This window comes from Vannielia sp. ABF1_015, from assembly GCF_056160745.1.
Genome location: NZ_JBSWXT010000001.1, coordinates 1,745,210 through 1,799,385 on the forward strand (window position 1 = coordinate 1,745,210; position 54,176 = coordinate 1,799,385).

A 54,176-nucleotide genomic window follows, 5' to 3' on the forward strand; every position below is an offset into this window, starting at 1 on the left:
TCCATTGCCGTGCCGGTGAGGTGGAAGAGCGCGATGACCTTGGCTTCCTCCCATGTTTCCAGCCGCGCCCAGAGGAAAAGCACCTGCGTGGCGAGCGCAAAGACCACGAGAAAATCATAGCGCGCCACCGGCCAGCCCGGCTGCCAGATGGCCTTTGTGGCAAGTATTGCCACCAGCAGCAGCCCGCCGAAGAGCGCGGCCCAGCCCTGTTTGAGGGTGAACATGACCAGTTCGGCCAGCCAGCCCGGCAGGCGGCGGCGGGCCCAATCGCCCAAGCCGCGCTCAAGCCGGCGCGTGCCTCCGTCTATGTGGATGCGCGGGTCCATCAGAAGGTGGATTTGAGCCCGAAGGTGATGCCGAAGGTTTCGGTGGCGTAAAGGTCGACGGTGCTGTCGTTCTTCTCCCAGCTCACGCCAACCTCGGGGGCAAAGCCGTAGTAGTCGGCCTCTGCGAAGAAGAAATTCACCTTGAGTTTAAGCCGGTCATCCTCGCGTTCGGAGCCGAAAAGCGCGCCCTCATAGTCCCGGTGTTCGAAGGCGGCAGACAGGGTGGTTTCGGCGGTGAAGACCGGCTCTGCCAGTTGGAATGCGGCAGAGATCTTGCGGGCGGAATGGGCGACGAGGGCGCTGTCGGAGTTCACCTCCTTGGTGGAGGCGATAACGGTAAAGCGGCCCGCGTCAAACCGATGCGACACGCCAAGCTGGAGCTCGCTGGAAGAGAGCGAGCGGGCGGGGTTGTCGATCCGGTCCTGCCACTCGCCGAGGGCAGCCGCCCAGCCCGAGGTTTTGGGCGCAAGCCGGAAGGTTTGGCCAAGGCGGGCACGGGTGTAGGTGAGCAGCTCTTCGCCGCCATACCAGCTTTTGCCGATGGCAAGCTCGGCGTCGAAGAGGCCAAAGCCGGGGCCCTTCGCGTCGCGCGGGCGGGGTTTGGGCGCGCGGGTGATGCCAAAGGACAGCTCGGCGGAGGTATAGGCATAATTGCTCGCGTCGGCCTGCGGTGCCTGATCTTGTGCCTCGCCAGACAGCCAGTAGCGCTTGGCCTCCACGCTGCCGCCAAAGCGCAGGATGGTGCGGCGGCCTGAGCGGATGCGGTATTCGGTGGAAAGCCCGAGGGCCAGCTCGGTGCCCGAGAGCGCCTGCGCATCGCCGGAGAGGGCAAAGCTGAGGCCGTCAATCTCGATCCGGTCGGAGGCTGCGCCATTGTTGATGTTGGAGGAAGGGGTCAGCGAGAGGGTTACGGAGCTGCGCCAAGGGTTGCGGCCGCGCACATAGGCAAAGTCGCGCTCCGCGCCGGTGCGGGCGGCATCGGTGGGGGCATATTCGGCTGCGCGGCGCAGCCAGAACTGGGCACGGGTGCGCTTTTCATCCGAGGCAAGGGCCTGCGCCATGGCGATGGAGGCGTGGTAGCGCTCCTTGTCACCCGAGGCGGATTTCCAGGCCTGGCGGGCATAGGTTTGCGCCTCATCGTAACGCCCCAGCGCACGTGCGGCCCGGCTGGCGGTGGTGGCGGCAGCCACATCGCCGGGGTCGAGCGCAAGGAGCGCGCGGGCGAGATCGAGCCCGTAGGCCGGTTGCCCCGAAAGCACCGCCTGGGCGGCGATTTTGCGGGTTTCTTCCGGGGTTACGGTGCGCGATTGCGCGAGGGCAGGGGCCGTCAGCAGCAGGAGCGCAAGCAAGCTGCGCCCCAGCAAAAGCCCGAAGCCACGGGCCGGGCGCATGGCTTACGGATCCGTTGCGATGAAGACGCCGGTTTCCTGCGCGTCGAAGGTATCGACCACGTCCGGGTCCGGGGCGCCGCTCGCATCGACGCCCGTTTCAGAGGCCGGTCCGGTGATGACAATCAGGCCAACGATCTCTTCGGAGTTGGGGCCGGCGAAGGCGCCCTCCCACGAACCGGTTTCAAACGTGTCGCCGGCGTTGGTGCCGGTCCGGTCGAGTGATGTTGCAGACCCGTCGAAGATGAAGCCCTGATCATCGGCAGAGGCGGTGGCCAGCGCGATGGAGGGCAGCGTGCCAAGGAAGTTTCCGGCAGTGTCGTAAACGTTGCGTACGCCGATGGTGCCTTCGATCGCGCCGGTGGTTTCGAAGTCCAGGAAGTCGACCTCGATTGTGGCGGTGGCGGTGGTGAAGGTTACATCGCCGGAGCCAGTGCCGTAGGTGGAGACCCGGACGCCTGCATAGTTGCCCTCGTAGACAGCTTCGCCATCTCGTGCGATGTCGGGGGCCGACACGCCGGTGCGGGTATACTGCGCACCGCCCCAGCCGAAGCGGTTGTAATCGCCGGTGGCGACAGCAGAGGCTGTGGTGTAGGTGCCAGCGCCGTAAACTGCAAAGTACTTGCGCCTGTTGGTCTCAGCCGTCGCGTCGCCGCTTTCATATTGCTGGAAGGGGTTGCCAGTGGCTTCCACAGCAGCGAGGCCCATGTAGGTGTAGCGCTCGTCAACAGTGCCTTCCGGGCCGTCGAAAGGCAGGTTGTCGATGGTGAGCGTATTGTCAGCGTTTAGCGTGATGCCGGTGACATCGCCCTGAAGGCGGCGGGTGGTGGTGCCGGTGGTGACCGCGCTGTCATCGGCCGGGCTGCCGCTGTCGGTTCCGGTCTCTTCGCCTGCGGCAGGCCCGCTGGTCACCGGGTTGAGGTCGCCCCCCGAGCAGGCCGCAAGGGAGGTGAGGAGTGTGATCGCGGTAATGCTGGAGCGCATGGTGGACTCGTCCGTTTTTTGTATCTGCTCTTATTTGGCGGCTAGGTTTCCTGCGCTGGGCCAAGAAGTCAACGATTTGTGAGGTCACCTGCCCGCGAAAGGCGCAACCGTTGCCGAACTATCGCCCTTAAAGCGCTTTTACCACATCCGGGGGGCGCTTTTCGCCGGGTCGCGAGATGTGGTAGAGCAGGGGCGCAGCAAACTGGGGGAATCGGTGAAGCAGTATCTTGATGCCTTGAGGGAGGTGCTGGAGCGCGGCGAGCAATCGAGCGACCGCACCGGCACGGGCACCGTCAGCGCCTTTGGCTTGCAGGCGCGCTATGATTTGAGCCGCTCGTTTCCGCTGGTGACGACGAAGAAGCTGCATCTGAAGTCGATCATCCATGAGCTTCTGTGGTTTCTCTCCGGCGATACCAACATTCGGTATCTGAAAGAGAACGGGGTGCGCATCTGGGACGAGTGGGCCGATGAAAACGGCGATCTCGGCCCGGTTTATGGCCGCCAGTGGCGCGATTTCCCGCAGCTTGTGCCGACCGATGCGGTGGCGAACGGGCAGCGGCTTTACGAACGGCGCTCGGTCGATCAGATTGCAACGCTGGTGGAGCGGATCAAGGCCACGCCGGACTCGCGTCGCCTGATCGTCAGCGCATGGAACCCTGGCGAGGTGGACGAGATGGCGCTGCCGCCCTGCCACACTCTCTGGCAGGTGCGGGTGCTGGGCGGAAAGCTGCATTTGCAGCTCTACCAGCGCTCGGCGGACATGTTCCTTGGCGTGCCGTTCAACATTGCCAGCTACAGCCTGCTGGCGGTGATGCTGGCGCATGTGACGGGGTATGAGCCGGGGGAGTTCGTGCATTCGATTGGCGATGCGCATATTTACTCCAACCATATGGATCAGGTGCGCGAGCAGCTTTCACGCGAGCCGCGCGAAGCGCCGACGCTGCGGTTGGCGCGGGACGTGGAGAGCCTGTTTGACTTCCGGTTCGAGGATTTCGTGATCGAGGGCTATGATCCTGCGCCCGCGATCAAGGCGCCGGTGGCGGTTTAATGCGTTTCCTGATTCACATGGATCGCGTGGCCGGGGACAGGGCCGAGGAAGCGATTGCACGGCAATTGCGTTCGGCCCTGTCCCCGGGCGCAATAGAGCAGGAAACGCTCCGATGTTGAGCCTGATCGTTGCACGCGACCGAAGCGGGGCAATCGGCAAGGATGGCGACATCCCGTGGCGGGCGCCCGAAGACCTGCGATTTTTCAAGCGTGAAACACTGGGCGGCGCGGTGATCATGGGCCGCAAGACATGGGAGAGCCTGCCGAAGCGGCCCTTGCCGGACAGGCTGAACCTTGTGGTCTCGTCGCGCACCGACCTAGGCGTCGACACGTTTCACCGCCCTGATGTAGCCGTGAATTACGCACAGGAGCTAGGCTATCGGCGGGTTTATGGCATTGGCGGTGAAGGGGTTTTCAAGGCCTTCATGGCAGATGCCGACCGGCTGCTGATCACCGAGGTCGATCTGGAGGTGGAGGGGGCGGATGCCTTCATGCCGGCCTTCGACGAGGCCGAATGGCGGCTAGCGGGCGAAACCGTGCTGCGCGAGGAAGGTCCGCGTTGCGTGCTGCGCGAGTGGCTGCGGCGATAGCACCTTGGTGGGGTGGTGGGCAGATTGCCCACCCTAGGGCAGGGCGCTAGGGTTTGCGCCATGAAATGGATTTTCCTTTCAGCTCTGGTTGCCTTGGCCTGCCTGCCGCTGCGGGCCGAGCCTGTGACGGTGTTTGCCGCCGCCTCGCTGAAGGGCGCGATGGACGAGGTGGTGGCCGCCTGGGGCGGGGAAGCGCGGGTCTCTTACGCGGGCTCCTCGGCGCTGGCTCGGCAGATTGAGGCGGGGGCGCCTGCGGATGTGTTCATTTCGGCCAACCCGGACTGGGTGGACTGGCTGGAGGCGCAGGGCGTGGCGTTGGAGCGGGCTGATTTGCTGAGCAATTCCATGGTGTTGGTGTCGCGGGCGGATGATCCGCGCGTCGGGCTCGACCAGCTCAAGGGCGATGACCGGGTGGCCATGGCACTGGTGGAGGCCGTGCCCGCAGGGATCTACGGCAAGGCGGCGCTGGAGAGCTTGGCGCTTTGGGAGAGCGTGGGGCCGCGCGTGGTGCAGGCCGACAACGTGCGCGCGGCGCTGGCGCTGGTGGCGCTGGGAGAGGCGCCGCTGGGCCTTGTTTATGCAACAGATGCGCAGGCGGAGCCGGGGGTGGCGGTGGTGGCCAGGTTTCCGGAGGGCAGCCACCCGCCGATCCTCTACCCGGTGGCGGCGCTGACAGGGGCGGGTGCGCCGGTGAAGGAATTCTTGCAAGGCGATGAAGCCGCAGAGATTTTTGCCCGCCACGGCTTTGGGCTGGTGGCAGAGTGAGCTGGCTTGACCCGCAGGAGTGGGCGGCGGTTGCGCTTTCGCTCAAGGTGGCCTTCTGGGCGACGCTCTTTGCGCTTCCGCCGGGGATTTTCGTGGCTGTCGCACTGGCCCGCTGGAGCTTTCCGGGGCGCGAGATCGTCAACGGGCTGGTGCATTTACCGCTGGTGCTGCCGCCGGTCGTCACCGGCTACCTGTTGCTGCTGACCTTCGGCACAAAGGGTTGGCTGGGCGGGGCGCTGGCCGAGGTTGGCGTGGTCTTCGCCTTCCGCTGGACAGGCGCGGCGCTGGCGGCGGGGATCATGGGGTTTCCTCTGCTTGTCAGGGCGATACGACTCTCGGTCGAGGCGGTGGACCCGAAGCTGGAGCAGGCGGCGGCAACGCTGGGGGCCTCGCGGTTTTGGGTGTTTGTCACCGTGACATTGCCGCTGATCCTGCCGGGCGTGATCGCGGGCGGCGTGCTGGCCTTTGCCAAGGCGATGGGCGAATTCGGCGCGACGATCACCTTTGTTTCCAACATCCCCGGCGAAACCCAGACCCTGCCGCTGGCGGTGCATAACTTCATGCAGGTGCCGGGCGCAGAGGCCTCGGCCTGGCGGCTGGTGGTGGTGTCGCTGGTGGTGGCGATGGGGGCCTTGCTGCTGAGCGAATGGCTCTCGCGCCGGGTGGCCGCACGGGTGGCGGGCCAATGACGCTGGATGTGGCGATCAAGGTGGAGCAGGGAGGCTTCACGCTGGATGTGGCGTTTGCCGCGCCGCCGGGGATCACCGTGCTTTATGGCCGCTCGGGGGCCGGGAAGACGAGCATTATCAACGCGGTGGCCGGGCTGGCACGGCCTGCGGCGGGGCGGATTGCGGTGGATGGCGAGGTGCTGTTTGACCGCGCCCTTGGCGTGAACCTGCCCGCGCACAAGCGCCGGATGGGCTGCATCTTTCAGGATGCGCGGCTGTTTCCGCATCTCACCGTGGCGCAGAACCTGCGCTATGGGCGGTGGTTTTCCAAGGCCGGGCCTCAGGAGACGCGGGTGGTGGAGATGCTGGGGATCGGGCCGCTGTTGGGGCGTCGGCCCGGTGCGCTTTCGGGCGGCGAGCGGCAGCGGGTGGCGATTGGGCGGGCGCTGATGGCAGGGCCACGGATGCTACTGGCCGATGAGCCGCTGGCGGCGCTGGACGAGGCCCGGAAGGCGGAGATTTTGCCCTATTTCGAGCGGCTGCGCGACGAGATGGGCGTTCCGGTGCTGTATGTTTCTCACGCGCCCGCCGAGGTGGCGCGGCTGGCGACCACGGTGGTGGCGCTCGATGGCGGGAAGGTGCTTCGGCAAGGGCCCGCGGCAGAGGTGCTGGGAGACCCGCGGGTGACGCCGCTTGGCCCGCGGGCCGCGGGCTCGGTGGTCGAGGCGCGGGTGATCCGGCACCACGATGACGGGCTTTCAGAGCTGGAAGCAGGTGGGCTTAAGCTCCACCTTCCGGCGGTAAACCACTCGGAAGGCTCGGTTTTGCGGGTTCATATCGCGGCGGGGGACGTGATGCTGGCGACCGAAAGGCCGCAGGGCATATCGGCGCTGAACGTTTGGCCCGCGACAGTGAGTGACGTTCGGCTTGGCGAGGGGCCGGGCGCGATTGCGCGGCTGGATGCGGGCGGGCAGGTGGTGCTGGCGCGAATTACCCGCCGCTCGGTCGAGGCATTGAAGCTGGCACCGGGGCGCGAGGTGTTTGCCGTGCTCAAGGCGGTTTCGGTCGCGCCGGAGAGCGTGGCTTAACGATTTATCAACACACCGTTTCCATTCTGGAAATTGAAATGTGACAGAAACGCGGTCAAACTGTGGCAGATCGGCGGTTCTGGCCCCCATCTGAGATGGGCGAAGGAGATATGATGTTTGGACGTGTTTCGCTGGCTTTCGCCGGTTTGATCCTTGGGGCGGGTGCTGTGATGGCGCAGGGCAAGCCTGATGCGCCCCGTATTTATGCCTACCCGGGTGAGAACTTTTGCCCGACCGGGCTACAGCCCGTTACCATCGGCGGCGTGATCTCCTGTGGCACGCCGAACCAGAAAGTGAGCTACGCTTCAATGAAGGCCACGCCTGCCCCGGTGCGGCGCCAGAAGGTTGTGCGCCGCAAAGCGTCGACGGGCTATCTCTGGCATGGCGGCAAGGGCGTTGAGCCCGACGAATAGGGCCAGCCAACCAAGTGTAAGGAGAGGGGCCGGCGGAGTGATCCGACGGCCTTTTTTCACTGGGTGTCAGGTGCTTGGCCTGATCTGCCGCTTAGAGCAGCTTGAGGTCGCCCGCGCTTTCGCGGCCATCCCGACCGGGGATCATATCGTAGCTGATCTTCTGATTGTCGGCCAAGCCAGTCAGGCCTGCGCGCTCTACGGCCGAGATGTGAACGAACACATCCTTGCCGCCATCATCGGGCGCAATAAACCCATAACCCTTAGTCGTATTGAACCATTTCACGGTGCCGGTGGGCATTCCGTATCTCCCTCTTATAGTCCGGCCCTTAACCTGAGGGCCGTATGCAGTCCGGTCTTCAGTCTTCCGGTCCGCTTTAGAGGCAGTATCGGTCGTGAAGTCTCCGTAGGTCAGAGGATTGTGGCGTGATGTAAAAAACGCAAGACAAAGCGGGTAAATTGCGGGGATTCTCGCAAGTACTGGCGAAAAAAGGGGCGAATGCGATGAAAATTTATGGGTTAAAAACCTGCGATACTTGCCGAAAGGCTGTGAAAACGAGTGGCGGGGTGCTGCAGGATGTGCGCGAAAACCCGCTTACGCCTGAGGAGCTGGGCCGGTTTTGGGCGGTCTTCGGGGACGCTTTGGTGAACCGGAAATCGACCACGTGGCGGCAGCTGAGCGAGGCTGAACGGGCGGAGGAGCCGCTGGCCCTGCTGGCCGCGCACCCGACGTTGATGAAGCGGCCCGTGGTGGAAAAGCACGGGCAGCTTTGGCTCGGTTGGGGGCCGGATGTGCAGGCGGCCGTTCTGGCGTGATGGGTGGTGGGCAGATTGCCCACCCTACGCGGGCGCGGCGGCGGGGCGGAAGGCGGTGAGCGCGCGGTCCACCGAGATCGGCCCCGCGCCGCGCAGCACGAGGATGGCCAGGGCGAAGATCCAGAAGGCGCGCTGATCGAGCAGCAAGGCCCCCGATGGGGCATCGAACCATGCGCCGATATCACCGCCGCTCACGCCGTGGCCGTAAACATCAACCACGCTCTGGACGAAGACGAAGCCGATCATCGCGAGTGATGCGAGGCGGGTGAAGAGCCCGATGACGATGAGCACCGGCAGGATCACCTCGGCCCATGTGCCGGCAAGGGTGACGGCCCAGTGGAAGACGTTGAGCTGGCTCACGTCGTAATTTGCGGCCTCCATCGCCTTTGGGAAGATGGTGACATAGGCCCCCGCGTCGGGGCGGAAGAGGCCGAGCACCCCTTCGCCGAACTTCGAGAGGCCGGAGTTGAGGTAATAGACCAGCAGCACCCCGGCGAAGACGAGGCGGGCGAGGCTGGGGATAAGCCAAGGCGCGGCCCCTTCAAGGCGGAGGGCGGCGGCATCGTAGAGGCTGAGAAGGCGGGTCATGGCTGAACCTCCGTGATTGCGCCGCCAGAGATCAGGGCGGCGAGGGTGCTGGTGATGTCGAGGCCATCGGGCGTGGCCTCTTCGAGGGTATCACCGCGGGCCAGCGCGGCGAGAAAAGCGCCCGCGGCAGGGGGCAGCGGGGTGAGCTGCGGGTCAAACCCCGGGCGGGTGACGAGAACGGTTTGGGCCTGCGCCTCGGGCTTGGGGCCTTCGCCACGGGTATAGAGCCAGATGGCGTGAATGGGGTAGGGCGAGGCGACGGAGCGCAGGGAGGGTGCCAGCACGAGGCGGCTCTGCGGCGTGATCTGCGCCGGGTCGGCCGGGGTGCTGTCGGCTGCGTGGTAGCTTTCGCGCAGGGCCTGCTCCAGCCGGGCGACATCGGCGAGGTAGGCGATATGGGCGACGGGCGGGAAGGCCTTGAGGAAGGCCGGGAAGCTGGCGCCCCACGTGGCGATGCGCGGATCGCGGGGTGGCTCGGCGCGCACGTAGTGGCCGGCCATTGCACTGAAAAACTCGTCACCAACGATCTTGAGCAGGACGGGGAAGGCCTCTGCCAGCGCCTCGCTGAGGGAAACGACAACGTTGTTGCGATAGACATCGAAGCGCTTGCCAGCAGGGCGGCCCTTTGGGTCCACCAAGCCATCGGGCACGGGGGCATCCGGCGCGAGGAGGGCGCTATGGAAGGCGGATTGGCTCATGCGGCCACCGGTTGGAGAATGTCGGCGGCGCGGGCGGCCTCGGCTTCGAGCGTGGGATAGTCGGGGATGTCGGCATCCCATTCGATCAGCGTCGGGCGGGGGCCAGCGCGGCGGATGGTTTCTCGGTAGAGCTGCCAGACCGGATCGACCACCTCGGCATCGTGGCTGTCGATCAGCAGGCGGTCGCCGTGCTCATCGGCTTGTTCGTCGTGTCCGCCGAGGTGGATCTCGTGGACGGCGGACAGCGGGAAATGTTCGATATAGTCAAGCGGGTCGCGCTGCTGGTTGGTGCAGGCGACGTATACGTTGTTGACATCCAACAGTAATCCGCAGCCGGTGCGGCGGGCGATCTCTGCCAGAAAGTCGGTTTCTTCCATCTCGCTTTCGGTGAAGGCGAGGTAGGTGGAGGGGTTTTCGAGCATCATCGCGCGGCCAATCGTGGCCTGAAGCTGGTCGATGTGGTCGCAGACGCGGGTGAGCGTGGCCTTGGTGTAGGGCAGCGGCAGCAGGTCGTTCAGGAAGGCGCCCTCGTGGGTGGACCATGCGAGGTGTTCGGAGAAGCTGGCGGGCTGGAGCCAGTCGCAAAGGTGCTTGAGGCGGGCGAGGTGGTCGGCGTCCAGCGGGGCTTCCCCGCCAATGGAGAGGCCAACGCCGTGGACGGAGATGGGGAAGCGCTCGGCAAGGTGGCGGAGCTGGGCCAGCGGGCGGCCACCATCGCCCATGTAGTTCTCGGCGTGGATTTCGAGCCAGCTCACGCGGCCCGGGTCATTCACCAAGTCATTGAAATGCTGGGACTTGTAGCCAACGCCAACCCCGGCGGGCAGGCGGAAATCTGGTGAGGACATGGGGCACCTCTGGCAAGGACGAGGGGTGCGCCCGGCCCCGTGGAGCCGGGCGCGAAGGCTTTAGGACTTGGGCAGGTCGCGCTCAAGCGGCTCAAGCGAGCCCATGCGAGCGGTGTCACCCATGGCGGGCAGCTCGATGTCGGCGCAGGTGCCGGCGGGAACGAGGGTCCAGGCGTTGCCCTGGTAATCCACGGTCGAGGTGCCCTTGCAGGTGGTGCCAGGGCCGGCGGCGCAGTCGTTTTCGCCAGCCATGGAAACGCCGTAGCACTTTTCCTGCTCTTGCGCGGAGGCGGTGTGAGCGGCGGTCATGGCAGCGGCGACCGAAGCGGCAACGGCGAGGGTTTTGACGGTTTTGGACATGGGTATCCCCTTGGGTTGGTTTGGTTTTTCACGGTGTATCGTGGCCCCGGGTCATCCATCCGGGGATGTCAAAAAGCTAGTCGCTGCGGGTGATCACGCGCCATTGACAGGCCTGTGAACACACGGGGCCGTTATGTGGGGCATGGGCTTTTGCGGTGCAGAAAAACTGGCTCAAACGGCTAAGGTGTTGAAAATTCGAAGTTTCGATCGTGAGGTGCTTGCGGTGTTCTGTAACATTCGTCCCCACAAAGCCGTGAGGGGCCGACATATGGTTACAAAATGAAAGCGCCGCCCAGCGGGGTGCGGCGCGGCGCTCACGTGGCTGTCAGGGATGTTACGCCAGATCGGGGGGCGTGGCCTCGGCGGCGAGGCTTGCGATGATATCCGCAAGGCTTTGAACCGAGGTCTGTTTTTCGCCAAGGCGGCGGACGGAAACGGTGCGCTCTTCCACCTCGCGGCCCCCGCAGGCGAGGATGACGGGCACCTTGCCGACCGAGTGTTCGCGGACCTTGTAGTTGATCTTTTCGTTGCGAATGTCGGCCTCGGCGCGGATGCCCTTGGCTTGCAGCTCGGCAACGACCTCGTTGACGTAATCATCGGCCTCCGAAGTGATGGAAGCGACAACAACCTGCCGGGGGGCGAGCCAGAAGGGCAGCTTGCCTTCCCAGTTTTCGATCAGGATGCCGATGAACCGCTCGAAGCTGCCAAGGCAGGCGCGGTGCAGCATGAAGGGGCGGTGCTTGTCGCCGTCTTGCCCGATGTAGCCCGCGCCGAGGCGTTCGGGCAGGTTCGGGTCCACCTGGAAGGTGCCGCATTGCCAAACCCGGCCGATGGCGTCGGTCAGGTAGAAGTCGAGCTTGGGGCCGTAGAAGGCGCCGTCGCCCGGCTCAAGCGTGTAGTCGCGGCCCACGGCCTTGATGGCGGATTCCAGCGCGTTCTCGACATAATCCCAGCTCTCTTCGGAGCCGACGCGCTTTTCAGGCCGGGTGGCGAACTTGATTTCGAAGTTGTCGAAGCCAAGCTCGCGGTAGATGTCGGCGGTGAAGTCGATGAAGCGGGCGCATTCTTCCTGAATTTGCTCCTCGGTGCAGAAGATGTGGGCGTCATCCTGCGTGAAGCCGCGCACGCGCATGATGCCATGGAGCGCGCCGGAGGGCTCGAAGCGGGCGCAGGAGCCAAACTCGGCCAGCCGCAGGGGCAGGTCGCGGTAGCTCTTGAGGCCTTGGTTGAAGACCTGCACGTGGCAGGGGCAGTTCATCGGCTTGAGCGCGTTGATGCGGGTTTGGCTGTGGTCCTTGGCCTTGGTGGCGTCGTCATTCTCGCCATCGCGGCTTTCGTCGACTTCGACGAGAAACATGTGGTGCTGGTACTTTTCCCAGTGGCCGGAGGCCTCCCAGAGCTTGCGGTCGACCACTTGGGGCGTGTTGATCTCGCGGTAGCCACCGGCGCGCTGCTTGCGGCGCATGTAGTCTTGCAGGGCGGTGTAGATCGTCCAGCCGTTGGGGTGCCAGAAGACCTGCCCGGGGGCCTCTTCCTGCATGTGGAAGAGGTCCATCTCGCGGCCCAGGCGGCGGTGATCGCGCCGCTCGGCCTCTTCGAGGAAGGTGAGGTGGGCCTTCAGGTCTTCGCGGTTCTTGAAGGCGACGCCGTAGATGCGCTGGAGCATCGGGCGGGAGCTGTCACCGCGCCAATAGGCCCCGGCGACGCTCATCAGCTTGAAGGCATCGGCCGGAAGCTGGCCGGTGTGCTGGAGGTGGGGGCCGCGGCAGAGATCCTGCCAGTCGCCGTGCCAATACATCCGCAGCGGCTCGTCGCCCGGGATCGCCTCGATCAGCTCAACCTTGTAGGGCTCGTTGTTGGCTTCGTAATGCGCCACGGCCTTGTCGCGCGGCCAGACCTCGGTGCGGACCGGATCGCGCTTGTTGATGATTTCCTTCATCTTCTTTTCGATCTGGCCGAGATCTTCGGGGGTGAAGGGCTCGGCGCGGTCGAAGTCGTAATACCAGCCGTTCTCGATCACCGGGCCGATGGTGACCTTCACATCGGGCCAGAGCGCCTGCACGGCGCGGGCCATGACGTGGGCGAAGTCGTGGCGGATGAGCTCCAGCGCGGGGGCGTCATCCTTCATGGTGTTGATGGCGATCTGCGCATCGGCCTCGATCGGCCATGCGAGATCGTGGTGCTTGCCGTCGACCATGGCGGAGATGGCGGATTTGGCGAGGGATTTGGAGATGGAGGCGGCAACTTCGGCAGGGGTGATCCCGGCCTCGTAGTCGCGTGCATTGCCATCGGGGAAGGTGAGAGAGATTTGGGCCATATCGGCTCTCCTCGTCGGTTTGGCGCCCACGGAACGCCCGGTTGCGGGTTATGTCGTAGGCGCACCAATGCACCCGCCAGCGGCAGGTGTCAACGCGTGTGGCGTGAAGCGGCGGGGGACGGTCAGCCGTCGAGGCAGGCGGCGAGGGCGTTGCTGGCCTTAGTGGAGCCCGAAAGGCTGAAACTCTCCTCGATGAGGGTGGCCGCCTCGCCAGACTCCGGGGTGGAGACTAGCTTGAGCCTGAGCGCATTGCCACGGCGCAGTGCGGTGTCGATGGTGGTGTAATCCTTGTCGTTCAGCACGATGACGGGGATCAGCCCCATCGGATCGCCCATGCCGAAGAGCACAGCCTTGACCGGCGCCTCCACCGTGCCGCTGCTGTCGATGGAAAAGAACATGGCGACGGTGTTTTCGATCAGGTTTTCGGCATCGTTCGTGGCGGGGTCGCCCATGGCCCCGATGATGCCGCCGTCCCGGGTGCGCATCCTGCCGAAGATCGGGCGGGGCCAGGCCCGTCCGGCCTCGGGCGGCGAGCCGACGGCGAGGCAGAAGCCCTCGGTCCGGAAGATCGACCACCCATCGGGGCCGTCCAGCGCTTCACCCGGGCCGAGGGTGAGGACGGACATGCGCTGGGCCGAGGCCGCAGCGGGCGCGACGGCGGCAAGGAGGGCGAGGGCGGCGAGGAGGTTGCGGCAACATGGCATGACGAATCCTTCTGACGTGACGGGAGAGCGCAGCGGTTGCGCGCTCGGGCAGCGTAGGGCCGAGCCTAACAGATCAGGCGCATTTTTTCATCTGCGACCGAAAACGGGCGATGAATGAACCGATCGACGGTAGAGGCGTATATACAGCATGACATTCACGGATCGGGCGTTTGAGACGCTGACAGAGGATGGCCCGGAGCGGGCCGAGGATATCACGCAGGAAGCGCGGGAGGCGGAGGCGGGGAACTTCTTTCGCCACGCGGCGTCTCTGTCGCTCTCGAAGCTGGCAGATGGATTGATTGACCCGAAACTGGTGCTGAGCTGGCTGATGGGCGCGCTCGGTGCACCGGCGGCGTTGACGGGCCTGTTGGTGCCGGTGCGCGAGGCCGGGGCGCTGGTGCCGCAGCTCTTCACCGCGGCGCGGATCCGGGCGATGGGGCGGCGCAAGTGGGCTTGGGCCGGCGGCGCGGCGGGGCAGGGCGTGGCGGCGCTGGTGATTTTGGCGGCGGCGCTTTTGCTGGAAGGCTGGGCGGCGGGCGTGGTGATTGTGGCTGCGCTGTCGGTTTTGGCGGTGGCGCGCAGCGTCTGCTCGGTGAGCTACAAGGACGTGCTGGGCAAGACGGTGGACAAGCCGCGCCGGGGCACGGTGACGGGCTTTGCGGCCTCTCTGGCCTCGGCGGGGGTGCTGCTGTTTGCGGGCCTGCTGATGCTGGGGCTGCTTGAAAGATTTCAACTTGTGGCCGGTGCGATTGCGCTGGCAGGGGCGGCCTGGCTGGGGGCGGCTTGCATTTTTGCGACAATTCGCGAGGAGGACCGGCCCGGCGATGCCGAAGGCGAGGCGACTGGTTTGGGGCAGTTGGTGCTGCTGCGGGAGGATGCCGACCTGCGCCGCTTCGTGCTGGCCCGGGTGCTGCTTTTGCCCACCGCGCTGGCGCCGCCCTACCTGGTGATGCTGGCCGGGCAGGCGGGGGATGACCGCTGGGGCGCCTTGGGCGCGATGCTGGCGGCTTCGGCGCTGGCTGGGCTGATCTCGGGCTGGATCTGGGGGCGGTTGGCGGACCGGTCGAGCCGGCTGGTGCTGGCGATTTCGGGCGCGGTGGCGGCGGGCTTTCTGGCGGCGGCGGTGCTGCTTGCGGGCGCGATGGGCACGGCCTGGGCAGCGCCACTGGTGCTGTTTGGCCTTATGGTGAGCTATCGCGGCGTCCGCGTGGGGCGCTCGACCTACCTTGTGAACCTTGCACCTGAGGCGCAGCGGGCGAGCTACACGGCGGTGGCCAACACCACCGTGGGCATAGCGCTGCTCGGGGGCGGCGCCTTCGGCGTGCTGGCCTCGGTGACGGGGCCGGGGGTGGTGCTGGCGGTGTTTGCCGTGATCGCCGCCGGGGGGGCGGCGCTGGCCTTTGCGATGAAGGAGGTGTGAGGAAAGGTGGGCAGATTGCCCACCCTACATCATCCGATCTCTGCGAGGCGAGCGAGGGCCTCTTTGAGTTTCGCCTCTTCTTCCTGCCGCTCGGCGAGGTTGGCCTGCGCCTCCTCGACCACCTCGGGCGGAGCGTTTTCGGCGAACTTGGGGTTTTTCAACCGCCCGTTCAGCCCACCGATTTCCTTGGCGAGTTTGCCGAGGGTCTTTTCAAGCCGGGCCTTCTCTTCATCAATGTCGATAAGGTCGGCGACGGGGAGGCCGAAGGTGCCGCCGGAAACGGCGATGGTGATGGCGCCTTTGGGCATCTCGTCGGCCTTTGTGAGCGACCCGACGCGGGCGAGGCGCTTGATGAGGGCCTCGTTGTTGGCATAGGCCGTTTCGCCCTCGGGGGTGAGGGACACTTGAATGAGCGGCACATGCAGGCCGGCGGGCACGTGCATTTGGGCGCGTGCCGAGCGGATGGCCTCGATGAGGGAGATGACCCAGTTGACCTCGGTATCGGCCTGCGCGTCGATCAGTTCGGGGCCGTATTCTGGCCATTCGGCGTGCATCACGAAGCCTTCGTGGCCTTTTTCGGCCCAGAGTTCCTCGGTGATGAAGGGCATGATCGGGTGCAGCAGGATGAGCACCTGATCGAGCGCCCAGGACATGGTTTCGCGTGTTTCCTGCGCTGCATCCGTGTCGAACAGCGGCTTGGAGAACTCGATGTACCAGTCGCAGAAGGTGCCCCATGTGAAGCTGTAGAGCGCCTGCGCGGAATCGTTAAAGCGATAGTTTTGCAGCGCGTCATCTACGGCTGCGCGGGTTTTGGCCAGCTCTCCGATGATCCAGCGGTTGACGGTGGATTGGGGCTGCGGGCGCTCGGTGGGCCGGGCTTCGAAGACGCCGTTCATCTCGGCGAAGCGGGCGGCGTTCCACAGCTTGGTGCCGAAGTTGCGGTAGCCGGCGATGCGCTGGGTGTCGAGCTTGAGCACGCCGCCGAGGGCGGCCATGGCGGCGGAGGAGAAGCGGAGCGCGTCGGCGCCGTATTCACCGATGATCTCCAGCGGGTCGATGACGTTGCCGACGGACTTGGACATCTTCTTGCCCTTGGCGTCGCGGACGAGGCCGTGGAGGTAGACCTCGGTGAAGGGGACTTCGCCCACGACGGCAAGCTGCATCATCATCATCCGGGCGACCCAGAAGAAGAGGATGTCCTGCCCGGTGACGAGGGTGGAGGTGGGGAAGTATCTGGCCAGCTCCGGGGTTTGCTCGGGCCAGCCGAGGGTGCCGATGGGCCAGAGGCCGGAGGAGAACCAGGTGTCGAGCACGTCCGGGTCGCGCCCAATCCAGATTTTTCCTTGGCCACGGTTGAGTTTCCATTCGCGACTGGACTCAAGAGATTCCGACTTGTGGTGCTCTCTCTTGAACTTCTGCACGAATTCGTCCGAGACGATTGCGTCTTGATCATAGTCGTATTCAATCACGTCGAAGGTTTGACCGAGAAGGCGCTCATAATGGGCCGAAGCCTTTAACCGTGCTTCTTGAAAGCTACCCGCGCAAAACCGCTCAGTCTCCCGAAGAATTAGCTCTCCGGACTCGTCGAATTTCGGCCCATACCACACCGGGATCTGGTGGCCCCACCAGAGCTGGCGGGAGATGCACCAGGGTTCGATGTTGTCGAGCCAGTGGTAGTAGGTCTTTTCACCGGACTCGGGGAGGATTTTCACCTCGCCATTGCGGACAGCATCCAGCGCGGGGCCGACGATCTTTTCGGCGTCGACGAACCACTGGTCGGTGAGCATGGGCTCGATGACGACCTTCGAGCGGTCGCCGAAGGGCTGCATGATCGGCTTGTTCTCGACGTAGGGCATCATGCCGCCGTCGAAGCAGACCTCGCCCTCGTCATCCGGCGGGGCGGGGATCATGACGGCGAGGCCTTCGTCGGTGATCTGGGCGACGACCTTCTTGCGGGCTTCGAAGCGGTCGAGGCCGCGCAGGTCATCCGGCACGAGGTTGAGCGTGTCGACCTCGGCCTCGGTGAACTCCGCGCCGTTGGCGATTTGCTGGGCGCGGGCGGCGCAGGTGGCGTAGGGCTCGCCGTCGTCGCGCATGTTCGCCTTGGTGTCCATCAGGCGGTAGAGCGGGATGTTGTTGCGGGTGGCAACGCCGTAGTCGTTGAAGTCGTGGGCGCCGGTGATCTTGACCGCGCCGGAGCCGAAGGTGGGGTCGGGGTATTCGTCGGTGATGATCGGGATCAACCGGCGGTGCTCTTTGGGGCCAACCGGGATTTCGCAAAGTTTTCCGACGATTGGAGCGTAGCGTTCATCTGATGGGTGAACGGCGACGGCGCCGTCGCCCAGCATGGTTTCCGGCCGTGTCGTGGCGATGGAGATGTAGTCGCGGGTCTCGCGGAGGGTGACGTTTCCGTCCTCGTCCTTCTCGACGTATTCGTAGGTTTCGCCCCCCGCCAGCGGGTATTTGAAATGCCACATGTGGCCGGGCGTTTCGATGTTTTCGACCTCGAGATCGGAGATGGCGGTTTCGAAATGCGGATCCCAGTTCACGAGGCGTTTACCGCGATAGATCAGGCCCTTTTCGTACATGTCGACGAAGACCTTGATGACGGCATCGTGGAAGTTGGGCGCGCCTTTACCGGCGTCCGGGTCACCCGCCGCGCCGCCCATGGTGAAGGCCTCGCGGGACCAGTCGCAGGAGGCACCGAGGCGCTTGAGCTGGCCGATGATGGTGCTGCGCGAGGCGACCTTTTGCTGCCAGACGCGCTCAAGAAATTTCTCGCGGCCCATCTCGGCGCGGGTCGGCTCGCCGCCCGCCGCCATTTCGCGCTCGGTGACCATTTGGGTGGCGATGCCTGCGTGGTCGGTGCCGGGCTGCCAGAGCGTGTCAAACCCGCGCATACGGTGCCAGCGGATGAGAATGTCCTGCAACGTGTTGTTGAAGGCGTGGCCCATGTGGAGCGAGCCGGTCACGTTGGGGGGCGGGATCATGATGGAATAGGTCTCGGGGCGGCGCGCGGCGACACCGGCGGCGAAGGCGCCTGCCTTCTCCCATGCCGCGTAGATGCGGCCTTCGGCTTCGCTTGCGTCGAACGTCTTTTCCATTGCCATGTTGGCTCTCCGGCTCATGCTTTGCTTGGGGCGAGGGGATACCTCTTTGACGGGGAGAGGGAAAGCCCGTGCTGGCTCTGGACAGTGCGGCCATGAAGGCTAGTGTCTCACGGGCCAGCGAAGAGGAGTCAGCAGCATGAACGCTTTCGGAAAAAGCCAGTCTCTCAAACGGGTGGAAGACCAGCGTTTTCTCACCGGACACGGGCAATATCTTGAGGATACGGTGCCCGAGGGTGCGCTGTTTGCCCATTTCCTGCGCTCGCCGGTGGGCCATGGGAAGCTGGTGTCGCTGGGGCTGGAGGAGGCCCGCGAGATGCCGGGCGTGAAGCTGGTGGCCGGCGCGGCCGAGATGAAGGCCGATGGGGTGGACCTGCTGCTGGAAGGCGCCCGGGTGGCCAATGTGGACGGCTCCAAGGGGGCCGATGCCAAGCGCCCGGTGCTGGTGGAAGAGCGGATGCGCTTTGTAGGCGACCCGATTGCGGTGGTCATTGCCGAGACGCCGGAGCAGGCGAAGGATGCCGCCGAGGCGATCGAGTTGGATTTCGAGGAACTGCCCGCGCATATGGAGCTGGCCCCCGGCGGCGAGCCGCTGCACGAAGAGGCGCCCGACAACATGGCCTATCACTGGGCGCAGGGCGATGAAGAGGCCACCGATGCGGCGCTGGCGGCCTCCAAGCATCGGGTGAAGCTCGAAATCGTCGACAACCGGGTGATGATCGTTTCGATGGAGCCGCGCGGCGCATGGGCGGAGTGGGCCGACGGGCGCATTCACCTGTGTTTCAGCGGGCAGGGGGTTTGGGGGCAGAAGGCCTCGCTTGCCCGGCACCTCGGGCTGGCAGAGGAGAACGTGCGGGTCACGCATCCTGATGTGGGCGGCGGGTTTGGCCTGAAGGGGCAGGAATTTCCGGAGCATTGCGTGGTAGCCTGGGCCGCCAAGTACCTTGACCATCCGGTGCGCTGGATGAGCGAGCGTGGCGAGGGGCTGCAAAGCGACCATGGCGGGCGCGACCTTGTGAGCATCGCCGAGCTGGGCTTCGACGAGAACCACAAGATCACCGCCTACAAATGCGAGAACCGCTCGAACATGGGCGCCTATAACTCGGGCTTCGGGCAGTATATCCAGTCGTTTCTCTTTGCCCGCGTTTTTCCCGGCACCTACCAGATCCAGACCGCCTATCTGGGCTGCAAGGGCTACTATACCAACACCGCGCAGATGGACGCCTATCGCGGCGCGGGGCGGCCCGAGGCGATCTTTGTGCTGGAGCGGATGATGGACGAGGCGGCGCGCCAGCTTGACGTCAGCCCGTGGGAGCTGCGGCGCAAGAACTTCATCCCCGCCGACCAGTTCCCCTACAAATCCGTCAGCGGCGAGCTCTACGATGTGGGCGATTTTCATGCGGTTCTGGCCGATGTGGAAAAGGCCGCCGATCTTGAGGGCTACAAGGCCCGCAAGGCCGAGAGCGAGGCCAATGGCAAGCTGCGCGGCTATGGGCTGGCCTATTACATCGAGTCGATCCTTGGGGATCCGACCGAGGGCGCGACGGTGGAATTTGCCGAGGACGGCATGGTGGACCTGATGGTGGGCACCCAATCCAACGGGCAGGGCCATGAGACGGTTTATGCGGCCTTCCTTGAAGAACGCTCTGGCATTCCGGTGGAGAAGATCCGGGTGGTGCAGGGCGATTCTGACCGGATCGCCACGGGGGGCGGCACCGGCGGCTCGCGCTCGGTGACAACCCAGACCAACGCCACCATCGCTGCCGTCAACGTGATGGTAGAGGCCTTCGCGCCTTTCGTGGCCGAAGAGCTGGGCGTGGATGAGGTGGAGTTTGAGGATGGCAGCTTTGGTGCACCCGGCTCCAACCGCCGCCCGACGATGATCGACGCCGCCGAGATGGCACGCCAGAAGGGCCGCGAGGATCTGCTGCGCCATGAGGGCAAGGCCACGCTCGACGGGCGCAGCTACCCCAACGGCGGGCATTTCTGCGAGGTCGAGGTGGACCCGGAGACCGGGCAGGTGGAGTTGAAGCGCTACACGGTGGTCGATGATTTCGGCAACCTCGTGAACCCGACACTGGCCGAGGGCCAGGTGCATGGCGGCGTGGCGCAGGGCGTGGGGCAGATCCTGATGGAGAACGCCGTGTATGACGAGGACGGCCAGCTGCTGACCGGCTCGTTCATGGATTACGCCATGCCGCGTGCCGCCGACCTGCCGTTCTATGGCTTCGAGGCGCATCCGGTGCCCTCGATCCAGAACCCGCTGGGCATGAAGGGCTGCGGCGAGGCGGGCACGGTGGGCGCGATGGCAGCCGTGACCAACGCGGTGATCGACGCGCTTTGGGACAAGGGCGTGCGCAATGCGCAGGTGCCTTTCACCCCACAGCGGGTTTGGGCGCTGTTGAAAGAGGCGGAAGGTGACGCTTCGTGAGTTTCTAGGCTCCTTCTGGCCGGGGCGGCGCGAAAAGAACACGCCGCGCCCGGCCACGCGGGAGTCTGTTGCCCATGTGGTGGTGCTGGATGGCACCATGTCGAGCCTGCGCCCGAAGCATGAGACGAACGCGGGGCTGACCTTTAAGCTGCTCAGGCAGGCGGTGCCGCGGGCGCGGCTTTCGGTGCATTACGAGCCGGGCATTCAGTGGCGCGACTGGCGCTCGACCGGTGATGTGGTGGTCGGGCGGGGAATCAACCGGCAGATCCAGCGGGCCTATGGCTTTTTGGCCAGCCGATACCGGCCGGGTGACCGGATCTTTCTGATCGGTTATTCGCGCGGGGCCTATGCGGTGCGCTCGCTGGCGGGCTGCATTGATACGGTGGGGCTGCTCAAGCGCAACCATGCCACCGTGCGCGGCGTCCGGCAGATGTGGCGACACTATCGCGCGGGCGGTGCGGGCGAGGCGGCGCTGCGCTTTCGGCTGGCCTATTGCCACAATGACGTGCGGATCGAGGCGGTGGGCTGCTGGGACACGGTAAAGAGCCTCGGGGTTCGGCTGCCATTGCTCTGGCGGTTCACCAATGACGCCCATGCCTTTCATAACCACAATCTCGGGGCGGCGGTGAAGAACGGCTTTCATGCGTTGGCGCTGGACGAAACCCGGCTGGCCTATGCCCCGGTGATGTGGGTCAGCCGCGAGGGCTGGCCGGGCGAGCGGCTGGAGCAGGTGTGGTTTCGCGGCAGTCACGGCGACGTGGGCGGGCATATCACCCCCTTCCTCAAGGCGCGGCCCTTGGCGAATATTCCGCTGGTCTGGATGCTGGGGCGGCTGGAGGACTGTGGCCTGCCGATGCCGGAGGGCTGGGCGGGCGCGTATGAGCAGGACGTCAACGCGCCCTCGGTGGGCCGGTTTGCGGGCTGGGGCAAGCTCTTCCTGTCGCGGCGGGCGCGTGTGATCATGGAAGACCCGAGCGAATCCTATCACCCCACGGCGCGGCCCGATGCGCCGCTGATGGCCGATCCGGCCTCGGGTGGGCCGGGGCCTTCGGTGGAAAAGCGCAAGGAAACGCAGGATTCCGGCCCGGACGCCCCCTGACGAGGCTTGACGCCTCCCGGCTTTGCCCCTAAACGCACGAAACGAAATTCGGGGCGCGCTGCCCAGCCCGGGCCGCGCCTCTCTCATTTGAGCACGAGGATGAAACCATGTCTCGCGTCTGCGAACTGACCGGCAAAGGCCCGATGACTGGCAACAACGTCAGCCATGCCAACAACAAAACCCGCCGTCGCTTTCTGCCTAATCTGCAGGATGTGACGCTGATCTCCGACATTCTGGGCCGCCCCTTCAAGCTGAAGGTGTCGAACCACGCCCTGCGCACGGTGGACCACCGCGGCGGGCTGGACGCCTTTCTGGCGAAGGCCAAGTCTGAAGATCTTTCGCGCAAGGCGCTGAAGATCAAGAAGGACATCGAGAAGGCCCAGGCCGAAGCCGCCTGATCCTTTGCGAATGCAAGATGTGAACCCCGCCGGTGGCAGCACCGTGCGGGGTTGCTTCATTTTGGCCCCTTGCGGCGAGACAGCGCGCGGCTAGGGTGCGCGCGATGATGATGGTGAGGCGTGTCATATCAGGGCTGATGCTGGCGGTGCTGCTGCTGGCAGGGCAGGCGTTGGCCGTGGCGCGCGGGCATGGCGCGGCCGTGGGGCAGATGGTGATCTGCACCGGATTCGGCACGCAGGTTGTACATGTGGACGCCGAGGGCAACCCGGTGAGCGCGCCGCATCTCTGCCCCGACGGGCTGGCCGCAATGGTGGAGGCCCATGTGCCGCCACCACCACTGGCAGTGCAGGTCACGGGCGAAGGGAGCGCTGTGCAGGTGCTCGCACACCGGGTGGATGCGGCGCGGCTTGCGCGCGCGGTTTTCGAGGCGCGGGGGCCGCCGCTGGCTTGAGATCTTCACGCGACAGAAACTCAAGACAGGACAAGACAGATGAAACTCAAGGCTTTGACCCTCGCCGCGCTCATGGCGGCCTCTCCCGCAGTTGCAGACATCAAGGTGATGGACGCTTACGCCCGCTCTGCCAGCCCCACGGCCAAATCCGGCGCGGCCTTCATGGAGATCATGAACACCGGCGAGGCGGATGACAGGCTGATTGCCGCCGCCTCCGATGCCGCCGCCCGGGTGGAACTGCACACCCATAAGGACATGGGCGAGGGCGTGATGCGGATGATGGAAGTGGAAGAGGGCTTTGCCGTGCCCGCTGGCGGCGCCCATGCGCTGGCCCGTGGCGGCGACCACGTGATGCTGATGGGCCTCACCGCGCCGCTGGAACAGGGCAGCACCATCTCGGTGACGCTTACCTTTGAGCAGGCCGGCGAGATGGTGGTGGAGATCCCGGTGGACAACGCGCGCAAGCCGGAGGCAATGGACCATTCGAAGATGGGCCACTGATGGCGCTGGCTACGCCTCGATCACCGACATAATGTCTGAAAGCGGCTTTTTGATCTTGGCCGCTTTCGGCACCGTCGCATCTTCCGCCGGATGGCCAACGGCGAGAATCATCACCGGCTTCTCCGAGGCCGGCCGCCCGAGCAACTCGTTGAGGAACTTCATCGGGTTGGGCGTGTGCGTCAGCGCCACCAGCCCGGCGTGGTGCAGCGCGGCGATCAGAAAGCCGGTGGCGATGCCGACCGACTCGGGCACGTAATAATTTTTGTAGCGGGTGCCGTCGGAGAACTCGCCCCAGCGCTGGGCGAAGATGACGATAAGCCAAGGCGCGACCTCAAGATGCGGCTTGGCGGGGTCGGTGCCCATTGGCTCCAGCGCCTTCAGCCATTCATCCCCGCCACCCCCGGCGTAAAAGGCCTCTTCCTCCTTCTCGGCAGCCGCGCGGATGGCGGCCTTGGCCCTCGGCCCTGAGATGGCAGCGAAATGCCACGGCTGATGGTTCGCCCCGGAGGGCGCGCGGCCTGCGGTGGCAATGGCGGCCTCGATCACCGCGCGATCGACCGGGCGGGGGGCGAAGTCGCGCACGGTGTGGCGCTGCTCCATGCTGGCGAGGAAGGCGCGGGCGGCGGCGAGGCTTTCGGCATCGCTCAGATCGGCGCGGTCGGGCAGGGGGATGGGCTCGAAATCGAGCTGGTCTTTTGAGAACATTCTGAGGGCCTCCTTGGCGGCGGAGTTTGCGTGCGCGGGGGCGGCTCATCAAGGCCTGTCGGCCATTCTTCGCGGCTGGGGCGCGGGCCTTCAGGACCGTAGAGCGGCTTCGAGGCGTTCTTCGACCCAAGCGGGGACAAGCTCTGTTGCCGGGCCGTGGCGGAATTGGTCGAAGAGCGGGGTGATCTCGGAGGGCTCTAGGTTGAGCTCCAGCGTCTCGGCCCCGGACTGGCGGGCAAGGCGGACGAAGCCCGCGGCAGGGTAGACCGCGCCGGAGGTGCCGATGGAAACGAAGAGCGCGGTTTGCGAGAGAATCTCACCGATGCGCTCCATGTGATAGGGCACCTCGCCGAACCAGACGACATCGGGCCGGGTGGCAGGCTGGCGGCAGTCGGGGCAGGGATCTTCCAGCGCCATGGCGGGCGGCGCAAGCCAGCGGTGGCCGCAGGCGGCGCAGAGCGCGGTGTGATGCGCCCCATGCATGTGAATCACCTCCGCGCCGCCCTTTTCATGTAGGTCATCGACGTTTTGGGTGATGATATGCACCGCACCGGGGTAGGACTTTTGCAACTTTCCCAGCGCGTGGTGAGCCGCGTTGGGCTCGGCAGCCCTCACTTTTTCGCGCCGCATGTTGTAGAAATCGAGCACAAGCCCCGGATTGCGGGCGAAGGCCTCGGGGGTGGCGACATCTTCGATGTCATATTGTGCCCAGATGCCGCCCGGGTCACGAAAGGTGGCGATGCCGCTCTCGGCAGAGATACCGGCGCCGGTGAGAATGGTGATGGGTCGCATGAGGCCTCAGGTTCGGTTAGCCTCGCCAGCATGACTCATCGCGTTCTCTTTGTCTGCCTCGGCAACATCTGCCGCTCCCCCACCGCACACGGCGTCTTTGAGGCCAAGGCCCGCGCTGCCGGGCTGGAGGTGGAGGTTGAGGGGGCGGGCACCGGGGCGTGGCATGTGGGCGAGCCGCCGGACCGGCGGATGCAGGCGGCGGCAAAGGCGGCGGGCTATGATCTGAGCGCGCTCAGGGCGCAGAAGTTCAAGGCGGCGGATTTTGACCGTTTCGATGCGATTTACGCGATGGACCGCCAGAACCTTGCCGACATCGAGGCGCTGCGCCCGGTAGGCAACGCCACGCCGGTGACGCTGTTTCTCAGCCACGGCCCGAGTGGGCGTGAAGAGGTGCCCGACCCTTACTACGAGGGCGGGTTTGACGGGGTTGTCGAGATGGTGGCGCAGACCTGCGACGCGATGATCGAAGAGCTGCGCCTCAAAGGCTGATCAGGAGCAGGAAGCGGCGGCGGAGTTGCCGAACTTCTTCCACTTCTTCCAGAAGATCTCATTGCCGGGGTTGTCAGACTGGCGGGTATCCTGCGCCAGCTGCGGCTCGCGGAAGAATTTTGCGCCCTTGCGCTGTTCCGAGCGGCTGAGCTCGAAATCCGCCACCCGCTGGATGCAGGAACACAGCGAGCGCGAGGCCCCCCGGTCGGATTTGATGCAGGCGCGCTCAAGCACCTTGGCGCTGGCCGCGGTGGGAATTGCGGTGACGGCGGGCAGAGCCATCGCCGCACAGAGGAAGAGAGTGGAAAGGGATTTCATCTGCTGTTTGCCTCGTTCGATCGGTTGTCCAATGTGCCAGATGTGCCTCCGGCTGCACGGGGTCGTGATGGCAACAGGATGGCGCGAAACCGGGAAATTTTCAATTGGGCATGTCTTGTGGGGCGCGGGCGGCGAGGGCCAATAGATTGTGCACGGAGCGGAAACGGCCCACTCCGGCGGCTGTGAGGTGACGTGAGTGCGCACGGCCCGGCCGGGCAAGGCCGCGCCGCCCGCTACGCCCGCTTGACGGGGCGCTGAAACCCCAGCATATGAGCCGGATGACCGACCTGAAACACATCCGCAACTTCTCCATCGTCGCCCACATCGACCACGGGAAATCCACCCTTGCCGACCGGCTGATCCAGTCCACCGGCACGGTGCAGGACCGCGACATGAAGGAGCAGCTGCTCGACTCGATGGATATCGAGCGGGAGCGGGGCATCACCATCAAGGCGCAGACCGTGCGGATCGACTACAAGGCGGACGACGGGGAGACCTATGTGCTCAACCTGATCGACACGCCCGGGCACGTGGACTTTGCCTATGAGGTGAGCCGGAGCATGCGGGCCGTGGAGGGCTCTTTGCTGGTGGTGGATTCCACCCAAGGGGTTGAGGCGCAGACGCTGGCGAACGTCTATCAGGCGATTGATGCCGACCATGAGATTGTGCCGGTGCTTAACAAGATCGACCTGCCCGCCACCGATTGCGACCGGGTGGCCGAGCAGATCGAGGATGTGATCGGGATCGACGCGAGCGGCGCGATCAAGGTGTCTGCCAAGACGGGCGTCGGGATCAAGGAGACGCTGGAGGCCATCGTAACCCAGCTGCCGCCGCCGCAGGGCGAGCGGGATGCGCCGCTGAAGGCGATGCTGGTGGATAGCTGGTATGACGCCTACCTCGGGGTGATCGTGCTGGTGCGGATCAAGGACGGCGTGCTGAAGAAGGGCGACCGGATCCGGATGATGAGCACCAATGCGGTGTATCCGGTGGAGCGCTTGGGCGTGTTCAAGCCCGCGCTGCTGCCGGTGGACGAGCTGGGGCCGGGGGAGATCGGCTTTTTGACCGCCTCGATCAAGCAGGTGCGCGACACGCGGGTGGGTGACACGATCACCACCGAGAAGAAGGGCACCGAAACGCCGCTGCCGGGCTTCAAGCCATCGGTGCCGGTGGTGTTCTGCGGGCTGTTCCCGGTGGACAGCGCCGAGTTTGAAGACCTGCGGGATGCGATCGAGAAGCTGGCGCTGAATGACGCATCGTTCAGCTACGAGATGGAAACCTCCGCCGCGCTGGGCTTTGGCTTCCGCTGCGGCTTCCTCGGGTTGCTGCACCTTGAGGTGATCCGCGACCGGATCGAGCGGGAATATGATATCGAGCTGATCACCACGGCACCGAGCGTGGTCTATCATCTCTACATGAAGGACGGGGAGATGAAGGAGCTTCACAACCCCGCCGACATGCCCGACCTCACCTATGTGGACCATGTCGAGGAGCCGCGGATCAAGGCGACGATCCTCGTGCCCGACGACTACCTCGGCGAGGTGCTGAAGCTCTGCCAGGAGCGGCGGGGCATCCAGCAGGATCTCACCTATGTCGGCGGGCGGGCGATGGTGGTGTATGACCTGCCGCTGAACGAGGTGGTGTTTGATTTCTACGACCGGCTGAAGAGCATCACCAAGGGCTATGCCTCGTTTGACTACCAGATGGTGGGCTACCGGGAAGACAACCTTGTGAAGATGTCCGTGCTGGTGAATGACGAGCCGGTGGACGCGCTGAGCATGATGGTGCACCGCGACCGCGCCGAAATGCGGGGCCGGGCGATGTGCGAAAAGCTGAAAGACCTGATCCCGCGTCACATGTTCAAGATCCCGATCCAAGCGGCGATTGGCGGCAAGGTGATTGCGCGGGAGACCCTGTCGGCGCTCCGGAAGGACGTGACGGCGAAGTGCTACGGCGGCGACGCGACGCGGAAGAAGAAGCTACTGGAGAAGCAGAAGGCCGGTAAGAAGAAGATGCGCCAGTTCGGGAAGGTGGATATCCCGCAGGAGGCGTTTATCAGCGCCTTGAAAATGGACAGCTGAAGCTGACCATTTTGATGTGGCTGTGGGCGCAAGCGGTTTTCCTTGGAAAACTGCGTGCCCACACCGTGGATCATTGCGCAGGTGACAGCCACACGCCCCTGCTCTAACCTCCCCACATGCCGACGGTCTTTCGCCACGAGGGGTTCCGCTTCTTCTTCTATTCCAACGAGGGAGACCCGCGTGAGCCGGTGCACATCCACGTGATGAGGGATCGGTCGGAAGCGAAATTCTGGGTCGAGCCTGTGGTTCGGCTGGAGCGTGCGGCGGGGTTCGATGCCCGAACGCTGCGACGGCTGGCCGGAATTGTGGGGGAGAACCGGAAGCGGATCATGGAGGCATGGCATGACCATTTCGGCGGTTAATGTCCGGTTTGACGACGATGCGATGTGGGTGGCGCTGGAAGACGGGCGCACCATTGGCGTGCCTTTGGCGTGGTTTCCCCGGTTGCTCGGGGCGAGTGCGGAGGAGCGGGCGGCGGTGGAGATTTCACCCTTTGGGCTGCATTGGGAAGGGCTGGACGAGGATATCTCGGTGGCCGGGCTGCTGGCGAAGGATGTGCCGGGGGTGGCGGCGGAGTGAGGCTGCTGATAGAGGAGAATGTGGGTCGAAGTGCAGCTATAGTTTAGTCTGTAGATTTCGCCTTCTGGTGTTGTTGAGGAGGCTGCGGAAATGGATGGAGAAAAACTAAGTCGGTTTAAGCAGAACACCATAGCCTTGGTCTACGATTTCGACGGCACATTGTCGCCTGAGGCAATGCAACATTATGGTGTGCTCCCGTCTCTCGATGTGGCACCCGGTGAATTCTGGAAAACTGTGAAGCAAGAGCGCACCGCCACCTCTTCCGAAGAACTCTTAGTATACATGAGGGATATGCTTGAGCTCGCCAAGGCAAAGCACGTTCGCCTTGATCGCCCGACATTTCACGCCCATGGGAGTAGTATTAAGTTTTTCCCAGGCGTGCTGGATTGGTTTGGCCGAATTAACTCATTCGCTGGATCCTTGCCGGGAGGAGAAAATGTTAACATAGAGCACTATGTAATTTCATCCGGTCTGAAGGAAATGATTGAAGGTTCTGCCATAGCTCACGAGTTCAAAGAAATATTCGCCTGTGAGTTCTATTATAGTGAGTATGGCGCGCCGGAGTGGCCAGCTCGAGTTATCTCGGATACATCTAAGACTCAGTATCTTTTTCGAATTAATAAGGGCGTTCTTGACGTTAATGAATCTATTAATTCTCATATGCCGGAAGCGGATCGGAGAGTTCCTTTTGACAATATCATCTACATTGGCGATGGTGATACCGATGTTCCGAGCATGACAGTGACAATGAAGAGTGGTGGCCACGCCGTCGCTGTATATTCGAGCGAAACGAGCGAGGATAAGTGTAAGAGTCTGAAAGAGGCAGGCCGAATAGATTTCTATTGCGAAGCTGACTATACCGAAGGCTCAACCTTGGACGATTTGATCAAGTCAACTCTTAGAGTGCTGGTGGCTAGAGTAGCGCTAAGGCAGAAGATCTTCCACCACCATTAACCCCCTCAAAACGCGTTCTGCACAGCGTCTGCCGTGTTCGTCACGTCCCGTCCGACTCCCTTCACGGTTTCGCAGGCCGAGAGGAGGGTGAGGGCGATGAGGGTCAGGGTGATGCGGGTCATGGGGCTGCTCCGGGGCGTTTGTTTTTCGGGAGGGTAGCACTTTGGCGCGGGCGTGGGAATCCGGGGCGGAACATTCGTGGCGGAGGTTTGCGCGGCAAGCTGTTGGGATCGTGGGGCAAAAGCGGGTTGCGCACAGGTTATTCACACGTCTTTCCAACACCTTATCCCCAAGAAATTCCGCATCGGACCTAAATTTGCCTTGCCCGACTCACCCCGCAAGTGTGACGGTTTTGTTAACGCAAGGGGTCGCAAGACCCGGAGCGGGGCGCGGGGGCCTTCGGGGCTGGAGCGCATCGGCGGAGGGGCGACCCGAGGCTGGGGCGTGTTGAGAGCACCGGACGCTGGCCGAAACGGGGCGGTTTCTTTGAAGCCAAGCCGGGAAGGCGGCGAAACAGCCATCGCGTTGGCCGGGAGAGGCGCAAGCCTCGACCGGATGGGGGGACGACCCGAGAGGGTTGATCCCGCTTGTGCAGGGCCCGCGAGGGCTGGTGCATGCGAACGGGAGCGCCGCGAGGCCGGACCGTTCAGGAAGGCGTCGCGCCGGGGCTCAGGCCCTGTCGCGGCGCCTTTTCGCGTTTTCGGGCGGAACAGGCGGGGTGTGGGCGGCGTTTGAGTGCATAGTCAGAGAAGGAGAGAGCAATGCCGAGCCGTGGACGAGTGACACTATATGCGCTGGCCGTGATGGCGGCGGCGGGGGCGTTGTTCCTGCTGTTCACCGGGCTGGCGTGGCTTGCCGGGGCCGTCTTTGTGGTGGCGCTGCTGGTGCTGCTGGGCGCGTGGTGGCGCGGGCGCAGCCGGGAGACGGAGGTGCGCGAGGCCTGAGCCGTTAGGGCTTTGTTAACCACGCGCGGGGCAGGCTGGGGCCATGCGATGGCTGGCGCTCCCCCTCGCCCTGATGGGCTGCAACACCGTGAAGGAAGACCTTTCGGGTTATTCGGCGCAGAAGGTGCAAGCCATGGGCTATACCTTCAAGGTATTCGCCGATGATCCGGAGTTTCAGGTGGTGCGCACCAACTTCGGCCTGCCCAATTCCAAGACATATCCGGCAGCCGTGGCGATGGCGGTGAAGCAGGCAACGGGCTGCGAGGTGTCGGAAGGCTCGCTCAGCGGCGATTACAACCTGACCAAGGGCAAGATGCACTGCCCCTGAGGCGGCGTTTGACGCATATCAAGGTTTGAATGTGGGGCCGGTGGCAGGGTGGCGGCGAGACGCGCCCTGATATGGAGGCTGGCGATGATCCGGCTTGCTTTGGTTTTGTACTCGCTCATCGGCACCACGCTGGCGGGCTCTTGCGTGGTGGCCGCATTGGTGATGGGGCAAGACACGCTTTGGCCGATCTTGATTGCAGCGGCCCTTGGCGCGGTGTTGGCGGTTCCGGTGGCCTTCTTGGTGGCGAAGCGTCTGGCCGGATAGGAGGCGGTGGGCAGATTGCCCACCCTACGCGGAGAGGAAGGCCTCGACGGCGGCTTCAAACTCGCGCGGCTGTTCGGCGTGCAGCCAGTGGCCGGCGCCGGGGATCTTGATTTGCCGGGCTTTCGGGAACTGCGCCTTGATCAGGGGGCGGGCGTCGGGCTGGATATAGTCGGACTCCGCGCCGGCGATAAACATGGCGGGGCCGGTAAATTCGCCCTCGGGTGCGGGCCAGCCGACGATCTTGTCCATCTCCCGGTCGAGCACGTCGAGGTTCAGCCGCCAGCGGGGCGGGCTGGCCTTGAGGTCCAGCGATTGCAGCAGGAAGGCGCGCACGGAGGCGGTGTTGATGCTGGCCGCGAGGCGCTTGTCGGCCTCTGAGCGGGAGGTGAGGCCGGTGAGGTCGAGCCCGCGCATCGCCTCGATCAGGTGGCCCTGGGTGTGGCTGTAGGCGACGGGGGCGATATCGGCCACCACGAGGCGGCGGATCAGCTCGGGGCGAGCGAGCGCCAGCACCATCGCGCTCTTGCCGCCCATGGAGTGGCCGAGCAGGTCCACCGGTGCGCCCTCGGCCTCGATCACCTCGGCAAGATCACTGGCGAGGTCGGCGTAGCTGTGGCTGTCAAACCACGGGCTTTCGCCGTGGTTGCGCATGTCGACGGAGACCACCGGGCGCGGGCCCGAGAGCCGCTTGGCGATGACATTCCAGTTGCGCGCAGAGCCGAAGAGGCCGTGGGCGATGAGCAGGGTGGGGGCAGAGGTGTCGCCCTCGTATCGGGTGATGGCCAGCATGGGGCGGGCATAGCGCGGGCGCGGGGCCTGCTCAAGCGGGGTTTTCGGCGCGCGCGCAGGCGGCTAGAAGCCTCGGCATGGAACATCCGGTGAAACAGGTGGCCGATGGCTTGGCGCAGATGATGGCCGAGCGGCTGGGCATTCGGCGCGGCGAGACGCTGGCGGAGAAGCTGCGCAAGGGCGGGCGGCTGATGCCCAAGAAGGTGCGGCGCGAGGCGGCCTATATCGCCGAGACCGAGACGCGGATGGAGGTGCCGAAGTTCGCCTTTCAGTATGACGCCGCGCGGGTGGCAAAGGCCGAGAAGGTGGTGCGCCGGTTCCTCGAAGAGGTTGACCCCGCGGATCGGCGCAAGGGCGTGGTGCTGGGCATTCTGGGGTGGCTGGCGTTCAACTTTCTGCTCATTGCCGGCCTGGCGATCTGGTGGCTCTGGGAGAGCGGGCGGATTTGAGGCGCCTCCGGTGGTGGGCAGATTGCCCACCCTACACATGCGGGCCGCGCTGCCCTAAGTAACCGGTAACGGAGTGAAAGGGGCAGGCGTGGTATTTTCCACCATTGCGGATGGGGTGACGCGGAGCGTCGAGACGGTGGGCCATGTTGTCACCGGGGGCTTTCTGGAACCGCGCATCCGGCTGGGCGTGACCGGCCTTAGCCGGGCGGGCAAGACCGTGTTCATCACCTCGCTGGTGGCCAACCTGATGGATCGCGCGCGGATGGGCGGGCTGCGCGCCGCCGCTGATGGTGCGATCAGCGCGGCCTATCTGCAGCCCCAGCCGGACGACACGGTGCCGCGCTTTGCCTATGAGGATCACCTCGCCGCCATGGTTGGCCCCGAGCCGCATTGGCCCGAGAGCACGCGGGCGGTGAGCGAGTTGCGCTTGAGCCTGAAGGTGCAGCCGGGCGGGCTGTTGGGCGGCTTGCGCGGGCCGCAGGTGGTGCATCTCGATATCGTGGATTACCCGGGCGAGTGGTTGCTCGACCTTGGGCTGCTGGACCTCAGCTATGATGAGTGGGCGGCGCAGGCGCTGGAGAAGGCGCGGGCGCGAGAGCAGGGGGCGGAGTTCGTAGCGGCGCTGGAGGCTGTGGACGGCGCGGACAAGCTTAAGGAGCTGGTGGCGAAGCGGCTTTCGGAGGCTTTTGCCGATTACCTGAAGGCGGCGCGGGAGGCGGGCTTTTCGGATTGCACGCCGGGGCGGTTTTTGCTGCCCGGTGAGCTGGAGGGGTCGCCCGCGCTGACCTTCGCACCGCTGCCGCCCGGGGAAGCCCCGAGGGGCTCGCTCCGGCGCGAGTTGGCGCGGCGGTTCGAGGCCTACAAGCGCTCCGTTGTGAAGCCGTTCTTCCGCGATCATTTCGCCGAGATCGACCGGCAGGTGGTGCTGGTGGATGTGCTGGGGGCCATTCACGCTGGGCCGAAGGCGCTGGAGGATTTGCGACAGGCGATGGCCGATATTCTGGGCGCGTTCAAACCGGGGCGGAACGGCTGGCTGATGCGGCTGCTGGGCGGGCATCGGGTGGAAAAGATCCTGTTTGCCGCCACAAAGGCCGACCATTTGCATCACAAGCAGCACGGCAGTCTGACGGCGATCACCGAGGCGCTGGTGCGCGAGGCGAAGGACCGCGCGGATTTTGCCGGGGCGAAGACGCAGGCGATGAGCATTGCCGCGCTGAGGGCGACGACCGAGGAGACGCGCAGCCACGAGGGCCGCGAGATTGATCTGGTGCGCGGCACCCTGATGGAAACCGGCAAGAAGGCGGCGATGTATCCCGGTGCGTTGCCGGAAGATCCGGGCCGGCTTTTGGGGGCGGCGCGGGGCGGGCGCGAGAGCTGGCTTGACGGGGATTATGCGGTGATGAAGTTCGCCCCGGCCGAAGTTTCACTGAGCCCTGGCGAGGGGCCGCCGCATATCCGGCTGGACCGGGCGGCGGAGTTCCTGATCGGAGACAGGCTGCGATGAGCGAGAAATCAGGGCCGCTGGTCTTTGAAGTGGAAGACGACGCGCCGGGGCCGGACAAGGCACCGCCGGTGCCCGATATGATCCCGCAGGAGCGGGCGGCAATGCAGCGGCTGGCGGCGGCCTCGGCCCGGCCAAAGAGCCGGATTGCACGGCTGTTCTGGGCCGGGTTTGTGGGCGTGGTCTCTCTGGTGGTGTCGGTCGCGGCATGGGACTTCGTGATGCGGCTGTTGGAGCGCGCGCCGGTGCTGGGCTACGTCGCCACGGCGCTGATTGCGGTGACGCTCATTGCGCTGGCAATCATGGCGCTGCGCGAATTGGCGGCCTTTGCCCGGCTGGCGCGGCTGGACGGCATTCAGAAGGCGGCGGCGGGGGCCTTGGTGAGCGGCGAGTTGAAAGAGGCGCGCGCCGTGGTGGACCGGCTCGACAAGCTCTATGCGCTGCGGGATGACACGAAATGGGGCCGCGACAGGCTGGCCGAGCGGCGGGGCGATGCCTTTGACGCCGATGCGCTGCTTTCGCTGGCCGAGCGCGAGCTGTTGGTGCCGCTCGACATGGCCGCGCAGGCCGAGGTGGAGGCCGCCGCGCGGCAGGTGGCGACCGTCACCGCGATCGTGCCGCTGGCGCTGGCCGATGTGTTTACTGCGCTGACCTCCAACATGCGGATGATCCGGCGGATTGCCGAGGTTTATGGCGGCCGTGCCGGGGTGTTCGGCTCGTGGCGGCTGACGCGCACGGTGCTAGCGCATCTGGTGGCCACCGGTGCGGTGGCGGTGGGCGATGACCTGATCGGCTCGGTCGCGGGCGGCGGGGTGCTCAGCAAGCTGTCACGCCGCTTTGGCGAAGGGGTCATCAACGGCGCACTCACCGCGCGGGTGGGCGTGGCCGCGATGGAGGTGTGCCGCCCGCTGCCCTTTGGCGAAGGCCGCCGCCCGAGCGTGACGGGGCTGGTGCGCCGCGCGCTGACCGGGCTGTTTGGGCGCGGCGAAAGCGCCGAGGACAGCTGACGCGCGGGTTCCCTGCGGGGAAACAAAGGGTTACTGTTGCCAGACCGGGGACAGTGAGGGCGGATTGTGGAAGTTGTTGTTGCGTTGGTGGCGCTTGTCGTCATCGGTCTGGTGATCTGGCTGATCGCGGTTCAATCCGGGCTGGGGCGGCTTCACCGCAACCTCGACAGGCTTTCGCGGGAGGTTGAAAGGCTGAAGCGCGGGTCGCAGCAGGCTCCGCCGAAAGAGGCCGCGCCGCTGCAAGCCGCCGCGGCAGAGGCCGGAGACCCTGAAGACGCGGCGCGCATAACGGCGCGGGAGGCTCTGGCCCCCGGAGCAAAGGCGCAGCAGGGCGATGACCGGGCAGCGGAGGGCGCGGCGGCTGCGACAGAGCGGCCCAAGATGCCGTGGGAAGAGGGCTATGAGCCCTCCAGAGACAAGCCCGCCCCGAAAGAGCCAGAGGCCCCGGCGCAGCCCGGTTGGGGCGAGAAACTGGTGCACTGGCTGCAGGCCAACTGGTTTTACGCCGTGTCCGCCTTGTCGCTGGCGCTGGCGGGGCTGTTCCTTGTGCAATACGGGATAGAGCAGGGCTACCTGACGCCGGTGATGCGCGTGGCCGCCGCCTTGGCGCTGGGCGCGGCGCTGATCGCGGGCGGCGAATGGATCCGGCGCAAGCACGGCCATCAAGACGCGGTGGCCTATCTGCCCGACACCTTCAGCGCGGCGGGGCTTGTCTCGCTTTACGGCGCGGTTCTGGCGGCGCGCGGGCTTTATGACCTGATCGGCGCGGGCCCGGCGATGGCGGGGCTGGTGGCGGTGTCTGTCGGCGCGCTGCTGCTGGGCTGGCTGAACGGACCGGTGCTGGCGGCCTTCGGCCTGATCGGCGCGGGGGCGGCCCCCTTTCTCGTGGGCGGCGAGGCCGAGAGCGCGACGATGTTTTACGTCTACTACGGGCTGCTTGGGGTGGCGGGCCTCGGGATTGATGCTTGGCGGCAGTGGCGCTGGGTTTCGGTGCTGGCGCTCGTGGTGGCGGGGCTTGGCGGGCTGGCGTGCTTTGCCGGGTCGGGAGAGATGCCGGGCTTTGCCATTTTGCTCACGGTGATGGTGCTGGCGGCGATGGCCTTGCCGCGCCGCGAGATCGGCCCAACCCATGACGGCGGTGCGCCGCTGCGCTGGCTGCTGGACAGGAGCGGCGGCTGGGGCGGCTACGAGGTGCTGATCGCCTGGGGCGCGATGGCGGCGGCCTGCTTTGTGCTGCTGGTGCTGCCGCGCGACGGGGCAGGGGAGTTTTTGCTGATCGAGGGGCTCTTCACGGTGCTGATCCTCGCGGTGACGCTTTGGGCGTGGCAGGCCAAGGCGCTGAGCGAGATGGTGCTGTTTCCGGCGCTGGGCTTCCTCGCGGTGATCCCGATGGAAAGCCTGATGGGCGGGGTGCTGATGCGAGATGCCACGCGGGTGGATGCCACCGGCGTGCCGATCCCCGCGCTGCCACTTGAGGCCAGCCTCGTGCTGGTGATGGCGGCCCATGGCACCGTGGCGGCGGCGTGGCGCAGCCTCGTGGAGGGGCGCGAGGCGGTGGGGCGGCAAGCGCTGTTCTGGGGCATTTTCGCCGCGCTCTTTGCGCCGCTGGTGCCGCTGGGGCTGGAGCTGTTCTGGCTCTCCCCGCGCACGCCGGGCACCTTTGGCTGGGCGGCGCATGTGCTGGCGTTGGCCGCGCTGATGGTGGCGATTTCGGTGCGCTTTGCCAAGGCCGACGGGGCGCAGCGCCGCCGTGCGGCCTGGGCGGTGCTCTCGGCCTCGGCGCTGATCGCGCTGGCGCTCTTCGTGCTGCTGACCAAGGTTGCGCTCACGGTGGCGCTGGCGGTGCTGCTGGTGATGGCCGCCGCGCTCGACAGGCGCTTCCGGCTGCGCGAGATGCAGATTTTCATCGCGCTCGGCGTCATCGTGCTGGGCTGGCGGGTGGTGGCCGACCCGGGGCTGTTCTGGTCGCTCCGCGCTAGCTGGGGCGCCTTTGCCCTCGGGTTCGGCGCGGCGTTGGCTGGCATGGCGGTGGCCCTGCGGCTGATCCCCCGCGAAAACCGGCTGACGGGCCGCGCCTTTTTGGAGAGCGGGCTGCTGATGATCGGCGGCATCTTCGTCACCGCTGCGCTCTGGCGCTTCATCGAGGAGCGGGTGGGCGAGGACGGGCTGTTCAGCCACTGGAGCATGGGGCTGACGGCGACGGTCTGGATCTTCTGCGCGCTGGCTCAGGTTTACCGGATGCGGCTGGGCGGGCGGCTGAAGTGGCTGCGGATCGTGCTGGCCGCGCTCTACCTGGCGGCGGCGGGGATGTTCCTGCTGCTGGGGCTGACGCTCTTCAACCCGTTCGTCTCACCGGGGGGCGGGTTCCTGTTTCCGCTTGCGCGAATCCACGGTCCGCTGGTGCTGGACACGCTGGCGGTGGCCTACCTGCTGCCCGCGTTGGCGCTTGCCGCTTTGGCGCGGATCGGCGGGCGGCGGCTGGTGCCTTGGGCCTTGGTGCCAGCCGTGGCGCTGGGCTGCTTCTGGGTATTTATCGAGATCAGGCGGTTCTGGCTGGGCGATGATCTGTCGCTTGGCAACGGCTGGCTGGATGGCGAGCTTTACACCTACACGGTGGTGCTGATCGCGGTGGGGGCCGCGCTGCTCTGGCAGGCGATTGCCAAGGGCTCCACGCTGCTGCGCCGTGCGGCACTGTTTGTGATCGGGGTGGCTGTGGTCAAGGTGTTCCTGATCGACGCACGCGGGCTGACCGGGCTGTTTCGGGTGTTCAGCTTCCTCGCGCTGGGCCTGTCGCTGGCGGCGCTGGCTTGGCTCAACCGCTGGGCGGCGCAGGAGGCGGCGGAGCGGGCCGAGGGCGATGAGGCATCTGAGCGGCGCGAAGAGGGCGAAGAGCCGCCCGGGTGAGCGGCTCGTCCACCCTGCGAGGTGTCCTCGCCGCTGGACCTTGCCCACGCCTCTGCCTATAAGCCTGCCCATGACACATACGGGCCTCGCCATCATTCGAATTAGCGGCCCGGCGCTCTGAAACAGGAGTCGCCGGGACAAGGCGCATGGCCCCGCCGCGCCGCCCTCACCGACCATTTCAAAAGACTACGCCAAGGACGCCCCCAATGTGCGCCGAAACGCCTGACTACAAAGACACGCTGAACCTTCCCAAAACCGATTTTCCGATGCGCGCGGGCCTGCCCAAGCGAGAGCCGGGCTGGCTGGCCCGCTGGGAGGAGATCGGCGTTTATGACCGCCTGCGCGAGAAGGAGGGCCGCACCCCCTTCACGCTGCATGACGGCCCGCCCTATGCCAACGGCCACCTGCACATCGGCCACGGCCTCAACAAGATCCTGAAGGACATGGTGGTGCGCTCCCAGCAGATGATGGGCCGCGATGCGCGCTACATCCCCGGCTGGGACTGCCACGGCCTGCCGATCGAGTGGAAGATCGAGGAGCAGTATCGCCAGAAGGGCAAGGACAAGGACGAGGTGCCGATTGTCGAGCTGCGGCAGGAGTGCCGGGCCTTTGCCGAGAAGTGGGTGGATATCCAGCGCGAGGAGTTCAAGCGGCTGGGCATCACCGGCAACTGGCCAAAGCCCTACCTCACCATGGATTTCCACGCCGAGGCCACGATTGCCGCCGAGTTCCAGAAGTTTCTGATGAACGGCGCGCTTTATCAGGGGTCCAAGCCTGTCATGTGGTCGCCCGTCGAGAAGACGGCGCTGGCCGAGGCGGAGGTGGAATACCACGACCATCAGAGCCACACGATCTGGGTGAAGTTCCGGATCGGCGGCTTTGCCGGCACGCCGGAGCTGATCGAGCACTTCGCGCAGGCCGGCAACGAGGGGCAGGATGCGGTGATGGGCGCGGTGCAGGCCATGGCCGAGGACTTCGCCGACACCTCTGTCATCATCTGGACGACGACGCCATGGACCATTCCGCAGAACCGCGCGGTCTGCTTCAGCCCCGATATCTCTTACGGGCTCTACAAGGTGACCGCCGCCGCCGAGGACAATTGGGCCAAGGTGGGCGACAAGTATCTGCTGGCCGACGATCTGGCCGAGGCGGTGATGGCGCAGGCGCGGGTGGAAAGCTACGAGCGCCTGCGGGGCGCCGCCGCTGCCGAGCTGGGCGCGATGAAAACCGTGCATCCGCTCTACAAGCTCGACGGGGCCGAGGGCGAATGGGACTATGACGTGCCGATGCTGCCGGGCGATCATGTCACCGCCGAGGCAGGCACCGGCTTTGTGCACACCGCGCCGAGCCACGGGGACGACGACTACCAGATCGGCCGCCAGTACGGCCTGCCGATGACCTACAACGTGCTGGAGGATGGCTCCTTCCGCGCTGATCTGCCGTTCTTTGGCGGGCAGGTGATCGTCAAGCCGAACGGCAAGGAGGGCGGGGCCAACAAGGCGGTTATCGACAAGCTCGCGGAGGCGCAGATGCTGATCGCGCGCGGGCGGATCACCCATAGCTACCCGCACAGCTGGCGCTCCAAGGCACCGCTGATCTATCGCAACACGCCGCAGTGGTTTGCCGCGATCGACAAGGACTTGGGCGATGGGCAGGACAAGCTTGGCACCACCATCCGCCAGCGGGCGCTCACCGCGATTGATCAGGTGAAGTGGACCCCGCAGAGCGGGCGCAACCGGCTCTATTCGATGATGGAAAGCCGCCCCGACTGGGTGCTTTCGCGCCAGCGGGCCTGGGGCGTGCCGCTGACCGCCTTCGTGAAGAAGGGCGCGATGCCCGAGGATGCGGACTTCCTGCTGCGCGACGAGAAGGTGAACGCGCGGATCATCAAGGCCTTCGAGGCCGAGGGTGCGGATGCGTGGTATGCCGAGGGCGCGAAGGAGCGCTTCCTTGGCGGGGACCATGACCCGGAGGCCTATGAGCAGGTCTTCGACGTGCTCGACGTGTGGTTCGACTCAGGTTCCACCCATGCCTTCGTGCTGCGCGACCGCGAGGATGGCGCGCCCGATGGGGTGGCCGATCTTTACCTTGAGGGCACCGACCAGCATCGCGGGTGGTTCCACTCCTCGTTGCTGCAATCGGTCGGCACCCGTGGGGTTGCGCCCTATCGCGGCGTGCTGACCCACGGCTTCACGCTGGACGAGAAGGGCAACAAGATGTCCAAGTCGCTCGGCAACACCATCGTGCCCGAGGAGGTGGTGAAGCAGTATGGCGCCGATATTCTGCGGCTCTGGGTGGCGCAGACCGATTACACCGCCGACCAGCGGATCGGCCCGGAGATCCTGAAAGGGGTGGCCGACAGCTACCGGCGGCTACGCAACACCATGCGCTTCTTGCTCGGCAATCTGGCCGGGTATGACGCGGCAGAGGCTGTTGAGCCCGCCGAGATGCCCGAGTTGGAGCGCTGGGTGCTGAGCCGCTTGGCGGAGCTCGATGAGGTGGTGCGCAAGGGGTATGACTCCTACGACTTCCAGGGCGTGTTCCAGGCGGTGTTCAACTTCGCCACGGTGGAGCTTTCGAGCTTTTACTTCGATATCCGCAAGGACGCGTTGTACTGCGATGGCCCAAGCCTGCGCCAACGCGCGGCGCGCACGGTGCTGGATATCCTGTTCCACCGGCTGACCACGTGGCTTGCGCCGGTGCTGGTGTTTACCATGGAAGAGGTCTGGCTGGAGCGGTTCGGCGGCGAGGGTTCGTCTGTGCATCTGGTCGATATCCCCGAGACGCCTGCGGCGTGGCGCGATGAGGCGCTGGCAGAGAAGTGGGCCGGGGTGCGGCGTGCGCGGCGCGTGGTGACGGCGGCGCTGGAGGTGCAGCGGCGCGAGAAGGTCATCGGCGCCTCGCTGGAGGCCGCACCGGTTGTGCATGTTGAGGATGCGGCGGTGCTGGAGGCGCTGAAGAGCGTGGCCTTCGAGGACATCTGCATCACCTCCGCCGTGTCGCTCTCGGGTGATCCCGCGCCTTCGGAGGCCTTCCGTATGCCCGAGGTCGAGGGCATTGGCGTGGTCTTCGAGAAGGCAGAAGGCGAGAAGTGCCTGCGCTGCTGGAAGATCCTGCCGGATGTGGGTACGCATGGGCACGAGGCGGTATGCGGCCGCTGTGATGAGGCGCTGGGGTGACCCTTGCGGCCACCTCACGGAAGCCGGGCACGCGCCGGCCCGTGGGGTGGCGCATGCAACCTTGGATGGCTGGCACTTTATGGTGCGGTTGTCCTCTTCCGGTCATGCGATGCGCCTGCGGTGAGGAGGCGCCGACCCGCCCGGACGGGCCGGCGCGTGCCCGGCACCTTCGGCTTGATTCCGGGCACAGGGCCTCTGATTGACCTCTCTCGCTATCTCCACCCCCGTCGGCCGCATTGTGCTGACCGAGGAGGGCGGGGCGATTACCCGGGTGACGTGGAGCGATGAGGCGGCGGGCGAGGGCTCGCCGCTTTTGCGTGAGGCGGCGCGGCAGATCGAGGGCTATTTCGCAGGGGAGCGGGAGGTGTTTGACCTGCCGCTGAGGGTCGAGGCCCCTGACTTGGTAAAGAAAGTTTGCGCACAGATGTGCGAGATCCCCTTTGGTGAAACCACAACCTACGGCGCGATCTCGAAAGCGCTCGGCGTTCCCGCCCAAGCCATCGGCGGGGCCTGCGGGGCCAATCCGATTCCGCTGGTCATCCCCTGCCATCGGGTGCTGGGGGCCAGTGGCCTAGGAGGCTTCTCGGGCGGCGTGGGCGTGGAAACCAAGGTGGCGCTGCTCAAGCACGAGGGCGCGGCGAGCCTGTTGATCTAGCGGCGGAGCATCTGCATGGGGCGTCTCCCGGGTCGATCACGTTCGCCCTCAAGGTAGCGCATTTGCCTGCCCCTTGCAGCCCGGCGCGCGGCACATTCCCGTGAGGCTCAGCGCTGGGGGATGACCTGTTGAAGAATGCCCGCGAAGGTGAGGTAGAGCGTTGTCAGCCCGAGCGACCATGAGAGCCATGGCAGTTGCTCGAAGCTCTGCCACGCCGCGATGACAGCAAGGATGACCCAGATCGTCGCAATCGGCAGCGTGATGTTGCGCCAGCGCTTGGTGCGCGTCGGGTGGACGAACTTCAGCGGCAGGAACATGGCGGCGGCCAGCACGATGCAGGTGAGCACGGTGATCCACGGCGCGGGCTGCATCGCCATCAGCACCAGCACCGCGAGGTTCCAGCAGCCCGGGAAGCCGCGAAAGCTCTTGTCGGTCAGCTTCATCCGCGTGTCGGAGAAGTAGAGCACCGAGGAAAAGCAGATGCCGAGCGCACAGAGGGCCGCCCAAGGGTTGGGCAGCAGGCCCGAGCCGTAGAGCGCGAAGGCGGGGATGAACACGTAGGTCAGAAAGTCGATGATCAGGTCGAGCAGGGTGCCGTCGATGATCGGCGCATGCAGGGTGACGTCATACTTGCGCGCCAGTGGGCCATCTATGCCATCCACGGCGAAGGCGGCGAGCAGCCAGAGGAACATCACCGGCCAGTCGCCTTGCACGGCGGCAAGCATGGCCAGCATCGCAAGTGCTGCCCCGGTGGCGGTGAAGAGGTGGACCCCATAGGCCTTGAACTGATCCGACATGGGGCGAAGGGTTACCGGGCCGGGGCGGGCGCGGCAAGGAAATAGCATGCTGCACTGCGCAAACCGGCGCGGGCAGGCTCGGGGGTGCGGTGCAGTTGCATCAGGCGCGCTTGCGGCCCTGCGGATGGGCGCGGTCATAGACCTGCATCAGCCGGGCGCTGTCCACCGCGGTGTAGGCCTGCGTGGTTGAAAGCGAGGCATGGCCGAGCAACTCCTGAATCGTGCGCAGGTCGCCGCCCGCTTCCAGCAGATGGGTGGCAAAGCTGTGGCGCAGGGCGTGGGGGGTGCACGTGGCGGGCAGGCCAAGCTGCATCCGGGCGGCCTCTGTCACCCGGGCCACGGCGCGGGGGCCAAGCGCCCCGCCACGCACGCCGCGAAACAGCGGCTCGGTCGCGCCTAGCTCATGCGGGCACTCGCGGCGATAGTCTTCCACGGCGGCGCGGGCCACCGGCAGCACCGGCACTAGACGCTCCCGGCCACCCTTGCCGGTGATCCGCAGCACCTCGGCCAGCGGCGCATCCGCCCCGCGCAGCCCCAACGCCTCGGAAATCCGCAAGCCGCAGCCATAGAGCAGCGTCACCACCGCCACATCGCGGGCGGCAACCCAAGGGTCGGGGTGTTGCAGGGAGACGGTGTCGATCAGGTCGCGGGCCGCACCGCGCGCAACGGGGCGGGGCAGCTTGCGTTGATACTTCGGCGCCCGCACCGAGAGCGGTGCCGAAAGCTCCAGCCCCTCGCGTTCGGCCAGCCAGCCCAGAAAGCCCTTCACCGCCGAGAGCCGCCGCGCCAGCGAGCGTGCGCCCAGCCCGGTGCCGCGTTCATGGGCCATCCAGGCCCGCATATCGGTGAGCGTGAGGTCGGCCATCCGCGCCACGCCAAGCCCCTCGCCGCCGAGGTGGCCGGGGAGGAAGGCGAGGAAGGCCGCAACATCCTGCTGATAGGCGGTCAGCGTGTTTTCGGCGCGCCCGTCGAGCGCCCGCAGCTGCGAAAGCCACAGCTCCAGCGCGCCAGCCAGCGCCGGAGGCAGCAAGCTCATCCCAGAAAGCGCCGCATCTGGCGCTCGAAGACGCCGGCGAAGAAGCCCAGCAGGTCGGTGCCCTGGCTCGGGCGGAACTGGTGCGGATCTTCAGCCCCCATCACCAGCAGGCCGGGCAGGCGCCCTGCGCCGAAGTCGAGCTTCAGGCAGGCCTCGGAGTGGATATCGGGCGCGGCGGCACCGTAGATCACCGAAAACTGCGGCCGGGTCTGGCGCAGCGTCACCTGCCGCACCGGCTTGTCGCGGCCCATGGTGAGGTAGTCGTTCACGAAGCCCGGGGGGGCCACATGCAGCACGTCGCCCAGCTTTTGTACGGCAGGGTCTTCGCCCTCCTGCACGCTTTCCAGCACGAGGCGCAGGCAATCGACCCGCAAAGTATTAGCCACCTCGCCGCCGAGGTTGCGCAGGAACTCTTCAAACTCCATCGGCTCCAGCATGGAGAGCACCGCGCGGTGCACCTGATTGGTGCCGGCGAGGTTTTCATAAGCGGCGGCGATGACCGAGCGGTGGGTATCTTCCAGCCGGTCCAGCCGCGCCTCCAGCCGCTCCATCGCGATGCCGCGCAGATCGACGATATTGCCGCCCAGTGCCTTCTCGTTGGCCGCGATCAGCGCATGCATGATGTCGCGATCCTCAAGGATCATATCGGGTTCGGAAATGATCATGGACCGCAGCCCGATCAGCTGCTCCGCTGCTTCGCTCATATCTGCCTCTCGATCCGTCATGGGTGCATTATAGCCCATGCGTGGTTTTTGGTTGCCTCTTTTGTTTCAAACCGAAGCGCGGGCGGGCAAGGGTTTTGTCGGTGAGGCGGGGGGAGCGGCTTTGAGGGTGGCGCTTGAGTCACAGGGCAAGCGTGGGGGTTTCACACCCCCACACCCCCGTGGGAGTATTTGCAGCAAGAAAATGGGGCAGGGACAATTTTAGACGAATTGTCTAGGCAAATTGCCCCTGTGCCCGGGTCTGTCAGACGATCTTGATGTTGGCCTCGGCGGCATCTTTGACGAACTGGGCGAGGCCCTTGTCGGTGAGCACGTGGTTGGCCATGGCCTTGATCACGCCCGGAGGTGCGGTGGCCACGTCGGCGCCGATCAGGGCGGCGTCTTTCATGTGGTTGGCCGAGCGGATCGAGGCGGCGAGGATCTGGGTGGAGAAGGCGTAGTTGTCATAGATCGTGCGGATGTCGCCGATCAGCTCCATGCCGTCGAGGTTGAGGTCATCCAGCCGCCCGATGAAGGGCGAGATGAAGGTGGCCCCGGCCTTGGCAGCCAGCAGCGCCTGATTGGCCGAGAAGCAGAGGGTGACGTTGACCATTGTGCCCGCGTCGGAGAGCGCCTTGCAGGTTTTCAGCCCGGCCCATGTGAGCGGCACTTTCACCGCGATGTTCTCGGCGATGCCGGCGAGCTTCTTGCCCTCTTCGAGCATGGTTTCGGCGTCGGTGGCGACCACCTCGGCAGAGACCGGGCCATCGACGAGGTCGCAGATTTCCTTGGTGACTTCGAGGATGTCGCGGCCCGACTTGAGGATCAGCGAGGGGTTGGTGGTGACGCCGTCGACCATGCCAAGGTCGTTCAGCTCGGCGATGGCGTCGATCTCGGCGGTATCTACGAAAAATTTCATGGGCGGCCTCCTCGGGCAGACTTGCGGTTGCGCTTCTCATACCGCAGGACAGGGGGCACTGAAACCCGGATAAGGTGGAAATGTGAGCGCTAACGCCACATCGCAGGGATGCCATTTTGCTGAGGGCGAGCCGGTTGCGGTGCTGACCACCCAGCCGCTGGGCGGCACGCTGGACTATGCCGCGCCCGCGGGCGGCGTGGCCGAAGGAGCCTTCGTGGTGGTGCCGCTGGGGCCGCGCCGGGTGATGGGCGTGGTCTGGGGGCCGGGCGAGGGCGGGTTTGACCGCGCCAAGCTGCGCCGCGTGGGCGAGGTGCTGGATGTGGCCCCGATGGGCGCGGGGATGCGCGAATTCCTGACCCGCGCCGGGGCCTACACGCTGACCGACATGCACCAGATGCTGCGCATGGCCACCCGTGCGCCCGGCCTCGCCACGCCGCCGGGGATGCGCAAGGTCTATCGGCCCGGGCAGGGCGAGGTGGACCGGATGACGCCTGCCCGCGAGCGGGTGCTGGCGGTGCTGGAAGAGCATGGCGGGCTGTCCTTTACCCTCGGCGAATTGGCGGAGATCGCGGGTGTCTCGACCGGCGTGGTGAAGGGGCTGGTGAAGCTGGGCGCGGTGAGCGAGGAACTGGCCCCGCGCGATGTGCCCTATCCGGCGCTGGACCCGGGCTATGGCGGCAAGGCGCTGAATGCAGAGCAGGCCGAGGCCGCCACGGCGCTGCGGGCGGGCGTCGCCTCGCGGAAGTATGGCACCACGCTGCTGAAGGGGGTCACCGGCTCTGGCAAGACGGAGGTCTATCTGGAGGCGGTGGCGGAGTGCCTCAGCCAAGGGCGGCAGGCGCTGGTGCTGCTGCCGGAAATCGCGCTGACGCAGGAGTTTTTGGCCCGGGTCGAAGCGCGGTTTGGCGCCAAGCCCGCCGAATGGCACCACGGCGTGACAGTCACCGAGCGGCGGCGCTGCTGGAAGATGGTAGGCGAGGGCGGGGCGTCGCTGGTGGTGGGCGCGCGCTCGGCGCTGTTTTTGCCGTTCCGCGAGCTGGGGCTCATCGTGATCGACGAGGAGCACGACAATTCCTACAAGCAGGAAGATGGGGTGACCTATTCGGCCCGCGACATGGGCGTGCTACGCGCCAGCATCGAGGGCGCGCAGATGGTGCTGGCCTCGGCCACGCCTTCGCTGGAAAGCTGGGCCAACGCGGAGGCCGGAAAATATGCCCGCGTTGAGCTGACATCGCGCTACGGCACGGCGGTGTTGCCGGAGATGAACGCCATCGACATGCGCACCGAGGGGTTGCCGGGCGACAAGTGGGTGTCTCCCAGCCTGCAGGGGCTGGTGCGCGACCGGATGGAGAAGGGGGAGCAGGCGCTGCTTTTTCTCAACCGGCGCGGCTATGCCCCGGTGACGATCTGCCGGGCCTGCGGGCACCAGGTGGCCTGCCCGGATTGCGATGCGCGGATGGTGGAACACCGGTTTTTGAAGCGCCTGATGTGCCACCAGTGCGGCCATACCGAGCCGGTGCCCGAGATCTGTCCGAATTGCGAGGTGGAGGGCAAGCTGGCACCGGTGGGGCCGGGGGTGGAACGGCTGGCGGAAGAGGTGAAAGAGCTATTCCCCGAGGCGCGGGTGGCGGTGCTGTCAAGCGACCTCTTTGGCTCTGCGCGGGCGCTCAAGGCGGCGGTGGAGGGCATTGCGGGCGGGGCGGCGGATATCGTTATCGGCACGCAGATGGTGGCCAAGGGGCACAACTTTCCGCTGCTGACGCTGGTGGGGGTGATCGACGCCGATCTGGGCCTTCAGGGGAGTGACCTGCGGGCGGCGGAAAAGACCTTTCAGCTGATGCGGCAGGTGGCCGGCCGTGCCGGGCGGGCCGAAGCGCCGGGGCTGGCGGTGCTGCAAAGCTACCAGCCCGAGCATCCGGTGATCCGGGCGATCCTGAGCGGGGATGAAGAGGCCTTCTGGCGCGCCGAGGCGGAGGAGCGCAAGGCGGCGGGCGTGCCGCCCTATGGCAGGCTGGTGGGCATCGTGCTGAGCTCACCGGAGCTGGAGGATGTGAATGCGCTGGGCATGGCGATGGCGCGGCGGGCGGAGCCGCTGCGGGCGATCGGGGCGCAGGTGTTTGGCCCCGCGCCCGCGCCGATTGCGCGGATCCGGGGGCGGCATCGGGTGCGGCTGCTGATCAAGGCCGAGAAGACCGCGCCGGTGCAGGGCGCGGTGACGGCCTGGCTGGCGCAGTTCGACTGGCCGAACCGGGTGCGCGTGCAGGTGGATGTGGATCCGCTGAGCTTTTTCTGAAGGCGGCTGCGCGGGCCTTTTCGCTGCGCTCATCGGGGGAGCGGGCGGCTACCCGGCGGGGATGATGTCTGCCCAGATCGGCAGATGGTCGGAGGCGCGGCGGGCCAGCGGGCTATCATTCACCCCCGCATCCTGCAGCGCCAGATCATGCGAAAGGGCCACCCGGTCCAGCGCTGCCATCGGGCGGCGCGTGGGAAAGCTGCGGCCCGGGGCATGCGCCTGATAGGCCCCATCAAGCGGCTCCAGCCCGCGATTGAGCCGCCACTCGTTGAAATCGCCGGTGATCACCGTCGGAAGGGGCGGCAGGGCGGCGAGCCGCTCGCGCAATTGCGCCAATTGGGCGCGGCGGTAGCGGCGCAGCAGGCCGAGGTGCACGCCAACGATGCGCAGCGCGTCCAGATCCACCGCCACGGCCCCGCGCGGCTCCAGCCCGGGCAGCTCGATACGGCGCGGTGCGCCATGGGCCATACCCTTGCGTAGCAGGATCGCGTTGCCATGCCAGCCGATGGACACCGGCGAGGCGGCAAGGCGCACCAGCTCAAAATCGCTCTCGGCCTCCACCATCGCCGGGGGCAGGGCGGCCGGGCGCGCGCCAAGGCGCAGATCGGCCTCTTGCAGCGCCACCACATCGGCCCCGAGCGCGCCGATTACATCGAGCACGCGGGCCGGATCGCGGCGCCCGTCGGTGCCCCGGCATTTGCGAAGGTTGTAGCTGGCAACCCGAATGGGCGATGATGTGGCCATGCTATATATGTCGGTATCGCGGGGCGCGGTGCCAAGGGGGGCGAAATGGCGCAGGCGAGCTGGTTCACCAAGGCACTCTGGCTGATCCTTGCCGGCGCGCTGGCCGAGTCGCTCTGGGTTGGGCGCTACCAGACGGCCTTCATCGCGGTGGCGACCTTTTCACTGACGCTGGTGCCGATGGCGCTGGCGCGGCGGTTCGAGATTTACGTGCCGCCCTCCTTCATGGCGGCGCTCACCTTCTTCATCGTCGCAACGCTGTTCTTTGGCGAGGTCTGGCAGTTTTATGATAGGTTCTGGTGGTGGGATGTGCTGCTGCACGGCGGCTCGGCGGTGGGCTTCGGGCTGATCGGCTTTGTCCTTGTCTTCATCCTGTTTCAGGGAGACCGCTACGCCGCCCCGACCTGGGCAATGGCGCTGTTTGCCTTTTGCTTTGCCATGACGATCGGCGCGCTTTGGGAGGTGTTCGAATTTGCGATGGATGAGGGGTTTGGCACCAACATGCAAAAATCGGGCCTGCCGGACACCATGACAGACATCATCGTGGATGCTGTCGGCGGGTTTATCGGCGCGGGCTCGGGGGCGCTTTACCTCAAAGGGCGGGCAAGCGGGGGCCTGCCGGGGATGGTGGCGGATTTTCTGGAGCGCAATCGAAAGCGGTTCGGGCGGAAGTAACCCGGCCTAGAGCGGCAGGGGGCCGTCGGGCTTGAGCTGGGCCATGACGATCTGGCTTTGCACGCGGGCCACCGAGGCATGGGGCAGGAGCACCTCCTGCACCAGCCGATTGAGGGCTGCCAGATCGGTGCAGAAGATGCGCAGGAGGTAGTCGGCATCGCCGGTCATCACCCAGGCGCTGGTGATCTCCGGCGTTGTGGCGGCGAGCCAGGCAAAGCTTTGGGCCGCGTCTGGCGCATGGGCCGCCATATGGACCTGGATCATCGCCTGCACCCCCAGCCCAACGGCCTCCGGCTCGACCCGGGCCACATAGCCCGCGATTAGCCCGGCGGCTTCCAGCCGCTGCCGCCGTCGCCCGGCTTGGCTTGGGCTGAGCCCCAGCCTTTGCCCGAGGGCCTCCGCCGTTTGGTTGGCATCCTCTTGCAGAACGCGCAGGAGGGCTGAGTCGGCTTTATCGAGTGTCATGCGTGTTTTCCGCGTTAATATTGGGTTATGTGCGGTTTTAGCCTGGGTTGTCGGCTTTTTCCTAGCAATAACGCGCACAATCCGCCCCAAAGATACGCTAAACTTCCGAAAAGCGAACAGGAGATACCCATGGGCCCCTTCCCCCACGACGCCCCCAAGGCGACCATCAGTGATGAAAACCCCGCCGGCACCGATGGCTTTGAATTCGTCGAGTTCGCCCATCCCGACCCAGAGCATCTGCGCGAGACCTTCCGCGCCATGGGCTATACCCATGTCGCCACCCATAAGACCAAGCGCATCCAGCTTTGGCAGCAGGGCGATATCAGCTACCTGATCAATGACGAGCCGGGCACCCATGGCCGCGACTTCGTGGAAGAGCACGGCCCCTGCGCCCCCTCGATGGGCTGGCGCGTGGTCGATGCCCAGCATGCCTTTGATCACGCGGTGAAAAATGGAGCCGAGCCCTATGAAGGCCCGGGCAAAACCATGGACGTGCCCGCCATTCGCGGCATCGGTGGCTCGCTGATCTATTTCATCGAGGATTACTTCGAGACCAGCGCCTACAACGCCGAATTCGACTGGCACGACAGCGCCCACCCGATGGGCGTGGGCTTCTACTACCTCGACCACCTGACCCACAATGTCTTCAAGGGCAACATGGACAAGTGGTTCCAGTTCTACGGAAAGCTGTTCAACTTCCGCGAGATCCGCTTCTTCGACATTGAGGGCAAGTTCACCGGGTTGTTCTCCCGCGCGCTCACCAGCCCCTGCGGGCGCATCCGCATTCCGATCAACGAAGACCGGGGCGAGACCGGGCAGATCGTGGCCTATCTGAAAAAGTACAATGGCGAGGGCATTCAGCACATCGCGGTGGGGGCGCGCGACATCTATGAGGCGACCGATCAGATTGCCGAGATGGGCGTCAAGTTCATGCCCGGCCCGCCCGAGACCTATTACAAGATGTCGAAGGACCGTGTGCAGGGCCACGACGAGCCGCTGGACCGGATGATGAAGCACGGCATTCTGATTGACGGCGAGGGCGTGGTGGATGGCGGCGAAACCCGCATCCTGCTGCAGATCTTCTCGAAAACGGTGATCGGCCCGATCTTCTTTGAGTTCATCCAGCGCAAGGGCGATGACGGCTTTGGCGAGGGCAACTTCAAAGCGCTGTTCGAGAGCATCGAGCAGGAGCAGATCGACAGCGGCGAATTGAAGCCGGAGGATGCGGCCTGACGGGCGGGCTCTTCAAGGCCCTCTGGCCTTTCATCGCCCGGACGGGCCGCGAAGACGCCTCGGAGGGCGGATGAGCGGCCCCCGCCTCAGCCCTTTGTCACATCATCCAGTGCGACCAGACGATCCAGCACGGCCGGCAAGTCTTCCAGCCGGAGCATGTTCGGCCCGTCCGAAGGGGCGTTGTCTGGGTCTTCATGCACCTCCATGAACACCGCCGCACAGCCCGCCGCTATCGCCGCTGCCGCCAGCACCGGCACATATTCGCGCTTGCCGCCCGTTGAGCCGCCCAGCCCGCCGGGTTGCTGCACCGAATGGGTGGCGTCAAATACCACCGGGTAGCCGGTTTCGGCCATAATTGGCAGGCTGCGGAAGTCGCTCACCAGCGCATTGTAGCCAAAGCTGGTGCCGCGCTCGCAGAGCATGATCCGCTCGTTCCCCGTGCTGGCGATCTTCTCGGCCACATTGCCCATGTCCCAGGGTGCGAGGAACTGACCCTTTTTCACGTTCACCGCGCAGCCGGTCTCGCCTGCGGCGAGCAGCAGGTCTGTCTGGCGGCAGAGGAAGGCGGGAATTTGCAGGATGTCCACAACCTCGCCCGCGCGTTTGGCCTGCGCCACGTCATGCACATCTGTCACCACGGGGCAGCCGAACTCTTCGCGCACGGTAGCGAGCACATCCAGCCCCTTCTCGATGCCGAGGCCGCGCTTGCCCGAAAGCGAGGTGCGGTTGGCCTTGTCGTAGCTGGCCTTGAAGATGAAGGGCACGCCGCGCGCCTCCGCCGCCTTGCCGATCTTCTCGGCCAGCATCCGCGCGTGATCGAGGCTCTCCAGTTGGCACGGGCCCGCCAGCAGCGCAAAGCGCCGGTCATTTGCGATTGTAACGCTGCCAACCTCTACCGATTTCATGCTGTCTCTCCCGATGCCAGTCCGGCGCAGAGGAACACCGCCCGCGCGGCGATGTCAAACCGCCAGCAGGCGCGCGTGCGGCGGGCCGTGGCGTGGTGGTGGGGCGGTGGCCCGATGATATGGGGCCGGGGGCTTGGGTGGTTGGCCGGTCAGCCGCTCGGCATCGACAGGGTGATGTTGCGGCCACGTTTGACGTAGCGCAGCTCGCTCTTGCCGATGGCAGCCACTTTGCCGCCGTCCAGCCTGTCACCCGGCTTCACCTTCACCAGCCGACCCGAGGGCAGGCGCACGAGGGCGCGGCGCTGCGAGGGCGAGCCGAAGACGCCGATCAGGTTGACGTCGCGCAGCTTGATCGCGTTGCGGTTGGTTGCGGCCTTGGCGACCGAGGCGCTGGAGGGCGCGCTGGGGCGCACCTTTTGATTGCGCGGCAGGGCCACTGCGGCGGTGGCTGTCGTCTCTTTTTGTTTCTGGGCGGCTGCAGCCTGTTTGCGGGCCTCGGCGGCCTCGCGCTCGGCGCGTTTGCGGGCGGCAGCAACCTTGCGCTCGAAGCCGCGGGGTTTGGCGGCAGGGGTGCGCGAGGAGGCAACGGCAAGGCGCGAGGCATTGCGCAACTCGGCCTCGGCGCGGGCCTTGGCCTCCGCCTGCGCGCGCTCTTCATCCTGCTGCAACTCCGCGGCCTCTTCGGCGCTGTCGCGCACGGCCTCTTCAATGGCGGCCTGACGCGCGGCCTCGGCCTCGTCCTGCACCGATTGCGGGCGTTTCTTGGGGCGCAGACCGGCCAGCTCGGCGCGGGTGCGCCCGCCCAATTCGGCCTTCTCGTTCTCTTCAACGATCCCCTCGGGCCGGGCACGGGGCCGCAGGCCGGCTAGGCGATTGTCGGCCTCGGAGGCGGTGTCATCAGCGGTTGCGGCCTCGGCCTCTTCGCGGGTGCGGGCGCGGGGCACCACATGTGGGCGCCCGGCATAGAGCGTGATGCCCTCTGCCGTCACCACGCCCTCTTGCGTCGGGCGAATTGCGCCGTCTTCCTCAAACTCCACCACCTGCCCCGGGGGCACTGGGGCGGGCTGGCGCGGCAGGGCCGCATCGCTGCCGCCGCCGGTATCGGCACGGGGCAGGGCTACGGCATCATGCGGGCGCACGCTTGGGTCGATCGAGGCGATGTAGATATCGTCGGTGCTCTCCTCCTCGGGGAGCGAAGCGGGCACCGGGGCCTGCTGCCAAACGCCGCTTTCGTCATAGGCGGCCTGCGCCTCTTCGGGCGACATCCGCTGCGCTGCTGCCATTTCGGGCTCGGCATCGGCCAATTCGTCCTCGGCAGAGGCGGCATCGGCGTCGACCTCGGGCAGCGGCGGGTTTTCAAACATCGGCTCGGCCAGCTGCGGCTCTTCTTCGGGCAGGGCCGAGAAGGGATCGTCCGTCAGGCTGGCCAGATCGACCGACTCGCTGGCCTCAATGTCATCCAGCGGTGCCTGCAGCGCCTCGGCCAGCTCGGCCTCGCCCTCAACGTCGGTGGTTGCGCCGCTGGTGCCGGCTTCGGAGAAGGTGATCGACCTGGTCAGCGCGCCATCATCGCCCAGCAGCGGCACGGCGGTGGCACTGGCGATCACCTGCTCGCCTTCTGCGGTGGTCTGCGCCGTGGAACCGTCATCGCTGGAAAGGAACAGCTTGGACCACAGCCCGGCCCCGCCCAGCAACAGCACCAGCGCAACGGTGAGCGCCACGGGGAAGCCCTTGCGGGGTTTGGCAGCCGCCTTGCCGCGTGCGCCAAAGATGGTCAGCTCGCCGCTTGGGGCCTCTTGCGAAACGCGCTCGGGCAGGTCTTCCGGCTCGGGGCGCGGGAGGGGGGCTGCAATGATTTCCGGCGTCAGCGCGCCGCGTTCCGCCGCAGGGCGGCTCAGGCTGGCGACCTTGTCGCGGAAGGCGGCAAAGGCGACCTTGCTGCGCGGGTTGCTGTCTTGCGGGGCGAGTTCGGCGGTGGGCGCTTCGGCGTCTTGCGCATCGGTTTGGGCGACAGGCGCTGCTTCGAGGGCCTTGGCCGCTTCGGGCGCGGGGGCTGCCGGGGCGGCTGGCGCCTTGCTGCGCTTGGGTTTTTCTGCCGGCGAGGCAGGCGCGTCGCCGCGCAAAGCGCCGCCCAGCTTGCGGGCCGGGCGTTTGGCCGCTTCATCGCGCGCACCGCCCAGCTTGGGGGCCAGCCCTTCGCTTGCCGTGGCGCGGATCGAGCTGAAAGAGGGCATCGGCACCGGCTCTTCGGCGGGCACAGCATCGGCGGCCACGGTGGGCTCGGCAGGGGTGTCCACGACCGGTTCAGCCGCATCCTGCGGCATCTCCACCTGCGCGGCCATCTCGGCTTCGGGTTCCTCCGGAGCGGAGGGTTCGGCTGCGATTTCAGTCGCCGCCTGCGGCTCATCCTCGGAAGGGTCTGCCGCCGTGGGGTCGGCAGCAAGTGTCGCTTCGGGCGCAGGAGCGGGCTCGGGCTCAACCGGCTCGGCCTCTTGCTGCGGGGCTGCGGATGCGTCTTCGAGCTTGGGCTCTTCCGCTTCGACGACATCCGCCACACTTTCCTCAGCCTCAGCCTCAGCCTCAGCCTCAGCCTCAGCCTCAGCCTCGATGCTCTCGGCGACCGGTGCATCTTCCGCCACAGGCTCAGGCGCCGCCTCTGTCGCTTCGACCTCGGGCACGAGCAGTTCGGCCTCGGGTGCTTTGGCCTCGGGCGTGCCCACTTCCGCCGCAGCGACTTGGGCCACCACCACATCTTCCGCCGCCTCTGGCTCTGCCCAGTCGCCAACCACTTCGATCGGCTCGGCCTCTGTCAGCATCGCGGGCGGGGCACCGGGGCCACGGTCTGCCGGGCCAAAGAACGGCTCTCTCAGGAAGGCCCCGCGCGGCGGCACGGCGACAAAGCCGACCGGGCCAAACCCGTATTCACGGGCGAAGGCGCGGGCTTCATCAAGGGTTTCGCGGGCGACCACGGCGATGTGCAGCGTCTCCCCGTCCGACTCCCAGTCAAACACCAGATCGGTCACCTCATAGGGCGTCGCGCCAACCAGCGCGGCGCGCACGCGCACCTCGTCGGCCAACTCATCCTTGCCGCTGGCCGGGCAGGTGGTGAAGAGGATCTGGCTGTTGGGAATGATGAGCTTGGTCGTCAGTTCCGCGCCGCCGCTGCCCTTCTCGCGCAGAGCGGCGAGATCGTCGGCCAAGCCGTCGGCGTCCAGTGACACCACACCAACCCGCCGCCAGCCGTCATCGGCCCGGCGCAGAAGCGAAATACCGTCAGGGCTGAGGTCGAGGGCGAATTGGGGCGTCATCCAAGGATTTCCAACCAAAGAGGGTGCGCCTCGGGGGCACATGAGAAACTGCTATAGTCTATACAGGCTTAACGTCAGGTTTTCAATTTTTCCCACTTTCCACGCCGCTACATTCACTGTGCCGCGAAGCCCGTTGTTGCAAAACAAAAAATCCGGCCCTCGGAGG

The 54,176-nt window shown here is 65.8% G+C and carries 54 protein-coding genes (1 of these 54 cut by a window edge); 30 read left to right on the plus strand and 24 right to left on the minus strand.

Features of this window, described 5'->3' with window-relative positions; translation table 11 throughout:
* The 3 genes in view from ACXAG6_RS08775 to ACXAG6_RS08785 are tightly spaced (at most 3 nt apart) and all read right to left on the minus strand, a layout consistent with a single transcriptional unit that may run on beyond the window.
* Window positions 1-326 carry the start of a DUF817 domain-containing protein gene (locus ACXAG6_RS08775; RefSeq protein WP_475337048.1) on the minus strand. 574 nt of this gene lie to the left of the window's left edge, so the window shows 326 of its 900 coding nt (coding positions 1-326); its start codon is at window positions 324-326; its stop codon lies off the left edge, out of view.
* Entirely contained in the window at window positions 326-1,717 is a 1,392-nt protein-coding gene (locus tag ACXAG6_RS08780) for a porin family protein (RefSeq protein WP_475337050.1), read from the minus strand. The genes ACXAG6_RS08775 and ACXAG6_RS08780 overlap by 1 nt, the downstream gene beginning before the upstream one ends.
* Before the next feature lie 3 nt (window positions 1,718-1,720).
* Window positions 1,721-2,698, minus strand: a complete 978-nt coding sequence (locus ACXAG6_RS08785; protein ID WP_475337051.1) for a hypothetical protein — start codon at window positions 2,696-2,698, stop codon at window positions 1,721-1,723.
* Window positions 2,699-2,912: 214 nt separating this feature from the next.
* Here ACXAG6_RS08785 and ACXAG6_RS08790 point away from each other — a divergent pair, with 214 nt between their 5' ends.
* The 6 genes from ACXAG6_RS08790 (at window position 2,913) to ACXAG6_RS08815 (ending at window position 7,269) form a co-directional block, all read left to right on the plus strand.
* Complete coding sequence (locus ACXAG6_RS08790) at window positions 2,913-3,746, plus strand: thymidylate synthase (RefSeq protein ID WP_140013545.1); 834 nt, start codon at window positions 2,913-2,915, stop codon at window positions 3,744-3,746.
* A 112-nt stretch (window positions 3,747-3,858) separates the two neighbouring features.
* Window positions 3,859-4,335, plus strand: a complete 477-nt coding sequence (locus tag ACXAG6_RS08795) for a dihydrofolate reductase (RefSeq protein ID WP_475337052.1) — start codon at window positions 3,859-3,861, stop codon at window positions 4,333-4,335.
* A gap of 60 nt (window positions 4,336-4,395) precedes the next feature.
* Window positions 4,396-5,100, plus strand: coding sequence for a molybdate ABC transporter substrate-binding protein (gene modA / locus ACXAG6_RS08800; protein WP_475337054.1), 705 nt, complete (start codon window positions 4,396-4,398; stop codon window positions 5,098-5,100).
* Window positions 5,097-5,789, plus strand: coding sequence for a molybdate ABC transporter permease subunit (modB, locus tag ACXAG6_RS08805; RefSeq protein WP_475337055.1), 693 nt, complete (start codon window positions 5,097-5,099; stop codon window positions 5,787-5,789). The genes modA and modB overlap by 4 nt, the downstream gene beginning before the upstream one ends.
* Complete coding sequence (gene modC, locus ACXAG6_RS08810) at window positions 5,786-6,856, plus strand: molybdenum ABC transporter ATP-binding protein (RefSeq protein ID WP_475337944.1); 1,071 nt, start codon at window positions 5,786-5,788, stop codon at window positions 6,854-6,856. The genes modB and modC overlap by 4 nt, the downstream gene beginning before the upstream one ends.
* A gap of 113 nt (window positions 6,857-6,969) precedes the next feature.
* Window positions 6,970-7,269, plus strand: a complete 300-nt coding sequence (locus tag ACXAG6_RS08815; protein ID WP_475337056.1) for a hypothetical protein — start codon at window positions 6,970-6,972, stop codon at window positions 7,267-7,269.
* 91 nt (window positions 7,270-7,360) lie between these two features.
* Here ACXAG6_RS08815 and ACXAG6_RS08820 read toward each other — a convergent pair whose 3' ends face one another.
* Window positions 7,361-7,567 carry a cold-shock protein gene (locus ACXAG6_RS08820; protein ID WP_140013549.1) on the minus strand — a complete coding sequence of 69 codons (207 nt, stop codon included), beginning with the start codon at window positions 7,565-7,567 and terminating at the stop codon, window positions 7,361-7,363.
* A gap of 203 nt (window positions 7,568-7,770) precedes the next feature.
* On the opposite strand from ACXAG6_RS08820, the gene ACXAG6_RS08825 reads away from it, so the two are divergent.
* Window positions 7,771-8,082, plus strand: a complete 312-nt coding sequence (locus ACXAG6_RS08825; protein WP_475337057.1) for an arsenate reductase family protein — start codon at window positions 7,771-7,773, stop codon at window positions 8,080-8,082.
* Between the two features lie 24 nt (window positions 8,083-8,106).
* Here the strand turns inward: ACXAG6_RS08825 and ACXAG6_RS08830 are convergent, their stop codons facing one another.
* The 6 genes from ACXAG6_RS08830 to ACXAG6_RS08855 form a co-directional block, all read right to left on the minus strand.
* Entirely contained in the window at window positions 8,107-8,670 is a 564-nt protein-coding gene (locus tag ACXAG6_RS08830) for a DoxX family protein (protein ID WP_475337059.1), read from the minus strand.
* The gene (locus tag ACXAG6_RS08835) at window positions 8,667-9,368 is read right to left on the minus strand and encodes an HvfC/BufC family peptide modification chaperone (RefSeq protein ID WP_475337060.1); all 702 of its coding nucleotides are present in this window, start codon (window positions 9,366-9,368) and stop codon (window positions 8,667-8,669) included. Before ACXAG6_RS08835 ends, ACXAG6_RS08830 begins: the two co-directional genes overlap by 4 nt.
* Window positions 9,365-10,213 carry an MNIO family bufferin maturase gene (gene bufB / locus ACXAG6_RS08840; RefSeq protein ID WP_475337061.1) on the minus strand — a complete coding sequence of 283 codons (849 nt, stop codon included), beginning with the start codon at window positions 10,211-10,213 and terminating at the stop codon, window positions 9,365-9,367. The genes ACXAG6_RS08835 and bufB overlap by 4 nt, the downstream gene beginning before the upstream one ends.
* Before the next feature lie 60 nt (window positions 10,214-10,273).
* Window positions 10,274-10,573 carry a BufA1 family periplasmic bufferin-type metallophore gene (locus ACXAG6_RS08845; RefSeq protein ID WP_140013554.1) on the minus strand — a complete coding sequence of 100 codons (300 nt, stop codon included), beginning with the start codon at window positions 10,571-10,573 and terminating at the stop codon, window positions 10,274-10,276.
* Window positions 10,574-10,907: 334 nt separating this feature from the next.
* Complete coding sequence (gene thrS / locus ACXAG6_RS08850; protein ID WP_475337063.1) at window positions 10,908-12,890, minus strand: threonine--tRNA ligase; 1,983 nt, start codon at window positions 12,888-12,890, stop codon at window positions 10,908-10,910.
* Between the two features lie 122 nt (window positions 12,891-13,012).
* Entirely contained in the window at window positions 13,013-13,594 is a 582-nt protein-coding gene (locus ACXAG6_RS08855; protein ID WP_475337064.1) for a hypothetical protein, read from the minus strand.
* Between the two features lie 148 nt (window positions 13,595-13,742).
* On the opposite strand from ACXAG6_RS08855, the gene ACXAG6_RS08860 reads away from it, so the two are divergent.
* Entirely contained in the window at window positions 13,743-15,014 is a 1,272-nt protein-coding gene (locus tag ACXAG6_RS08860; RefSeq protein WP_475337065.1) for an MFS transporter, read from the plus strand.
* Between the two features lie 29 nt (window positions 15,015-15,043).
* Here ACXAG6_RS08860 and ACXAG6_RS08865 read toward each other — a convergent pair whose 3' ends face one another.
* On the minus strand, window positions 15,044-18,124 hold the full coding sequence (locus ACXAG6_RS08865) for a valine--tRNA ligase (protein ID WP_475337066.1): 3,081 nt from the start codon (window positions 18,122-18,124) through the stop codon (window positions 15,044-15,046).
* Between the two features lie 136 nt (window positions 18,125-18,260).
* Here ACXAG6_RS08865 and ACXAG6_RS08870 point away from each other — a divergent pair, with 136 nt between their 5' ends.
* The 5 genes from ACXAG6_RS08870 (at window position 18,261) to ACXAG6_RS08890 (ending at window position 23,002) form a co-directional block, all read left to right on the plus strand.
* Entirely contained in the window at window positions 18,261-20,552 is a 2,292-nt protein-coding gene (locus tag ACXAG6_RS08870) for a xanthine dehydrogenase family protein molybdopterin-binding subunit (protein ID WP_475337067.1), read from the plus strand.
* Window positions 20,539-21,651 carry a DUF2235 domain-containing protein gene (locus tag ACXAG6_RS08875; RefSeq protein ID WP_475337068.1) on the plus strand — a complete coding sequence of 371 codons (1,113 nt, stop codon included), beginning with the start codon at window positions 20,539-20,541 and terminating at the stop codon, window positions 21,649-21,651. Before ACXAG6_RS08870 ends, ACXAG6_RS08875 begins: the two co-directional genes overlap by 14 nt.
* Before the next feature lie 107 nt (window positions 21,652-21,758).
* Window positions 21,759-22,049, plus strand: a complete 291-nt coding sequence (gene rpmB / locus ACXAG6_RS08880; protein ID WP_140013559.1) for a 50S ribosomal protein L28 — start codon at window positions 21,759-21,761, stop codon at window positions 22,047-22,049.
* Between the two features lie 104 nt (window positions 22,050-22,153).
* Window positions 22,154-22,501, plus strand: a complete 348-nt coding sequence (locus tag ACXAG6_RS08885) for a hypothetical protein (RefSeq protein WP_475337070.1) — start codon at window positions 22,154-22,156, stop codon at window positions 22,499-22,501.
* Between the two features lie 39 nt (window positions 22,502-22,540).
* Window positions 22,541-23,002 (plus strand): copper chaperone PCu(A)C, encoded by a 462-nt coding sequence (locus ACXAG6_RS08890; RefSeq protein ID WP_475337071.1) that lies wholly within the window; start codon window positions 22,541-22,543, stop codon window positions 23,000-23,002.
* A gap of 9 nt (window positions 23,003-23,011) precedes the next feature.
* On the opposite strand, the gene ACXAG6_RS08895 is transcribed toward ACXAG6_RS08890, so the two are convergent.
* On the minus strand, window positions 23,012-23,707 hold the full coding sequence (locus ACXAG6_RS08895) for a nitroreductase family protein (RefSeq protein ID WP_475337072.1): 696 nt from the start codon (window positions 23,705-23,707) through the stop codon (window positions 23,012-23,014).
* 90 nt (window positions 23,708-23,797) lie between these two features.
* A complete protein-coding gene (locus tag ACXAG6_RS08900; RefSeq protein ID WP_475337073.1) occupies window positions 23,798-24,499 on the minus strand; it encodes an NAD-dependent deacylase in 702 nt (233 codons plus the stop codon).
* Window positions 24,500-24,529: 30 nt separating this feature from the next.
* Between ACXAG6_RS08900 and ACXAG6_RS08905 the strand changes: the two genes are divergently transcribed.
* Window positions 24,530-24,988: a low molecular weight protein-tyrosine-phosphatase gene (locus ACXAG6_RS08905; protein ID WP_475337075.1), complete on the plus strand. Its 459-nt coding sequence runs from the start codon at window positions 24,530-24,532 to the stop codon at window positions 24,986-24,988.
* On the opposite strand, the gene ACXAG6_RS08910 is transcribed toward ACXAG6_RS08905, so the two are convergent.
* Window positions 24,989-25,306 carry a hypothetical protein gene (locus ACXAG6_RS08910; RefSeq protein ID WP_475337076.1) on the minus strand — a complete coding sequence of 106 codons (318 nt, stop codon included), beginning with the start codon at window positions 25,304-25,306 and terminating at the stop codon, window positions 24,989-24,991.
* A 278-nt stretch (window positions 25,307-25,584) separates the two neighbouring features.
* Between ACXAG6_RS08910 and lepA the strand changes: the two genes are divergently transcribed.
* The 4 genes from lepA (at window position 25,585) to ACXAG6_RS08930 (ending at window position 28,917) form a co-directional block, all read left to right on the plus strand.
* On the plus strand, window positions 25,585-27,384 hold the full coding sequence (lepA, locus tag ACXAG6_RS08915; RefSeq protein WP_475337077.1) for a translation elongation factor 4: 1,800 nt from the start codon (window positions 25,585-25,587) through the stop codon (window positions 27,382-27,384).
* Window positions 27,385-27,500: 116 nt separating this feature from the next.
* A complete protein-coding gene (locus ACXAG6_RS08920) occupies window positions 27,501-27,746 on the plus strand; it encodes a DUF4160 domain-containing protein (protein ID WP_475337078.1) in 246 nt (81 codons plus the stop codon).
* The gene (locus ACXAG6_RS08925; RefSeq protein ID WP_475337079.1) at window positions 27,727-27,963 is read left to right on the plus strand and encodes a DUF2442 domain-containing protein; all 237 of its coding nucleotides are present in this window, start codon (window positions 27,727-27,729) and stop codon (window positions 27,961-27,963) included. Before ACXAG6_RS08920 ends, ACXAG6_RS08925 begins: the two co-directional genes overlap by 20 nt.
* Window positions 27,964-28,053: 90 nt before the next feature.
* Window positions 28,054-28,917, plus strand: a complete 864-nt coding sequence (locus ACXAG6_RS08930; RefSeq protein ID WP_475337080.1) for an HAD family hydrolase — start codon at window positions 28,054-28,056, stop codon at window positions 28,915-28,917.
* Window positions 28,918-28,922: 5 nt separating this feature from the next.
* Here the strand turns inward: ACXAG6_RS08930 and ACXAG6_RS08935 are convergent, their stop codons facing one another.
* Window positions 28,923-29,039, minus strand: a complete 117-nt coding sequence (locus tag ACXAG6_RS08935; protein WP_475337081.1) for an entericidin A/B family lipoprotein — start codon at window positions 29,037-29,039, stop codon at window positions 28,923-28,925.
* A gap of 639 nt (window positions 29,040-29,678) precedes the next feature.
* Here ACXAG6_RS08935 and ACXAG6_RS08940 point away from each other — a divergent pair.
* From ACXAG6_RS08940 to ACXAG6_RS08950, 3 genes are all read left to right on the plus strand, one after another.
* Window positions 29,679-29,861 carry a hypothetical protein gene (locus ACXAG6_RS08940; protein ID WP_475337082.1) on the plus strand — a complete coding sequence of 61 codons (183 nt, stop codon included), beginning with the start codon at window positions 29,679-29,681 and terminating at the stop codon, window positions 29,859-29,861.
* A 43-nt stretch (window positions 29,862-29,904) separates the two neighbouring features.
* Window positions 29,905-30,189, plus strand: a complete 285-nt coding sequence (locus ACXAG6_RS08945; RefSeq protein WP_475337083.1) for a hypothetical protein — start codon at window positions 29,905-29,907, stop codon at window positions 30,187-30,189.
* Window positions 30,190-30,273: 84 nt separating this feature from the next.
* Entirely contained in the window at window positions 30,274-30,453 is a 180-nt protein-coding gene (locus ACXAG6_RS08950) for a CTP synthetase (protein ID WP_140013571.1), read from the plus strand.
* A 24-nt stretch (window positions 30,454-30,477) separates the two neighbouring features.
* Here the strand turns inward: ACXAG6_RS08950 and ACXAG6_RS08955 are convergent, their stop codons facing one another.
* Window positions 30,478-31,242 (minus strand): alpha/beta fold hydrolase, encoded by a 765-nt coding sequence (locus tag ACXAG6_RS08955; RefSeq protein ID WP_475337084.1) that lies wholly within the window; start codon window positions 31,240-31,242, stop codon window positions 30,478-30,480.
* 77 nt (window positions 31,243-31,319) lie between these two features.
* Here ACXAG6_RS08955 and ACXAG6_RS08960 point away from each other — a divergent pair, with 77 nt between their 5' ends.
* The 6 genes from ACXAG6_RS08960 to ACXAG6_RS08985 all read left to right on the plus strand — a co-directional run bounded on the left by ACXAG6_RS08960 (window position 31,320) and on the right by ACXAG6_RS08985 (window position 40,937).
* Window positions 31,320-31,691 (plus strand): hypothetical protein, encoded by a 372-nt coding sequence (locus tag ACXAG6_RS08960; RefSeq protein WP_475337085.1) that lies wholly within the window; start codon window positions 31,320-31,322, stop codon window positions 31,689-31,691.
* A gap of 88 nt (window positions 31,692-31,779) precedes the next feature.
* Complete coding sequence (locus ACXAG6_RS08965) at window positions 31,780-33,195, plus strand: YcjX family GTP-binding protein (protein WP_475337086.1); 1,416 nt, start codon at window positions 31,780-31,782, stop codon at window positions 33,193-33,195.
* The gene (locus ACXAG6_RS08970; RefSeq protein WP_475337087.1) at window positions 33,192-34,199 is read left to right on the plus strand and encodes a YcjF family protein; all 1,008 of its coding nucleotides are present in this window, start codon (window positions 33,192-33,194) and stop codon (window positions 34,197-34,199) included. The genes ACXAG6_RS08965 and ACXAG6_RS08970 overlap by 4 nt, the downstream gene beginning before the upstream one ends.
* Before the next feature lie 66 nt (window positions 34,200-34,265).
* Window positions 34,266-37,103 (plus strand): DUF2339 domain-containing protein, encoded by a 2,838-nt coding sequence (locus ACXAG6_RS08975; protein WP_475337088.1) that lies wholly within the window; start codon window positions 34,266-34,268, stop codon window positions 37,101-37,103.
* A 206-nt stretch (window positions 37,104-37,309) separates the two neighbouring features.
* Window positions 37,310-40,282 (plus strand): isoleucine--tRNA ligase, encoded by a 2,973-nt coding sequence (ileS, locus tag ACXAG6_RS08980; RefSeq protein ID WP_475337090.1) that lies wholly within the window; start codon window positions 37,310-37,312, stop codon window positions 40,280-40,282.
* A gap of 199 nt (window positions 40,283-40,481) precedes the next feature.
* Complete coding sequence (locus ACXAG6_RS08985) at window positions 40,482-40,937, plus strand: methylated-DNA--[protein]-cysteine S-methyltransferase (protein ID WP_475337092.1); 456 nt, start codon at window positions 40,482-40,484, stop codon at window positions 40,935-40,937.
* 107 nt (window positions 40,938-41,044) lie between these two features.
* Here ACXAG6_RS08985 and ACXAG6_RS08990 read toward each other — a convergent pair whose 3' ends face one another.
* From ACXAG6_RS08990 to fsa, 4 genes are all read right to left on the minus strand, one after another.
* Complete coding sequence (locus ACXAG6_RS08990) at window positions 41,045-41,734, minus strand: CDP-alcohol phosphatidyltransferase family protein (protein WP_475337093.1); 690 nt, start codon at window positions 41,732-41,734, stop codon at window positions 41,045-41,047.
* Window positions 41,735-41,834: 100 nt separating this feature from the next.
* Window positions 41,835-42,770 (minus strand): tyrosine recombinase XerC, encoded by a 936-nt coding sequence (locus tag ACXAG6_RS08995; protein WP_475337095.1) that lies wholly within the window; start codon window positions 42,768-42,770, stop codon window positions 41,835-41,837.
* On the minus strand, window positions 42,767-43,474 hold the full coding sequence (locus ACXAG6_RS09000; protein ID WP_475337096.1) for a DUF484 family protein: 708 nt from the start codon (window positions 43,472-43,474) through the stop codon (window positions 42,767-42,769). Before ACXAG6_RS09000 ends, ACXAG6_RS08995 begins: the two co-directional genes overlap by 4 nt.
* A 262-nt stretch (window positions 43,475-43,736) precedes the next feature.
* Window positions 43,737-44,390: a fructose-6-phosphate aldolase gene (gene fsa / locus ACXAG6_RS09005; RefSeq protein WP_140013584.1), complete on the minus strand. Its 654-nt coding sequence runs from the start codon at window positions 44,388-44,390 to the stop codon at window positions 43,737-43,739.
* A gap of 82 nt (window positions 44,391-44,472) precedes the next feature.
* On the opposite strand from fsa, the gene ACXAG6_RS09010 reads away from it, so the two are divergent.
* Window positions 44,473-46,683 (plus strand): primosomal protein N', encoded by a 2,211-nt coding sequence (locus tag ACXAG6_RS09010; RefSeq protein WP_475337097.1) that lies wholly within the window; start codon window positions 44,473-44,475, stop codon window positions 46,681-46,683.
* A 48-nt stretch (window positions 46,684-46,731) separates the two neighbouring features.
* Here ACXAG6_RS09010 and ACXAG6_RS09015 read toward each other — a convergent pair whose 3' ends face one another.
* Entirely contained in the window at window positions 46,732-47,427 is a 696-nt protein-coding gene (locus ACXAG6_RS09015; RefSeq protein ID WP_475337098.1) for an endonuclease/exonuclease/phosphatase family protein, read from the minus strand.
* 45 nt (window positions 47,428-47,472) lie between these two features.
* Here ACXAG6_RS09015 and ACXAG6_RS09020 point away from each other — a divergent pair, with 45 nt between their 5' ends.
* The gene (locus ACXAG6_RS09020) at window positions 47,473-48,099 is read left to right on the plus strand and encodes a DUF2238 domain-containing protein (RefSeq protein ID WP_140013587.1); all 627 of its coding nucleotides are present in this window, start codon (window positions 47,473-47,475) and stop codon (window positions 48,097-48,099) included.
* A 6-nt stretch (window positions 48,100-48,105) separates the two neighbouring features.
* Here the strand turns inward: ACXAG6_RS09020 and ACXAG6_RS09025 are convergent, their stop codons facing one another.
* Window positions 48,106-48,564: an Lrp/AsnC family transcriptional regulator gene (locus tag ACXAG6_RS09025; protein ID WP_475337099.1), complete on the minus strand. Its 459-nt coding sequence runs from the start codon at window positions 48,562-48,564 to the stop codon at window positions 48,106-48,108.
* Window positions 48,565-48,693: 129 nt separating this feature from the next.
* Between ACXAG6_RS09025 and hppD the strand changes: the two genes are divergently transcribed.
* A complete protein-coding gene (gene hppD, locus ACXAG6_RS09030) occupies window positions 48,694-49,797 on the plus strand; it encodes a 4-hydroxyphenylpyruvate dioxygenase (RefSeq protein WP_475337100.1) in 1,104 nt (367 codons plus the stop codon).
* Window positions 49,798-49,883: 86 nt separating this feature from the next.
* On the opposite strand, the gene kdsA is transcribed toward hppD, so the two are convergent.
* Window positions 49,884-50,702 (minus strand): 3-deoxy-8-phosphooctulonate synthase, encoded by an 819-nt coding sequence (gene kdsA, locus ACXAG6_RS09035; RefSeq protein ID WP_475337101.1) that lies wholly within the window; start codon window positions 50,700-50,702, stop codon window positions 49,884-49,886.
* Between the two features lie 149 nt (window positions 50,703-50,851).
* Window positions 50,852-54,010: a hypothetical protein gene (locus ACXAG6_RS09040; protein WP_475337102.1), complete on the minus strand. Its 3,159-nt coding sequence runs from the start codon at window positions 54,008-54,010 to the stop codon at window positions 50,852-50,854.
* Window positions 54,011-54,176 lie beyond the last annotated feature (166 nt).

What these genes read in the sequence shown, in the direction of transcription:
- hppD (WP_475337100.1), top strand. Translation starts at nt 48,694, where the DNA reads ATGGGCCCCTTCCCCCACGACGCCCCCAAGGCGACCATCAGTGATGAA.
- ACXAG6_RS08945 (WP_475337083.1), top strand. Translation starts at nt 29,905, where the DNA reads ATGCGATGGCTGGCGCTCCCCCTCGCCCTGATGGGCTGCAACACCGTG.
- ACXAG6_RS08960 (WP_475337085.1), top strand. Translation starts at nt 31,320, where the DNA reads ATGGAACATCCGGTGAAACAGGTGGCCGATGGCTTGGCGCAGATGATG.
- ACXAG6_RS08795 (WP_475337052.1), top strand. Translation starts at nt 3,859, where the DNA reads ATGTTGAGCCTGATCGTTGCACGCGACCGAAGCGGGGCAATCGGCAAG.
- ACXAG6_RS09000 (WP_475337096.1), bottom strand. Translation starts at nt 43,474, where the DNA reads ATGAGCGAAGCAGCGGAGCAGCTGATCGGGCTGCGGTCCATGATCATT.
- ACXAG6_RS09020 (WP_140013587.1), top strand. Translation starts at nt 47,473, where the DNA reads ATGGCGCAGGCGAGCTGGTTCACCAAGGCACTCTGGCTGATCCTTGCC.
- ACXAG6_RS08950 (WP_140013571.1), top strand. Translation starts at nt 30,274, where the DNA reads ATGATCCGGCTTGCTTTGGTTTTGTACTCGCTCATCGGCACCACGCTG.
- ACXAG6_RS08970 (WP_475337087.1), top strand. Translation starts at nt 33,192, where the DNA reads ATGAGCGAGAAATCAGGGCCGCTGGTCTTTGAAGTGGAAGACGACGCG.
- ACXAG6_RS08900 (WP_475337073.1), bottom strand. Translation starts at nt 24,499, where the DNA reads ATGCGACCCATCACCATTCTCACCGGCGCCGGTATCTCTGCCGAGAGC.
- ACXAG6_RS08785 (WP_475337051.1), bottom strand. Translation starts at nt 2,698, where the DNA reads ATGCGCTCCAGCATTACCGCGATCACACTCCTCACCTCCCTTGCGGCC.
- ACXAG6_RS08860 (WP_475337065.1), top strand. Translation starts at nt 13,743, where the DNA reads ATGACATTCACGGATCGGGCGTTTGAGACGCTGACAGAGGATGGCCCG.
- ACXAG6_RS08955 (WP_475337084.1), bottom strand. Translation starts at nt 31,242, where the DNA reads ATGCTGGCCATCACCCGATACGAGGGCGACACCTCTGCCCCCACCCTG.
- lepA (WP_475337077.1), top strand. Translation starts at nt 25,585, where the DNA reads ATGACCGACCTGAAACACATCCGCAACTTCTCCATCGTCGCCCACATC.
- ACXAG6_RS08895 (WP_475337072.1), bottom strand. Translation starts at nt 23,707, where the DNA reads ATGTTCTCAAAAGACCAGCTCGATTTCGAGCCCATCCCCCTGCCCGAC.
- ACXAG6_RS08855 (WP_475337064.1), bottom strand. Translation starts at nt 13,594, where the DNA reads ATGCCATGTTGCCGCAACCTCCTCGCCGCCCTCGCCCTCCTTGCCGCC.
- ACXAG6_RS08920 (WP_475337078.1), top strand. Translation starts at nt 27,501, where the DNA reads ATGCCGACGGTCTTTCGCCACGAGGGGTTCCGCTTCTTCTTCTATTCC.
- ACXAG6_RS08990 (WP_475337093.1), bottom strand. Translation starts at nt 41,734, where the DNA reads ATGTCGGATCAGTTCAAGGCCTATGGGGTCCACCTCTTCACCGCCACC.
- ACXAG6_RS09040 (WP_475337102.1), bottom strand. Translation starts at nt 54,010, where the DNA reads ATGACGCCCCAATTCGCCCTCGACCTCAGCCCTGACGGTATTTCGCTT.
- ACXAG6_RS08825 (WP_475337057.1), top strand. Translation starts at nt 7,771, where the DNA reads ATGAAAATTTATGGGTTAAAAACCTGCGATACTTGCCGAAAGGCTGTG.
- ACXAG6_RS08930 (WP_475337080.1), top strand. Translation starts at nt 28,054, where the DNA reads ATGGATGGAGAAAAACTAAGTCGGTTTAAGCAGAACACCATAGCCTTG.
- ACXAG6_RS08865 (WP_475337066.1), bottom strand. Translation starts at nt 18,124, where the DNA reads ATGGCAATGGAAAAGACGTTCGACGCAAGCGAAGCCGAAGGCCGCATC.
- rpmB (WP_140013559.1), top strand. Translation starts at nt 21,759, where the DNA reads ATGTCTCGCGTCTGCGAACTGACCGGCAAAGGCCCGATGACTGGCAAC.
- ACXAG6_RS08830 (WP_475337059.1), bottom strand. Translation starts at nt 8,670, where the DNA reads ATGACCCGCCTTCTCAGCCTCTACGATGCCGCCGCCCTCCGCCTTGAA.
- ileS (WP_475337090.1), top strand. Translation starts at nt 37,310, where the DNA reads ATGTGCGCCGAAACGCCTGACTACAAAGACACGCTGAACCTTCCCAAA.
- ACXAG6_RS08995 (WP_475337095.1), bottom strand. Translation starts at nt 42,770, where the DNA reads ATGAGCTTGCTGCCTCCGGCGCTGGCTGGCGCGCTGGAGCTGTGGCTT.
- ACXAG6_RS08910 (WP_475337076.1), bottom strand. Translation starts at nt 25,306, where the DNA reads ATGAAATCCCTTTCCACTCTCTTCCTCTGTGCGGCGATGGCTCTGCCC.
- kdsA (WP_475337101.1), bottom strand. Translation starts at nt 50,702, where the DNA reads ATGAAATCGGTAGAGGTTGGCAGCGTTACAATCGCAAATGACCGGCGC.
- ACXAG6_RS08845 (WP_140013554.1), bottom strand. Translation starts at nt 10,573, where the DNA reads ATGTCCAAAACCGTCAAAACCCTCGCCGTTGCCGCTTCGGTCGCCGCT.
- ACXAG6_RS09015 (WP_475337098.1), bottom strand. Translation starts at nt 47,427, where the DNA reads ATGGCCACATCATCGCCCATTCGGGTTGCCAGCTACAACCTTCGCAAA.
- bufB (WP_475337061.1), bottom strand. Translation starts at nt 10,213, where the DNA reads ATGTCCTCACCAGATTTCCGCCTGCCCGCCGGGGTTGGCGTTGGCTAC.
- ACXAG6_RS08835 (WP_475337060.1), bottom strand. Translation starts at nt 9,368, where the DNA reads ATGAGCCAATCCGCCTTCCATAGCGCCCTCCTCGCGCCGGATGCCCCC.
- ACXAG6_RS08935 (WP_475337081.1), bottom strand. Translation starts at nt 29,039, where the DNA reads ATGACCCGCATCACCCTGACCCTCATCGCCCTCACCCTCCTCTCGGCC.
- modC (WP_475337944.1), top strand. Translation starts at nt 5,786, where the DNA reads ATGACGCTGGATGTGGCGATCAAGGTGGAGCAGGGAGGCTTCACGCTG.
- ACXAG6_RS08820 (WP_140013549.1), bottom strand. Translation starts at nt 7,567, where the DNA reads ATGCCCACCGGCACCGTGAAATGGTTCAATACGACTAAGGGTTATGGG.
- ACXAG6_RS09025 (WP_475337099.1), bottom strand. Translation starts at nt 48,564, where the DNA reads ATGACACTCGATAAAGCCGACTCAGCCCTCCTGCGCGTTCTGCAAGAG.
- ACXAG6_RS08870 (WP_475337067.1), top strand. Translation starts at nt 18,261, where the DNA reads ATGAACGCTTTCGGAAAAAGCCAGTCTCTCAAACGGGTGGAAGACCAG.
- ACXAG6_RS08815 (WP_475337056.1), top strand. Translation starts at nt 6,970, where the DNA reads ATGTTTGGACGTGTTTCGCTGGCTTTCGCCGGTTTGATCCTTGGGGCG.
- ACXAG6_RS08925 (WP_475337079.1), top strand. Translation starts at nt 27,727, where the DNA reads ATGACCATTTCGGCGGTTAATGTCCGGTTTGACGACGATGCGATGTGG.
- modA (WP_475337054.1), top strand. Translation starts at nt 4,396, where the DNA reads ATGAAATGGATTTTCCTTTCAGCTCTGGTTGCCTTGGCCTGCCTGCCG.
- ACXAG6_RS08940 (WP_475337082.1), top strand. Translation starts at nt 29,679, where the DNA reads ATGCCGAGCCGTGGACGAGTGACACTATATGCGCTGGCCGTGATGGCG.
- ACXAG6_RS08905 (WP_475337075.1), top strand. Translation starts at nt 24,530, where the DNA reads ATGACTCATCGCGTTCTCTTTGTCTGCCTCGGCAACATCTGCCGCTCC.
- thrS (WP_475337063.1), bottom strand. Translation starts at nt 12,890, where the DNA reads ATGGCCCAAATCTCTCTCACCTTCCCCGATGGCAATGCACGCGACTAC.
- ACXAG6_RS08885 (WP_475337070.1), top strand. Translation starts at nt 22,154, where the DNA reads ATGATGATGGTGAGGCGTGTCATATCAGGGCTGATGCTGGCGGTGCTG.
- ACXAG6_RS08780 (WP_475337050.1), bottom strand. Translation starts at nt 1,717, where the DNA reads ATGCGCCCGGCCCGTGGCTTCGGGCTTTTGCTGGGGCGCAGCTTGCTT.
- ACXAG6_RS08890 (WP_475337071.1), top strand. Translation starts at nt 22,541, where the DNA reads ATGAAACTCAAGGCTTTGACCCTCGCCGCGCTCATGGCGGCCTCTCCC.
- fsa (WP_140013584.1), bottom strand. Translation starts at nt 44,390, where the DNA reads ATGAAATTTTTCGTAGATACCGCCGAGATCGACGCCATCGCCGAGCTG.